51 protein-coding genes, 1 tRNA gene, 2 pseudogenes and 2 riboswitches (2 of these 56 cut by a window edge) are annotated in these 55,211 nt (G+C 70.7%); of the genes and pseudogenes, 25 read left to right on the top strand and 29 right to left on the bottom strand.

Translation table 11 applies throughout. The features are described 5' to 3' along the window. The 3 genes in view from arsJ to F0415_RS03655 are tightly spaced (each overlapping or abutting the next) and all read right to left on the bottom strand, a layout consistent with a single transcriptional unit that may run on beyond the window. On the bottom strand, positions 1-311 hold the start of the coding sequence (arsJ, locus tag F0415_RS03665; protein ID WP_246149844.1) for an organoarsenical effux MFS transporter ArsJ. 904 nt of this gene lie to the left of the window's left edge; only the first 311 of its 1,215 coding nucleotides appear in the window; the start codon lies at positions 309-311; the stop codon falls past the left edge of the window. Then, positions 308-1,309 (bottom strand): ArsJ-associated glyceraldehyde-3-phosphate dehydrogenase, encoded by a 1,002-nt coding sequence (locus F0415_RS03660; RefSeq protein WP_149859834.1) that lies wholly within the window; start codon positions 1,307-1,309, stop codon positions 308-310. Before F0415_RS03660 ends, arsJ begins: the two co-directional genes overlap by 4 nt. Continuing rightward, the gene (locus F0415_RS03655; protein WP_149859833.1) at positions 1,306-1,668 is read right to left on the bottom strand and encodes an ArsR/SmtB family transcription factor; all 363 of its coding nucleotides are present in this window, start codon (positions 1,666-1,668) and stop codon (positions 1,306-1,308) included. Before F0415_RS03655 ends, F0415_RS03660 begins: the two co-directional genes overlap by 4 nt. A gap of 76 nt (positions 1,669-1,744) precedes the next feature. Here F0415_RS03655 and chrA point away from each other — a divergent pair, with 76 nt between their 5' ends. Further along, positions 1,745-2,908, top strand: coding sequence for a chromate efflux transporter (gene chrA, locus F0415_RS03650; RefSeq protein WP_149859832.1), 1,164 nt, complete (start codon positions 1,745-1,747; stop codon positions 2,906-2,908). A gap of 7 nt (positions 2,909-2,915) precedes the next feature. Here chrA and F0415_RS03645 read toward each other — a convergent pair whose 3' ends face one another. Continuing rightward, a complete protein-coding gene (locus F0415_RS03645) occupies positions 2,916-3,686 on the bottom strand; it encodes a spermine/spermidine synthase domain-containing protein (protein WP_149859831.1) in 771 nt (256 codons plus the stop codon). Positions 3,687-3,805: 119 nt separating this feature from the next. Next, positions 3,806-4,423 (bottom strand): glutathione S-transferase family protein, encoded by a 618-nt coding sequence (locus F0415_RS03640; protein ID WP_149859830.1) that lies wholly within the window; start codon positions 4,421-4,423, stop codon positions 3,806-3,808. A gap of 87 nt (positions 4,424-4,510) precedes the next feature. Between F0415_RS03640 and F0415_RS03635 the strand changes: the two genes are divergently transcribed. After that, entirely contained in the window at positions 4,511-5,488 is a 978-nt protein-coding gene (locus F0415_RS03635; RefSeq protein WP_149859829.1) for a helix-turn-helix transcriptional regulator, read from the top strand. Here F0415_RS03635 and gcvP read toward each other — a convergent pair. The 7 genes from gcvP to pstS form a co-directional block, all read right to left on the bottom strand. Next, complete coding sequence (gene gcvP, locus F0415_RS03630) at positions 5,464-8,340, bottom strand: aminomethyl-transferring glycine dehydrogenase (protein ID WP_149859828.1); 2,877 nt, start codon at positions 8,338-8,340, stop codon at positions 5,464-5,466. The two genes, F0415_RS03635 and gcvP, sit on opposite strands and share 25 nt — an antisense overlap. 48 nt (positions 8,341-8,388) lie before the next feature. Beyond that, a riboswitch (glycine riboswitch) is annotated at positions 8,389-8,463 on the bottom strand. Positions 8,464-8,466: 3 nt separating this feature from the next. Continuing rightward, positions 8,467-8,552, bottom strand: a riboswitch (glycine riboswitch). A gap of 89 nt (positions 8,553-8,641) precedes the next feature. Further along, positions 8,642-9,262 carry a YbhB/YbcL family Raf kinase inhibitor-like protein gene (locus F0415_RS03625; protein WP_149859827.1) on the bottom strand — a complete coding sequence of 207 codons (621 nt, stop codon included), beginning with the start codon at positions 9,260-9,262 and terminating at the stop codon, positions 8,642-8,644. A gap of 153 nt (positions 9,263-9,415) precedes the next feature. Next, positions 9,416-10,111, bottom strand: a complete 696-nt coding sequence (gene phoU, locus F0415_RS03620; protein ID WP_149859826.1) for a phosphate signaling complex protein PhoU — start codon at positions 10,109-10,111, stop codon at positions 9,416-9,418. An 11-nt stretch (positions 10,112-10,122) separates the two neighbouring features. After that, positions 10,123-10,941, bottom strand: a complete 819-nt coding sequence (gene pstB / locus F0415_RS03615) for a phosphate ABC transporter ATP-binding protein PstB (protein ID WP_149859825.1) — start codon at positions 10,939-10,941, stop codon at positions 10,123-10,125. After that, positions 10,934-11,797 carry a phosphate ABC transporter permease PstA gene (gene pstA, locus F0415_RS03610; protein ID WP_149859824.1) on the bottom strand — a complete coding sequence of 288 codons (864 nt, stop codon included), beginning with the start codon at positions 11,795-11,797 and terminating at the stop codon, positions 10,934-10,936. Before pstA ends, pstB begins: the two co-directional genes overlap by 8 nt. Next, positions 11,797-12,762: a phosphate ABC transporter permease subunit PstC gene (gene pstC / locus F0415_RS03605; RefSeq protein ID WP_149859823.1), complete on the bottom strand. Its 966-nt coding sequence runs from the start codon at positions 12,760-12,762 to the stop codon at positions 11,797-11,799. Before pstC ends, pstA begins: the two co-directional genes overlap by 1 nt. Positions 12,763-12,837: 75 nt before the next feature. Next, positions 12,838-13,854 carry a phosphate ABC transporter substrate-binding protein PstS gene (gene pstS, locus F0415_RS03600; RefSeq protein WP_246149843.1) on the bottom strand — a complete coding sequence of 339 codons (1,017 nt, stop codon included), beginning with the start codon at positions 13,852-13,854 and terminating at the stop codon, positions 12,838-12,840. 286 nt (positions 13,855-14,140) lie between these two features. Here pstS and F0415_RS03595 point away from each other — a divergent pair, with 286 nt between their 5' ends. Beyond that, entirely contained in the window at positions 14,141-15,457 is a 1,317-nt protein-coding gene (locus F0415_RS03595) for an OprO/OprP family phosphate-selective porin (protein WP_188310274.1), read from the top strand. A gap of 17 nt (positions 15,458-15,474) precedes the next feature. Here F0415_RS03595 and nth read toward each other — a convergent pair whose 3' ends face one another. From nth to F0415_RS03565, 6 genes are read right to left on the bottom strand one after another with little or no spacing between them, the layout of a single operon-like run. After that, complete coding sequence (gene nth, locus F0415_RS03590; RefSeq protein ID WP_149859820.1) at positions 15,475-16,149, bottom strand: endonuclease III; 675 nt, start codon at positions 16,147-16,149, stop codon at positions 15,475-15,477. Further along, entirely contained in the window at positions 16,146-16,787 is a 642-nt protein-coding gene (rsxE, locus tag F0415_RS03585; RefSeq protein WP_149859819.1) for an electron transport complex subunit RsxE, read from the bottom strand. Before rsxE ends, nth begins: the two co-directional genes overlap by 4 nt. Further along, complete coding sequence (rsxG, locus tag F0415_RS03580; RefSeq protein WP_149859818.1) at positions 16,784-17,470, bottom strand: electron transport complex subunit RsxG; 687 nt, start codon at positions 17,468-17,470, stop codon at positions 16,784-16,786. The genes rsxE and rsxG overlap by 4 nt, the downstream gene beginning before the upstream one ends. Continuing rightward, entirely contained in the window at positions 17,467-18,507 is a 1,041-nt protein-coding gene (locus F0415_RS03575; RefSeq protein ID WP_149859817.1) for an RnfABCDGE type electron transport complex subunit D, read from the bottom strand. The genes rsxG and F0415_RS03575 overlap by 4 nt, the downstream gene beginning before the upstream one ends. After that, on the bottom strand, positions 18,504-20,003 hold the full coding sequence (rsxC, locus tag F0415_RS03570) for an electron transport complex subunit RsxC (RefSeq protein ID WP_149859816.1): 1,500 nt from the start codon (positions 20,001-20,003) through the stop codon (positions 18,504-18,506). The genes F0415_RS03575 and rsxC overlap by 4 nt, the downstream gene beginning before the upstream one ends. Positions 20,004-20,012: 9 nt before the next feature. Beyond that, the gene (locus F0415_RS03565) at positions 20,013-20,795 is read right to left on the bottom strand and encodes an enoyl-CoA hydratase/isomerase family protein (protein WP_149859815.1); all 783 of its coding nucleotides are present in this window, start codon (positions 20,793-20,795) and stop codon (positions 20,013-20,015) included. A gap of 170 nt (positions 20,796-20,965) precedes the next feature. Between F0415_RS03565 and F0415_RS03560 the strand changes: the two genes are divergently transcribed. The 3 genes and pseudogenes from F0415_RS03560 (at position 20,966) to F0415_RS03550 (ending at position 23,407) form a co-directional block, all read left to right on the top strand. Beyond that, a complete protein-coding gene (locus F0415_RS03560; RefSeq protein ID WP_149859814.1) occupies positions 20,966-21,691 on the top strand; it encodes an FKBP-type peptidyl-prolyl cis-trans isomerase N-terminal domain-containing protein in 726 nt (241 codons plus the stop codon). 47 nt (positions 21,692-21,738) lie between these two features. Further along, positions 21,739-22,547 (top strand): annotated as a pseudogene (locus F0415_RS03555) (CoA pyrophosphatase). Beyond that, positions 22,544-23,407, top strand: a complete 864-nt coding sequence (locus F0415_RS03550; RefSeq protein ID WP_149859813.1) for a sulfurtransferase — start codon at positions 22,544-22,546, stop codon at positions 23,405-23,407. The pseudogene F0415_RS03555 and the gene F0415_RS03550 overlap by 4 nt, the downstream one beginning before the upstream one ends. Here F0415_RS03550 and F0415_RS03545 read toward each other — a convergent pair. Genes F0415_RS03545 through F0415_RS03535 form a run of 3 tightly spaced genes read right to left on the bottom strand, consistent with a single transcriptional unit; the run spans position 23,397 to position 26,014 of the window. Beyond that, positions 23,397-23,783, bottom strand: coding sequence for a hypothetical protein (locus F0415_RS03545; RefSeq protein ID WP_149859812.1), 387 nt, complete (start codon positions 23,781-23,783; stop codon positions 23,397-23,399). The two genes, F0415_RS03550 and F0415_RS03545, sit on opposite strands and share 11 nt — an antisense overlap. Next, positions 23,783-24,532, bottom strand: coding sequence for an enoyl-CoA hydratase/isomerase family protein (locus F0415_RS03540; protein ID WP_149859811.1), 750 nt, complete (start codon positions 24,530-24,532; stop codon positions 23,783-23,785). The genes F0415_RS03545 and F0415_RS03540 overlap by 1 nt, the downstream gene beginning before the upstream one ends. 6 nt (positions 24,533-24,538) lie before the next feature. Beyond that, positions 24,539-26,014, bottom strand: coding sequence for a DUF4139 domain-containing protein (locus tag F0415_RS03535; RefSeq protein ID WP_149859810.1), 1,476 nt, complete (start codon positions 26,012-26,014; stop codon positions 24,539-24,541). A gap of 38 nt (positions 26,015-26,052) precedes the next feature. Between F0415_RS03535 and F0415_RS03530 the strand changes: the two genes are divergently transcribed. Then, the gene (locus F0415_RS03530) at positions 26,053-26,499 is read left to right on the top strand and encodes a copper chaperone PCu(A)C (RefSeq protein ID WP_149859809.1); all 447 of its coding nucleotides are present in this window, start codon (positions 26,053-26,055) and stop codon (positions 26,497-26,499) included. A 52-nt stretch (positions 26,500-26,551) separates the two neighbouring features. On the opposite strand, the pseudogene uvrA reads toward F0415_RS03530, so the two are convergent. Continuing rightward, a pseudogene (uvrA, locus tag F0415_RS03525) lies at positions 26,552-29,395 on the bottom strand (excinuclease ABC subunit UvrA); the annotation flags it as partial. 268 nt (positions 29,396-29,663) lie between these two features. Between uvrA and rplU the strand changes: the two are divergent. The 3 genes from rplU (at position 29,664) to cgtA (ending at position 31,472) form a co-directional block, all read left to right on the top strand. After that, on the top strand, positions 29,664-29,975 hold the full coding sequence (gene rplU / locus F0415_RS03520) for a 50S ribosomal protein L21 (protein ID WP_149859807.1): 312 nt from the start codon (positions 29,664-29,666) through the stop codon (positions 29,973-29,975). A gap of 17 nt (positions 29,976-29,992) precedes the next feature. Then, positions 29,993-30,253, top strand: coding sequence for a 50S ribosomal protein L27 (rpmA, locus tag F0415_RS03515; protein WP_149859806.1), 261 nt, complete (start codon positions 29,993-29,995; stop codon positions 30,251-30,253). A gap of 145 nt (positions 30,254-30,398) precedes the next feature. Further along, positions 30,399-31,472, top strand: a complete 1,074-nt coding sequence (cgtA, locus tag F0415_RS03510; protein ID WP_149859805.1) for an Obg family GTPase CgtA — start codon at positions 30,399-30,401, stop codon at positions 31,470-31,472. Between the two features lie 208 nt (positions 31,473-31,680). Here cgtA and rpsT read toward each other — a convergent pair whose 3' ends face one another. Continuing rightward, the gene (rpsT, locus tag F0415_RS03505) at positions 31,681-31,950 is read right to left on the bottom strand and encodes a 30S ribosomal protein S20 (RefSeq protein WP_149859804.1); all 270 of its coding nucleotides are present in this window, start codon (positions 31,948-31,950) and stop codon (positions 31,681-31,683) included. A 164-nt stretch (positions 31,951-32,114) separates the two neighbouring features. On the opposite strand from rpsT, the gene murJ reads away from it, so the two are divergent. From murJ to F0415_RS03475, 6 genes are all read left to right on the top strand, one after another. After that, a complete protein-coding gene (murJ, locus tag F0415_RS03500) occupies positions 32,115-33,656 on the top strand; it encodes a murein biosynthesis integral membrane protein MurJ (protein WP_425457817.1) in 1,542 nt (513 codons plus the stop codon). A gap of 24 nt (positions 33,657-33,680) precedes the next feature. Then, entirely contained in the window at positions 33,681-34,634 is a 954-nt protein-coding gene (locus tag F0415_RS03495) for a bifunctional riboflavin kinase/FAD synthetase (RefSeq protein WP_149859802.1), read from the top strand. Between the two features lie 59 nt (positions 34,635-34,693). Then, the gene (gene ileS / locus F0415_RS03490) at positions 34,694-37,474 is read left to right on the top strand and encodes an isoleucine--tRNA ligase (RefSeq protein ID WP_246149868.1); all 2,781 of its coding nucleotides are present in this window, start codon (positions 34,694-34,696) and stop codon (positions 37,472-37,474) included. Continuing rightward, entirely contained in the window at positions 37,471-37,974 is a 504-nt protein-coding gene (gene lspA, locus F0415_RS03485) for a signal peptidase II (RefSeq protein ID WP_149859961.1), read from the top strand. Before ileS ends, lspA begins: the two co-directional genes overlap by 4 nt. Positions 37,975-37,982: 8 nt before the next feature. Beyond that, positions 37,983-38,936 (top strand): 4-hydroxy-3-methylbut-2-enyl diphosphate reductase, encoded by a 954-nt coding sequence (gene ispH / locus F0415_RS03480; protein WP_149859800.1) that lies wholly within the window; start codon positions 37,983-37,985, stop codon positions 38,934-38,936. A 38-nt stretch (positions 38,937-38,974) separates the two neighbouring features. Continuing rightward, positions 38,975-39,050: transfer RNA gene (locus tag F0415_RS03475), tRNA-Thr, on the top strand. A gap of 161 nt (positions 39,051-39,211) precedes the next feature. Here the strand turns inward: F0415_RS03475 and F0415_RS03470 are convergent. The 4 genes from F0415_RS03470 to lexA are packed head-to-tail and all read right to left on the bottom strand — an operon-like array spanning position 39,212 to position 45,023. Continuing rightward, a complete protein-coding gene (locus tag F0415_RS03470; protein ID WP_149859799.1) occupies positions 39,212-42,355 on the bottom strand; it encodes an error-prone DNA polymerase in 3,144 nt (1,047 codons plus the stop codon). Then, positions 42,352-43,776 (bottom strand): Y-family DNA polymerase, encoded by a 1,425-nt coding sequence (locus tag F0415_RS03465; protein WP_149859798.1) that lies wholly within the window; start codon positions 43,774-43,776, stop codon positions 42,352-42,354. The genes F0415_RS03470 and F0415_RS03465 overlap by 4 nt, the downstream gene beginning before the upstream one ends. 7 nt (positions 43,777-43,783) lie before the next feature. Then, positions 43,784-44,404, bottom strand: a complete 621-nt coding sequence (imuA, locus tag F0415_RS03460) for a translesion DNA synthesis-associated protein ImuA (RefSeq protein ID WP_149859797.1) — start codon at positions 44,402-44,404, stop codon at positions 43,784-43,786. Positions 44,405-44,417: 13 nt separating this feature from the next. Further along, on the bottom strand, positions 44,418-45,023 hold the full coding sequence (lexA, locus tag F0415_RS03455; RefSeq protein ID WP_149859796.1) for a transcriptional repressor LexA: 606 nt from the start codon (positions 45,021-45,023) through the stop codon (positions 44,418-44,420). A gap of 138 nt (positions 45,024-45,161) precedes the next feature. Between lexA and radA the strand changes: the two genes are divergently transcribed. Both radA and F0415_RS03445 read left to right on the top strand, forming a co-directional pair. Continuing rightward, positions 45,162-46,556: a DNA repair protein RadA gene (gene radA, locus F0415_RS03450; RefSeq protein WP_149859795.1), complete on the top strand. Its 1,395-nt coding sequence runs from the start codon at positions 45,162-45,164 to the stop codon at positions 46,554-46,556. Beyond that, positions 46,553-47,098, top strand: coding sequence for a GNAT family N-acetyltransferase (locus F0415_RS03445; protein WP_149859794.1), 546 nt, complete (start codon positions 46,553-46,555; stop codon positions 47,096-47,098). The genes radA and F0415_RS03445 overlap by 4 nt, the downstream gene beginning before the upstream one ends. Positions 47,099-47,238: 140 nt before the next feature. On the opposite strand, the gene F0415_RS03440 is transcribed toward F0415_RS03445, so the two are convergent. Then, complete coding sequence (locus F0415_RS03440) at positions 47,239-48,036, bottom strand: cytochrome C assembly family protein (RefSeq protein ID WP_149859793.1); 798 nt, start codon at positions 48,034-48,036, stop codon at positions 47,239-47,241. A 119-nt stretch (positions 48,037-48,155) separates the two neighbouring features. Between F0415_RS03440 and ffh the strand changes: the two genes are divergently transcribed. The 7 genes from ffh (at position 48,156) to F0415_RS03405 (ending at position 53,280) form a co-directional block, all read left to right on the top strand. Continuing rightward, complete coding sequence (ffh, locus tag F0415_RS03435; protein ID WP_149859792.1) at positions 48,156-49,529, top strand: signal recognition particle protein; 1,374 nt, start codon at positions 48,156-48,158, stop codon at positions 49,527-49,529. Between the two features lie 180 nt (positions 49,530-49,709). Continuing rightward, complete coding sequence (gene rpsP / locus F0415_RS03430; RefSeq protein WP_149859791.1) at positions 49,710-49,964, top strand: 30S ribosomal protein S16; 255 nt, start codon at positions 49,710-49,712, stop codon at positions 49,962-49,964. A 34-nt stretch (positions 49,965-49,998) separates the two neighbouring features. Beyond that, positions 49,999-50,505, top strand: a complete 507-nt coding sequence (rimM, locus tag F0415_RS03425) for a ribosome maturation factor RimM (protein ID WP_149859790.1) — start codon at positions 49,999-50,001, stop codon at positions 50,503-50,505. A gap of 3 nt (positions 50,506-50,508) precedes the next feature. After that, the gene (gene trmD / locus F0415_RS03420) at positions 50,509-51,270 is read left to right on the top strand and encodes a tRNA (guanosine(37)-N1)-methyltransferase TrmD (RefSeq protein ID WP_149859789.1); all 762 of its coding nucleotides are present in this window, start codon (positions 50,509-50,511) and stop codon (positions 51,268-51,270) included. A gap of 109 nt (positions 51,271-51,379) precedes the next feature. Continuing rightward, positions 51,380-51,748, top strand: a complete 369-nt coding sequence (rplS, locus tag F0415_RS03415; protein ID WP_149859788.1) for a 50S ribosomal protein L19 — start codon at positions 51,380-51,382, stop codon at positions 51,746-51,748. A gap of 100 nt (positions 51,749-51,848) precedes the next feature. Then, entirely contained in the window at positions 51,849-52,892 is a 1,044-nt protein-coding gene (locus F0415_RS03410) for an alpha/beta hydrolase family protein (RefSeq protein ID WP_149859787.1), read from the top strand. After that, positions 52,885-53,280 carry an RNA-binding S4 domain-containing protein gene (locus F0415_RS03405; protein WP_149859786.1) on the top strand — a complete coding sequence of 132 codons (396 nt, stop codon included), beginning with the start codon at positions 52,885-52,887 and terminating at the stop codon, positions 53,278-53,280. The genes F0415_RS03410 and F0415_RS03405 overlap by 8 nt, the downstream gene beginning before the upstream one ends. A 26-nt stretch (positions 53,281-53,306) precedes the next feature. Here F0415_RS03405 and mutS read toward each other — a convergent pair whose 3' ends face one another. After that, positions 53,307-55,211: the 3' portion of a DNA mismatch repair protein MutS gene (gene mutS / locus F0415_RS03400; RefSeq protein ID WP_149859785.1), read on the bottom strand. It continues 678 nt past the right edge of the window; 1,905 of the gene's 2,583 nt are visible here — the last part of the coding sequence; its start codon lies off the right edge, out of view — the gene reads right to left on this strand; the stop codon is at positions 53,307-53,309.

Here is a 55,211-nt window from a genome sequence, read left to right as displayed (position 1 = left end):
ATTACCCAGGGCACGGTCAGCATCGCCGCCGGCACGGCCAGCATGGCCAGGGCGCCGACCTGCAGCAGCAGGCCCAGGTTCATGGTCCGGTTCAGGCCCAGGCGCGCGCCCAGCCAGCCACCGACCAGGTTGGTGACCACGCCGAACACTTCGTAGAACAGGAACAGCATGGCCACCTGCAGCGGGCTGTAGCCCAGCTGGTGGAAATGCAGCACCACCAGCATGCGCAAAGCGCCGTCGGTGAGGGTGAAGGCCCAGTAATTGCCGGTGATGACCAGGTACTGGCCCAGGCTGGCGCGGCCGCCGCTCACGCCCGGCCCACCCGCCTGGCCAGTTCGACGGTGCGGTTGGCGTAGGCCCATTCGTTGTCGTACCAGGCGAACACCTTCACCTGGGTGCCGGCGACCACCATGGTGAAGGACCCGTCCACGATGCTGCTGCGCGGGTCGCTGCGGTAGTCGATCGACACCAGCGGCCGGGTCTCGAAACCCAGGATGCCGGCGAGCGGGCCCTCGGCGGCGGCCTTGAACAGGGCGTTCACCTCCTCGACCGTCGTCTCGCGCCTCACCTCGAACACGGCGTCGGTGAGCGAGGCATTGGCCAGCGGCACGCGCACGGCGTGGCCGTTGAGCCGGCCCTTCAGCTCCGGGAATATCTCGGTGATGGCGGTGGCGGAGCCGGTGCTGGTGGGGATCAGGCTCATCCCGCAGGCGCGGGCGCGACGCAGGTCCTTGTGCGGCTGGTCGAGGATGGACTGGCTGTTGGTCAGGTCGTGCACGGTGGTGATGCTGCCGTGGCGGACGCCGAGGCCCTCGTGAATGACCTTGACGATCGGCGCCAGGCAATTGGTGGTGCAGCTGGCGGCGGTGACGATGCGGTGCCCGGCCGGGTCGAACAGGTGGTCGTTCACGCCCATCACCACGTTCAGCACGCCCGGCTCCTTCACCGGCGCGGTCACCACCACGCGCCTGACGCCCTGGTCCAGGTAGGCCTGCAGCAAGGCGCTGGTTTTCATCTTGCCGCTGGCCTCGATGACCAGATCGCAGCCGGACCAGTCGGTCTCGGCGATGCCCTTGTTGCGGGTGACCGGGATGCGCTGTCCGGCGACGACGATGGCATCGCCCTCGGCCGCGGCCTGGTGCGCCCAGCGGCCATGCACGGAGTCGAAGTTGAGCAGGTGGGCGAGGGTGGCGGCGTCGCCGGCCGGGTCGTTGACGTGCGCGAAGCGCAGGTCGGGCCAGTCGAAAGCGGCGCGCAGCGCCAGGCGGCCGATGCGGCCGAATCCGTTGATGCCTATCTTCAGGGTCATGGGGTGGTTCCGGGATGGGGGAATCGGCGGCCGGCGACCCTGCCGGGCCGCAGTGGCGGTTCGCAGCGGGAAGGATCGCCGCCGCAACAGTTTTCCGTCAGGTAATCCACCAGACCGCGCACGGCGTCCAGGTCGGCGCGATAGCGGATGTGCCGGCCCTGCGGCTCGGCGGACAGCAGGCCGGCACCGGCCAGGGCCTTGAGATGGAAGGACTGGGTGGTGGCCGCCAGCCCCAGCGCCCCGGCGATCTCCCCTGCGAAGGCGCCGTCCGGCCCCCGCTGCACCAGCCAGCGGAAGATGGCCAGCCGGTGCGGCTGGGCAAGGGCGGTCAGGACGGCGAGGGCGGCATTCGTATCCATGTTTCCAGAATCATCGAATCATGTGGCAGCAGTGTGACACCGGCGCCTGCGGGTCCTGCGGATACACTGCGCGGCCATGGCCACCGAGGTCTTCCTGGTTTTCCTCCGCCTGGGCCTGAGTTCGTTCGGCGGGCCGGTGGCCCACGTGGGCTATTTCCACGAGGCCTTCGTGCGGCGCCGTCGCTGGCTGCGGGAGGAGGAATTCGCGCAGTTGCTGGCGGCGGCGCAGATGCTGCCGGGGCCGGCCAGCAGCCAACTGGGCTTCGCCATCGGCCTGGTCCGGGCGGGCTGGCGGGGCGGCCTGGCGGCCTTCGCCGGTTTCACCCTGCCTTCGGCCTTGCTGATGTTCGCCCTGGCGGCGTGGGCGCCAGGCCTGATGGCGCAGCCGGCCCTGGTGCATGGCCTGAAACTGGTGGCCGTCGTCGTCGTGGGCCACGCCCTTGCCGGCATGGCCCGGAGCCTGGCGCCGGACGGGCGACGACGGTGCTTGGCGGTGCTGGCCATGGCCGGCGTGTTGCTGACCGGCAGTGCCTGGGCGCAGCTCGCGGTGATCGCGGGTGGCGCCGCGGCTGGCTGGCTGTGCTGTCGGAACGGCCCCGCGCCGCTCTTGGCGGCCCTGGAACCGCGTTACCGGGGCGGCCTGGCCTGGCCCCTGCTGTCGCTGTTCGTACTGGGCCTGGTGGCCTCGCAGTGGCCGGACGCCGGCGAGCCCAGCCCGGCCCGGCTGGCGGCGGCGTTCTACGGTGCCGGCAGCCTGGTCTTCGGTGGCGGCCATGTGGTGTTGCCGCTGCTGGAAGCCTCGGTAGTGGAGCCCGGCTGGTTGTCGCATGAGCGTTTCCTGGCCGGGTACGGCGCCGCCCAGGCAGTACCGGGGCCGATGTTCACCCTCTCGGCCTACCTCGGGGCACTGGTGCCTACCGGCGCGCCGGCCTGGGCGAACGCGGGCATCGCCCTGGCGGCGATCTTCCTGCCGGGCTTGCTGTTGATGGCGGCGGTGCTGCCCTGGTGGTCGCGCGCCGGCCGCTGCATTGGCGTGGCGGCGGCGGTGGCCGGTATCAACGCCGCCGTCGTCGGCTTGCTGGCCGCTGCCTTCGTCGACCCGGTGCTGTCGGAGGGCGTGCGCGGGTGGTCGGACGCGGCGCTGGTGCTGGCGGGCCTGGCCGTGCTGCAGGCCCGGCTGAATCCGCTCTGGGTCGTGTTCGGGATGCTGGCGGTGGGTGCGGCGATCGCGGCCGTATGAGCGCGGTTCAGCCGGCCTTGCGCGCGCTCAGGAAGGTCCAGAGATCGCGGTAGGAGGGAATCAGCACGTCCTGCTCGCAGCGGCCGGCGAAGTGCCGGTCGATGGCCACGTGTATCAGGGGCAGCACTTCCCGTCGCAACGACCGGTCGCGCGGATCGTGCAGGCCGTGGCCGCAGCACTGCATGCTCAGCAGGCCACCCGGGCGCAGGGCCTGGCCGATCCCGGCGATGATGCCGGTGATGAAAGCCGAGCGGCTCTGGCCTTCGCGCAGGGGGTCCATGGTCAGGTCGTAGATCACCGCGTCCAGATCATGGGCCTGGGCGATCCAGTCGAAGGCATCGCCGGTGATCACGCGCACGTTTGGACTGTCGAAGGCGTCGCCGCAGACCGCCGGCAGGTGTTCCCGGCTCAGCCGAATCACCTGGGCGTCCATCTCGATCAGGTACAGCTCGCGCGGCAGTTTCCCCAGCGGCTCGAGGCTGCGCAGCAGTTCCTGCAGCACGCCGCCATCGCCGCCGCCGAGGATGGCCACGCGCTCCAGCCGCTCCATGCCCAGCAACGGGCTGGTCATGGCCACGCCATAGGCGGTGTCGGACTCGGAGATCTGCAGGTCCCCGTCGAGGTAGAGCTGCCCGCCGAAGGCGGGATGGCGGACGATGCGGATGTGTTGCAGGCCGGAATGCAGCTCGGCCAGCACCGGAAGGGCGGACGTTCCCCGTCGGGCAACCGTATCGGAACAACGCGGAAGACCGGCGTGATCGCCGTGGATGGCATGCATCTTGGCTCCTCGAGACCAGCGAGCGGACACCCATCCTCGGCAATATGCGCCGCGGGTGCAAGTTCGGCCGACACGAATTCCCGGCATTTTCCCCCGGGAAACCGGCCGAATCCGCCGGTTCAGGCCCAGGTGCGGGCCAGGACCGGCCGCTGCGCGAACCGGCCCAGCCAGTCGGCCACGCGCGGATGGCGCTGCACCGAAGCGCCGCAGTAGGTGCCGTGGGTCAGCACGCTGCCGACGATCAGGTCCAGCAGGGAGTAGCGTTCGCCCAGCAGCCAGGCCTGCGCGGCCAGCCTGGCCTCCAGGGGATCCAGCGCCCGCGCCAGCCGGCGCCGGATCTCTTCCGCCAGCGGTGCATGGTGCAGGCGCGCGTCCACGTTCGGGCTCTGGGCGAAATTCAGGGCATTGACCAGCATGCCGTAGCTGACGTAGGCCCAGGTGCTCCAGGACAGAGCTTCGAGCCGCGCCGGCGTGCCCGCTGCCGGCCACAGGCCGCGCTGCACGCCGTAGTGCTCGCCCAGCCATTGCAGGATGGCGGCCGATTCGAACAGTGGCGTGCCGTCCACCACCAGGGTGGGTACCACGCCGTGCGGATTGATGGCCAGGTAGTCCGGCCGCTTCTGCTCGCCGGCCTTGAGGTCGAGGATGACGATCTCGCAATCCACCTCCAGCTCGGTCAGGGCGTGAACCACCGGCGTGGCGCTGGACATGGGCGAGGCGTAGAGGGTCAGGTTCATGCAGGGCTCCGGGGCGGTGGGACCGGAGCGCAGGCTAGCGACAACCGAGGACGGATTTGGTCCTCCATTTGCGGCATCATGCCGGGCATGGCGGCTTCCTCCCGATTGCTGCGTCTGCTTTCCCTGTTGCAATCGCGCCGGCACTGGCCCGGCGGCGAGCTGGCCGAGCGGCTGGAGGTCACGCCGCGCACGGTGCGACGCGACGTGGACCGTCTGCGCCAGCTGGGGTATCCGGTGCGGTCCGACGGCGGTCCGGGCGGCGGCTACGAGTTGGCGGCCGGCAGCGCCTTGCCACCGCTGTTGCTGGACGAGGACGAGTTCCTGGCGGTCGCGGTCGGCCTGCGCCAGGCGGCGGCCGGGCCGGTCGGCGGTTCCGGCGAGGCGACGTTGCGGGCGCTGGCCAAGCTCGAGCAGGTGATCCCGGCCCGGCTTCGCAGCCGATTGCGCGGCCTGCACGATGCCTTGCAGCCGGTCGCCCCGGTAGGCCCGCAAGTACCGCACGATCGCCTGATGGCGCTGGCCACCGCCTGCCGCGACCTGCACAGGCTGTCTTTCGACTACCGCGACCGGAGCGGTCGGCAGCAGCGGCGTGAGGTCGAGCCGCATGCCGTGGTCTGCACGGAAGCGCGCTGGTATCTGCTGGCCTGGGATCTCGGTCGCCGCGACTGGCGCACATTCCGGGTCGACCGCATCGTCAGCGGGCCGGAACCGGGACCCCGCTTCCTGCCGCGGCGCATTCCGGGCGGCAAGGCGGCCGACTACGTGGCGCGCTCGGTGGCGGTGGAGATGTACCGGCTGAAGGCGCGGGTGCTGTTGCACGCGTCGAGGACGGAGCTGGCTGACCTGGTGCCGGCCTTCGCCGGACGCCTGCAGGAGTGGGGCGGCGGCCGTTGCCTGCTGGAGACCGGCGCCAACCGGCCGGAGTATCTCGCCGCGCACCTGGCGGTGCTGGGCGTGGACTTCGAGGTGCTCGAACCGCCGGAGTTGGCGACTGCCGTCCGCGACATGGCCGCGCGGCTGCGCCGCGCGGCCCGCCGTTCTCAGGCCTCGACCGGCTCCTTGTAGGCGTCCACCGGGATGCAGGCGCAGAACACGTTCTTGTCGCCGTAGACGTTGTCCACCCGCGCCACCGGCGGCCAGTATTTCTGCTGCCGCAGGCTGGGCAGCGGGAACGCGGCCAGTTCGCGCGGGTAGGCGTGGGTCCACTCGCTGGCGCTGACGCCGGCGGCGGTATGCGGCGCATTCTTCAGCGGGTTGTCCTCGCGGTCCAGCTTGCCTTCCTCGATGGCGCGGATTTCGTTGCGGATCTGGATCATGGCGTCTATGAAGCGGTCCAGCTCATGCAGCGACTCCGACTCGGTCGGCTCGACCATAAGCGTGCCGGCCACCGGGAAGCTCAGGGTCGGGGCATGGAAGCCGAAATCGATCAGGCGCTTGGCCACGTCCTCGGCGGATACGCCGGTGGCGTCCTTGATCGGCCGCAGGTCCAGGATGCACTCGTGAGCCACCAGGCCGTTGCGGCCGCTGTACAGGGTCGGGTAATGCGCTTGCAGCCGGCGTGCCAGGTAATTGGCGCTGAGCATCGCCACCTGGGTGGCGCGGCGCAGGCCGGTGGCGCCCATCAGGGCGATGTACATCCAGCTGATCGGCAGGATGCTGGCGCTGCCGAAGGCGGCGGCGCTGACCATGCCGACGCCCCGCCCCCCCTGTTCCGGCGACTGCGGACCGGTACGGGGCAGGAACGGCGCCAGGTGCGCCTTGACCGCGACCGGCCCGACCCCCGGGCCGCCGCCGCCGTGCGGGATGCAGAAGGTCTTGTGTAGGTTCAGGTGCGAGACGTCCGAACCCCACTTGCCCGGTTTGGCCAGGCCGACCAGGGCGTTGAGATTGGCGCCGTCGGTGTAAACCTGGCCGCCGTGCGCGTGGACGATCTCGCAGATCTCCACCACGTCCTCCTCGAACACGCCGTGGGTGGACGGGTAGGTCATCATGATCGCCGCCAGCCGGTCGCTGTACTTCTCGGCGTTGCGGCGGATGTCCTCGACGTCCACGTTGCCGTTGCCATCGCACCGGGTCACCACCACGGTCATGCCGCACATCTGCGCCGAGGCCGGGTTGGTGCCGTGCGCCGATTCCGGGATCAGGCAAACGTCGCGTTGCGGCTGGCCATTGGCGCGGTGGTAGGCGCGGATGGCCAGCAAGCCGGCGTATTCGCCCTGGGCGCCGGAGTTGGGCTGGAAACTGACCGCATCGTAGCCGGTGATGTCCACCAGCATGGCCTCGAGTTCGGCCACCAACTGCCGATAACCCTCGGTCTGGTCGGCCGGCGCCAGTGGATGGATCAGGGCGAACTCCGGCCAGGTCACCGGGATCATCTCGGCGGTGGCGTTGAGTTTCATGGTGCACGAACCCAGCGGGATCATCGTGCGGTCCAGGGCCAGGTCCTTGTCGGCCAGCGAGCGCATGTAGCGCAGCAGTTCGTGCTCGCTGTGGTGGGTGTTGAACACCGGATGCTGCAGGTAGGGCGAGCGGCGCAACAGCCCCGCCGGGAGGGCGTCCGGGGTGGCCGCGTCGAGCGCGTCCAGGTCCTCGATGCGGGCGCCGAACAGGTCGGCCAGGGCCATCACGTCCTCGCGGGTGGTGGTTTCGTCCAGGGCAATGCCCAGGCTGCGGCCGTCGAGCCGGCGCAGGTTGATGCCGGCGGCGCGCGCGCGCGCGTGCACGGCCTCGGCGTCGACGCCGGTCACGTGCAGGGTGTCGAAGAAGTCGCCGCCGACCTCGACGCCCGTCCGGCGCAGGGCCGCCGCCAGGAGGGCGGCGAGGCGGTGGGTGCGGCGGGCGATCCGCCTCAGGCCTTCGGGGCCATGGTAGACCGCGTACATCGAAGCCATCACTGCCAGCAGCACCTGGGCCGTGCAGATGTTGGACGTAGCCTTCTCGCGGCGGATGTGCTGTTCGCGGGTCTGCAGGGTCAGACGGTAGGCGGGCCGGCCCTCGGCATCCACCGAGACACCGATCAGGCGGCCCGGCATCTGCCGCTTGAAGGCGTCGCGGCAGGCCATGAAGGCGGCATGCGGGCCGCCGAAGCCGAACGGAACGCCGAAGCGCTGGCTGTTGCCGATCACGATGTCGGCGCCCCATTCGCCGGGGGGCGCCAGCAGGGTCAGGGCCAGCAGGTCGGTGGCCACGGCGACCAGGCCGCCGCGGGCATGCACGGCCCCGGCCAAGGCGCGATAGTCGTTGGCCTTGCCGAAGGTATCGGGGTACTGCAGCAGCACTGCGAAAGCATCCAGCCCGGCCAGCTCGGCGTCGGCCGCCGGCCTGACCTCGATCCCAAGCGGTTCGGCACGGGTGCGCAGCACTTCCAGTGTCTGCGGATGCACGCCGGCGGAGACGGCGAACAGGTTGGACTTCGACTTGCCGGCGCGCCTGGCCAGGGTCATGGCCTCGGCGGCGGCAGTGGCCTCGTCCAGCAGGGAGGCGTTGGCGATCTCCATGCCGGTCAGGTCGGCGCACATCTGCTGGAAATTGATCAGCGCCTCCATGCGGCCCTGGGAGATCTCCGCCTGGTAGGGCGTGTAGGCGGTGTACCAGGCCGGGTTCTCGAGGATGTTGCGCAGGATGACCTTTGGCGTGTGGGTGCCGTAGTAGCCCTGGCCGATGAAGCTGCGGAACACCCGGTTCTTCGCCGCGATGGCGCGGATGCGGGCCAGCGCCTCCTCTTCGCTCAGGGGACCCGGCAGGGCCAGTCCGCCGGTCGGCTTGATGCTGGCCGGGACGATGGCATCGGTGAAGGCGTCGAGGCTGTCGAAGCCCAGGACGCCCAGCATGTGGGCGATTTCGGTCTCGTTCGGGCCGATGTGGCGTTCGATGAAGGCGTCGTGGTGCTCGAGCTGGCGCAGGCTTTCGCGGGTCATGGCGGGTCCGGGCAGGGCGGGGCGCGTGCGTGCCGCACGTGGGCGCCCCTCTGTCCTTTTGCCTGAGAGTTTTGGGCCTGGACCCATGCCCCTTCGGCGCCGGCGGTGCCGGTCTCTCCAGAGTTTTCTCGGCCGGCGGTACGTGGGCCTGAGCGATTACGGGCGTTGCGCCTTCGGCAGCGGGCCTGGCCCGCTTCTCCCGCCGGGGAGTACAGCAGGCGGGATTATACCCGCCGGGGCCGGGCACGGCCGAGATCGAAGTCCCGGTCCGGGGCGGCCCCGGACCGGCGCGGAAACGGGCCTAGACGGCCTTGTGCAGGCCGGGATGCAGGGAATAGGTGCCGTGGATGGCGGCCTCCGCCAGGACATGCCCCTGCATGGCCCGGCGCACGTCGGCGGCGGTGAAGCGCTCGGGCAGGTTCAGGCGCTCGACGTCCAGGGCGTACAGCCGGAAGAAATAGCGGTGCAGGCGCAGGTCGTTGCCGGGCGGGTAGGGGCCGTCGTAGCCCGGCCAGTCGCCGGACATGTCCGGATCGCCGCTGAACCAGCCTACGTAGTCGTTGCTGCCCTGGCGGGCGCCGGCAGGGCCGGGCGGATCGGCCTTGCCGCGGAGGGTGACGCCATCGCTGCAGGCACCCTCGGCGATCTCGCCGACGCTGGCCGGGATATCGGCCATCACCCAGTGGATGAACTCGGTTCGCGGCTGCTCGGCCGGGATCTCCACGCCCGGCTTGCCGACCATCCCGGCCACGGTCGGCACATCTTCGTCCACGCAGATCAGGGCGAAGGAGCGGGTACCGGCCGGGACCTCCGACCAGGCCAGATGCGGGTTGCGGTTGCCGCCAAAGCCCTCGGGCGTTCCCATGGCGCAACGGCGCGGAATCGGATCGCCGTCGCGGAAGCTGTCGCTGCGGATCTTCATGCCGGCCTCCTGGTGATTGCTGGAACCAGGACGGAAGGATAGAGGATCGTCTGCCCGCGGGGCGAGCCGCACTGGCGGCCTGGCGCGGGTGCCACGCGGGCCGCTCAGGCGCACGCCGCCCGACGCGCGCCCGCGCCGGGCCGCCTGCCGGGTTCAGGCCTGCTCGGAAGTGCGGTCGCGCTTCTCGCGCTCGGTCGCCGGCGGCTCGCCGTGCACCAGGAACCAGGTGTTCTCGGCGATGTTGGTGGCATGGTCGCCGATCCGCTCGATGTTCTTGGCGATGAACAACAGGTGGGTGCAGGCGGTGATCTGGCGCGGATCCTCGGCCATGTAGGTCAGCAGCTCGCGGAACAGGCCGGTGTATTCGGCGTCCAGCTCGGCGTCGCGGCCGCGCACGGCCATGGCCCGGTCGGCGTCGCGCAGGCGGTAGGCTTCCAGCGCCTCCGAGACCAGGCTGCCGGCCAGCCTGGCCAGCGCCGGCAGGCCGCGCCCTGCCGGCACCACCGGCATCTGGTTCAGCACCATGCTGCGCTTGGCCACGTTGGCGGCGTAATCGCCGATCCGCTCGATGTCCGAGGAGATGCGCAAGGCGGCGTAAACCTCGCGCAGGTCGCGTGCCATGGGCTGGCGCAGCGCCAGCAATTGCAGCACGTCGTGGCCGACCTCGTGCTCCAGGGCGTCGATGGCGTCGTCGTTGGCGACCACCCGCTGCGCGGCCTGGCTGTCGCGGCGCTGCAACACGTCCATGGCCGCCTCCAGCTGGGCCACGGCGATCTCGCCCATGCGCTGGATCTCGCCGTCGAGGCGCTGCAGTTCGGTGTCGAAACTCTTGACGATGTGCTCGGTCATGGCGGGGAACCTCAGCCGAAGCGGCCGGTGATGTAGTCCTCGGTCTGCTGTTTCGAGGGCTTGGTGAAGATGGTGGCGGTGGGGCCGTGCTCGACCAGCTCGCCCAGGTACATGAAGGCGGTGAAATCGGAGCAGCGGGCCGCCTGCTGCATGTTGTGGGTGACGATCAGGATGGTGAACTGCTGCTTGAGCTCGGCGATCAGCTGTTCGATCTTGCCGGTGGCGATCGGGTCCAGGGCAGAAGTAGGCTCGTCGAACAGGATCACCTCCGGGCGCAGGGCCACGGCACGGGCGATGCACAGGCGCTGCTGCTGGCCGCCGGAGAGGCCAAGCGCGCTCTGCCTGAGCTTGTCCTTGACCTCGTCCCATAGCGCCGCCTGGCGCAGCGCCTCCTCGACCCGCTCGTCCATGCGCTGGCGCGACAGCTTCTCGTAGTGGCCGATGCCGTAGGCGATGTTGTCGTAGATGGACATCGGGAACGGCACCGGCTTCTGGAACACCATGCCGATCTTGCTGCGTAGCTTGTTGAGCGGGTACTTCGGGTCGAGCACGTTCTCGCCGTCCAGCAGCACCTCGCCGCTGGCACGCTGGCCCGGGTAGATCGAATAGATCCGGTTGAAGATGCGCAGCAGGGTGGACTTGCCGCAGCCCGAAGGGCCGATCAGGGCGGTCACCCGCTTCTCCGGCACCTCCAGATTGATGTCCCTGAGCGCGGCGAAGTCGCCATAGTGAAAGGCCAGGTTGCGCGCCGCCAGCTTCACCCGGCTGGGCACTGCGGCCTGGCTGGCCTGGGGTACGGACGTGGCGATGGAGATGGAGACGTCAGTCATGGTTCATCTTCTTGCGCAGCAGGAGGAAGCGGGCGCCCAGGCTGACGATCAGCACGAACACCGTGATCAGGAAAGCGCCGGCCCAGGCCAGCTGGTTCCAGTATTCGAAGGGGCTCATCGCGAACTGGAAGATGGTCACCGGCAGGTTGGGCATGGCGCCGGACATGTCGGTATTCCAGTACTGGTTGTTGAAGGCGGTGAACAGCAGCGGCGCGGTCTCGCCGGCGATGCGGGCCAGGGCAAGCAGGACGCCGGTGATGATGCCCGGCAGCGCCGCCCGGTACAGCACCTGGGTGGTGACCTTCCACTGCGGTATGCCCAGGGATAGCGCCGCTTCACGCATCTGGCTGGGCACCAGCTTCAGCATTTCGTCGGTGGTGCGCACCACTACCGGCAGCACGATGAAAGCCATGGCCACGGCGCCGGCATAACCGGAGAAGCTGCCGGACGGCCGCACGATCACCGCGTAGACGAACAGGCCCAGCACGATGGACGGCGCCGACAGCAGGATGTCGTTGACGAACCGGATCGCGTTGCCCAGTTTGCTGTCACGGGCGAATTCGGCCAGGAAGGTGCCAGCGGCGATGCCGACCGGAGCGCCAAGCAGGATGGCCAGGCCGCTAAGCATGACGCTGCCGACGATGGCGTTCTTCAGGCCGCCGGTGTCGGTTCCTGGCGGCGGCGTCATTTCGGTGAACAGCTGCAGGCTCATCGCGTCCACGCCCTTGCTGATCGTCGTCCACAGTATCCAGATCAGCCAGAACAACCCGAACACCGCTGCCGCAGCGGACAGCAGCAGGGAGACGGCGTTGACCAGGCGCCGGCGCAGATACAGGCGTTCGGAAACGCTGTTCATCAGTTGCCCTCCCGCTTCCTGAGCTGCATCAGCATCAATTTGGCGATGGCCAGCACGATGAAGGTGACGATGAACAGCACGAAGCCAAGGGCCAGCAGGGCCGACTGGTACATCGGCGTCGTGGCCTCGGCGAATTCGTTGGCGATGCTGGCGGCGATGGAGTTGCCGGGCATCAGCAAGGAGGCATTGATGTGGTGGGAGTTGCCCAGCACGAAGGTGACCGCCATGGTCTCGCCCAGGGCCCGGCCCATGCCCAGGAAGATGCCGCCGATCACCGCCGAGCGGGTGTAGGGCAGGACGATGTCCCAAACCACCTCCGTGGTGGTGCTGCCCAGAGCGTAAGCGGATTCCTTCAGCCGGTTGGGTACGGTCATGAACACGTCGCGCATGACCGAGGAGATGAATGGAATGATCATGATCGCCAGCACGATGCCGGCGGTCAGCATGCCGATGCCCAGGGGCGGGCCGGAGAACAGCGGGCCTATGATCGGCCAGCTGCCGAGGTTTTCGTCAATGCGCGGGTAGACGTGCTCCGCCAGGAACGGCGCCAGCACGAACAGGCCCCACATGCCGTAGATGATGGAGGGAATGCCGGCCAGCAGCTCGATGGCCGATCCGAGCGGCTGCCGGATCCAGGTCGGCGCCACCTCGGTCAGGAACAGGGCGATGCCGAAGCTGACCGGCACGGCGATGATCATCGCGATCAGGGTCGAGACGACGGTGCCGTAGATCGGCACCAGGGCGCCGTATTGCTCGCGCACCGGGTCCCAGTCCTGCGACCACAGGAAGCCCAGGCCGAACTGTTCGAAGGCCTCGCGCCCGCCCCAGTACATGGAGAAGGCGGCGGCGGCCAGGGCGATCAACACGAACCAGCCGGCGATCGTGACGATGTTGCGGAACAGCCAGTCGGCAAAGGCGTCGAAGCGATGCGAGCGTTCGGCGGGGGCGGCGATTTCCGTGGACATGGCGGGTTCCGGCTGGCTCCTTCAAAGCGAAGTCCGCGCGCCATACTGGCGCGCGGACCCGCCTTGTTCAACGCATTACTTGAAGTTGGCGGCCCAGTAGGCCTTGATCTGGGCCACCAGCTCGTCCGGCAGCGGCACGTAGCCGAGGTCGGCGGCGGCCTGGTCGCCATTCTCGTAGACCCAGTTGAAGAACTCGCGGGCCTGGCGGTTGCCCTCGGCGTTCTTCGGCTTCTTGGACATCAGGATGAAGTTGGTGGCGGCGATCGGCCAGGACTCGGCGCCCGGGGCATTGGTCAGCACCAGGTAGAAGTCCTTGCTGTCGGTCCAGCGGGCGCTGGCGGCCGCGGCCTGGATCGAGGCGTTGCTGGCCTGGACGAACTGGCCGTCGGCATTGCGCAACTGGGCGTAGGGCACCTTGTTGGTGAGGGCATAGGACAGCTCGATGTAGCCGATCGCGCCCTTGATCTGCTTGACGTAGGCGGTCACGCCCTCGTTGCCCTTGCCGCCGACGCCGGTCGGCCAACGTACCGAGGTGCCTTCGCCGACCTTCTCCTTCCATTCCGGCGAGACCTTGGACAGGTAGTTGACGAAGTTGAAGGTGGTGCCGGAACCGTCCGAACGGTGCACGACGGTGATGCGCATTGCCGGCAGGGCCAGGCCCGGGTTGAGGGCGGCGATGGCCGGATCATTCCAGGTGGTGATCTTGCCCAGGTAGATGTCGGCCAGGGTCGGGCCGTCCAGGCGCAGCTGGTTGGCGGCGATGCCCGGCACGTTGAAGGCCGGCACGATGCCGCCCATCACCGACGGGAACTGCACCAGGCTGCTCTGAGCCAGGTCCTCCGGCTTCAGCGGCGCGTCGGACGAACCGAAATCCACGGTGTTGGCCTTGATCTGGGCGATGCCGCCGCCCGAGCCGATCGACTGGTAGTTGATGCGGTGGCCGGTGGCGGCGTTGTAGTCGGCCGACCAGCGGGACATGGCCGGGAACACGAAGGACGCGCCGGCGCCGGTGATCTCGGCCGCCTGGGCGGTGGTGGTGAGGCCGGCGGCCAGGGCGACGGTGGCCAGGCTGCGCTTGAGGGACTTGAGCACGGGAACACTCCTCGGGTGGATGGATGCGACCCCGGGGGAGGACCCCCGGCGCCGGGCCATTACAGGCCGACCCGGTGACAAGCTTGTTTCCCGAACATGACACCCGTGTGACAGGGGTCATCGGGCGTTCCGGCCGGCTGTCACGCGGTTGTCACGTAACGCTCAAGCTTCCGTCATGCAAACGGGGCAGCCTTGTGGCCGCCCGAACCACCCGCGGCGAGCCCGGGGAGGGGCCGGACCCCGGTCCTGCTGTCTCGCCGCATTCATACCAACAGGAGTCCATGACATGCGTTTGACCCCGCTGGCCGCCGCCCTGGCGGCCCTGCTCGCCGGCCTCGGCCCGGACATCGCGGCCGCACAGGACGGCAATGCCCGGGCGACCGACGCCGAGATCGCCGAGCTCAAAGCCCAGGTCGCCGCGCTGATGAACCGCATCGACGAACTGGAAGCCCGCGACGAGGCCCAGTCTGCCATCAATATCGACAACGCCGAGGCCTTGAAGGCCGTGCAGGCCAACAATCCCAAGGTCGAGACCAAGGGCGGCCTGAAGGTGACCTCGCCCGACGGCCAGTTCTCGATGCAGGTCGGTGGACGTCTGCATTTCGACGGTTACGCCTTCGACGACGACCTGAACTCGCACACCGGCACTACCGAGTTCCGCCGTGCCCGCCTGACCCTGTCCGGCTCCGCTCTGGGCTGGGAATACAAGATGGAGCAGGACTTCGCCGCCGGCACCAACCTCGACGGCCTGCGCGACCTGTACATCGCCAGGGGCCTCGGTCCGGGCAAGCTGTTCATCGGTCACTTCAAGCCCTACCGGTCGATGGAGGAGCTGACCAGCTCCAATGAGATCCTGATGATGGAGCGCCCGTTCGCCTCCGCCACCGGGCTGTTCAGCGGCCGCCAGTTCCAGCAGGGCGTGGGCTACCTGTACTCGGGCAGCAACCGCAGCGCCGGCCTGTCGGTGTTCAACCTGCGCGGCGCCACCGGCCCGCGCAACGAGGGCATGGGTTTCGCCGGCCGCGCCACCTGGGCGCCGATCATGAGCGGCACCGAAGTCCTGCACCTGGGCGCCTGGTACAGCCACGAGAATGCCAACGAGGGCTCGGCCGACCTGAGGGCGTCGGCCAGCTACGCCGGCCGCCGCGGCCCCAGCCTGACCATCGCCACCACCACCGGCGCCTCGGCCAACCAGGTGGATGCCTACGGCCTGGAACTGGCCGGCATGGCCGGTCCTTTCTTCGCCCAGGCCGAGTACGCCAACGCCACCTTCGGCCAGCCGCTGGGCCCGGACCAGGACGTCGAAGCCTGGTACGTGCAGGGCAGCCTGATGCTCAACGGCGGCCGCAAGGTCTACAAGGGCGGCAACGGCGTGTTCGGTTCGCCCAAGGTCGCCGGCACCGGTCTGTGGGAACTGACCGCACGCTACGACTACATCGAGAACAAGGACCTGGCCGACGTCGCCGCCAATGCTTGGATCCTCGGCATGAACTACTACGTCAACCCGAACCTGCGGGTGATGTTCAACTACACCCAGGGCGAGAACGAACTGACCGGCGACGAGCCGGCCCAGTACGCGATCCGCACGCAGTTCAGCTTCTGATCCGCCCCGGATCCCCATCACCCCCGGGTCTTACGGCCCGGGGGTTTTCTTTGCCGCGTGCGCCCGACCTTGGCGCGGTAGGCGCAAAGATCGCGGATGACGCAGTTGGGGCAATCGGGCTTGCGCGCCTTGCAGACGTAACGGCCGTGCAGGATCAGCCAGTGATGCGCGTCCTGCAGATACTCCGGCGGCACCACCTTCATCAGCTTGTCCTCGACCGCGCGCACGGTCTTGCCCGGCGCCAGCCCGGTGCGGTTGGCGACCCGGAAGATGTGCGTGTCCACCGCGATGGTCGGCTCGCCGAAGGCCGTGTTGAGTACCACATTGGCCGTCTTGCGGCCGACCCCGGGCAGGGCTTCCAGGGCGGCGCGGTCGCGTGGTACCTCACCGTGGTGTTTCTCCAGCAGGATGCGGCAGGTGGCGATGATGTTGGCGGCCTTGGCATTGAACAGGCCGATGCTGGAGATGTATTCCTTCAGCCCGTCCTCGCCCAACGCCAGCATGGTCTCGGGCGTGTTGGCCACCGGAAACAGCCGGCGCGTGGCCTTGTTGACGCCGACGTCGGTGGCCTGGGCCGACAGGATCACCGCCACCAGCAGCTCGAAGGGGGTGGAATACTCCAGTTCGGTGGTGGGTTTGGGGTTGAGTTCGGCCAGGCGCGCGAACAGCTCGCGCCGCTGCGCCGGCTTCATGCCGCCACCCCGTGGCGCAGGCGCCAGGCCTGGCGCAGGGCGATCAGCACGGCCAGGGCGAGGAAGGCGCCCATGGGCAGCACCGCCACCAGGAAGCCGGGATAGTCGCCGCCGCGTACCTCCAGCCAGGGCAGGTGCAGCAGGTCGCCGGCGCCGGCGAAGAGGCTGCCTTCGCCCAGCAGTTCGCGCATGGCGCCGATCAGCAACAGCACACCCAGGAAGCCCAGGCCGATGGCGAATCCGTCCAGGGCCGCCCGGAACGGGTCGTGCCGGGATGCGAAGGCCTCGGCCCGGCCCATCAGCGCGCAGTTGGTGACGATCAGCGGGATGAACAGGCCAAGCACCGCGTACAGTCCCGGCAGCCAGGCGCGAAAGGTCAATTCGATGGCAGTGACGACGGCGGCGATCACCATCACGAAGGTCGGGATGCGCACTTCCCGCCCGGTCCAGTGCCGCAACAGCGAGATCACGGTGTTGGTGGCAGTCACCGCCAGTAGGGTGGCCAGGCCGAGGCCGAGGGCGTTGACGGCGTTGTTGCTGACCGCCAGCAGCGGGCAGAGGCCCAGCAGCTGCACCAGGCCGGCGTTGCCGCTGGCCAGGCCGTATTCGAGGATGCTGCGGGGGCTGGGGGCATTCATCGTGTATCGCGCTCGGTGCCGGTGCCCGGTTCGGGGGCGTCGTCGAAGCGCAGTGTAGCGCCGGATTCCGCCGCCATTAGCGCCGGCCCGTGCCTGCGGACGAACTGCAGTGTGCGGCGCACTGCGTTCACCACGGCGCGCGGGGTCACGGTAGCGCCGGCGAACTGATCGAAGTCGCCACCGTCGCGGCGCACAGCCCAGCGATCGGCCGGCGGGTCGCCAAGCGAACGGCCGGCGAAACGGGCGATCCAGTTGCTGCGGCGCGGCTCGACGCCATCCCCCAGGCCGGGGGTTTCGCGGTGCTCGGTCACCCGCACGCCCAGCACCCTTCCTTCGGCATCGACGCCAACCAGCAGGCGGATGTCGCCGGCGTACCCGTCCGGCGCGTTCGCCTCCAGCACCAGGCCATTGGCCCGCCCGGCCAGGCGGGCACGGTGGACGCTGGCGGCGTCGAGGCCCAGCCAGGCGGGCGCCCGTACCTGCACGCGGTCGGCCAGCAGGTCGTTGTCGTACCGGTCGGCCGGCATCACCAGGGCCAGGGCCTGCAGGGCGGCTTGCCGCTCCGCCTCGGCGATCGGCCCGCGGGCCAGGTGGTGCACGCCTGCCAGCAGCGCCACCGCCAGCACGGCGATGCCGCCCAGACGCAGCGCCGAGAGCGCGGCCTGGCGGGCGCCGCCGCTCATCGCCGGCCCTCGCCCAGGATGCGCGGCCGGGTGTGCAGGTCCAGCCACGGCGCGGCGCAGTTCATCAGCAGCACGGCGAAGGCCACTCCGTCGGGGTAGCCACCCCAGCGCCGGATGGCGAGCGTCAGCACCGCCACGCCGGCGCCGAACAGCAGGCGGCCGCGGGGCGTCGTGCAGCCGCTGACCGGGTCGGTGGCGATGAAAAACGCCGCCAGCATCAGGCCGCCGGAGAACACATGCTGTAGCGGAAAGGGATGCAAATCCGGATCCAGGGCCCAGAAGGGAAGGCTCAGCAGCACCGTCGTGCCCAGGGTAGCGGCTGGTACCTGCCAGGGAATGACCCGCTTCCAGAGCAGGAACAGGCCGCCGATGGCGTAGAAATTGGCGATCCATTCCCAGCCGCGGCCGCCGAAATCGCCGAACAGCGATTGCCCGCGGATCTCCGACAAGGTGGCCCCCTGTCGGGCCAGGTTGCGCACGGTGTCCAGCGGCGTGGCCTGGGCCAGCCCGTCCCAATGCCAGGGCGGCGGCAGTTCGCCGGTGAACACCGCGCGCAGGCTGTCACCGAGGCCGGGCGGCACCGCGCCTTCCAGTCCGCGCGGCGGCAGCCACTGGGTGAACTCGCGTGGAAAACACAGGATCGCCACCGCCAGGCCGACCATGGCCGGGTTGAACAGGTTGTGCCCCAGACCGCCGTACAGGTGCTTGGCCAGCAGGATCGCCGCCGCCATGCCGATGGCGGCGATCCACCACGGCGCCAGCGGCGGCAGGCACAAGGCGAACAGTACTGCGGTCAGCGGCGCGCTCAGGTCGCTGAGGAAGGGTCGCAGCGGCTTCCCGCGCAAGCGCAGCGCCAAGGCCTCGAAGGCAAGCGCGAAGGCGGTCGCCAGGACGATCTGCAAGGCGATGCCCGGGCCGAAGAACCAGCCGTGCGCCAGCGCGCCCGGCAGCAGCGCCAGCAGGACCAGACCCATGACGGTACGGACGTCGCGGCGCGGCGCCATGTGCGGCGCCGGAGCGGTGTCGAAGCGCCTCATGGCGGATCGTCCCCGGTTCTCTCGGCCTTGCGGACACGCGCCCGTTCGATCGCTGCCGCCACCGCATCGGCGCTGGTGGCGGCCTTGCGTGCGGCCAGGCGACGCTCCCGTTCGGCCGCCTCGCGGGCCAGCCGCCGTCCGCGCGCCTCGTATCGTTCGCGGGCGGCCTGCGCCGCCACCGCCTCGTCGGCATGTCGGCGCAGTTCCGCCTTGCCGTGGCGGAAATGCGCGGTCAGGGGGATGTGGCTGGGGCAGACCAGATCGCAGCAGCCGCACTCGATGCAATCGGGCAGGCCCTGCTCCTCGGCGGCGGCGAACTGCTGCGCCCGCACCTGCCGCAACAGCATCTGCGGCAGCAGCCGCGAGGGGCAGACCTCGGCACAGTCGCCACAGCGGATGCAGGGCATCTCCGGCGCCGCGTCCGGCAGCTGTGCGGTCGACAGCACCAACACGCAGTTGTGGGTCTTGCCGAGCGGGACATCGTCGTGGGGCAGGGCAATGCCCATCATCGGTCCGCCCAGCAGCAGCCGGGCGGCGTCCGCCGTGTAGCCGCCGGCCTGGGCCACCAGCTGGGCCACGGTCATGCCCAGCGGCACGACGTAGTTGCCGGGGCGCACCACCCCGGCACCGGTGACGGTGACGATGCGCTCGACCAGCGGCTCGCCCTGCGCGACCGCCCGCCAGGCAGCCCGGGCGGTGCCGACGTTGAGCACGATCACGCCGAGGTCGCGCGGCAGGCCGCCGCGTGGCACTTCCAGTCCGGTCAGGGCCTGGATCAGCTGGCGCTCGCCGCCCTCCGGATAGATCGTCGGCACCACGACCAGTTCGACCTGCGCCTCTCCGTGCCGGGCGATGGCCTCGCGGCAGGCGGCGAGTGCCGCCGGCATGCTGTCCTCGATCGCCAGCCGGATGCGTCCGGCGCCGACGGCCCGGGCCAGCATGCGGCCGCCCAGCACCACTTCGTCGGCATGCGCCCGCAGCAAGGCGTCGTCGCAGGCGATCCAGGGTTCGCATTCGGCACCGTTGAGAATCAGCAGGTCGCGCCCGGCCGCCAGCTTGTCAGCGGTGGGGAATCCGGCGCCGCCGAGACCGGCCAGTCCGGCTTCCCGGACGCGGGCGCGCAACTCCTCCGGTTTGGCCCGCGACCAGTCCAGCGCCGGCAGCCGCACGGTGTCGTGTGGTGGCTCGGGGCGGATCACCACGTGCATCGCCCGCATGCCCGGCCACTGCGGCGCCTCTTCCTCGGCCAGCGCCAGCACCCGGCCGGCGCAGGGCGAATGCACATCCACCCCGGGCGCCTGCCCGGCGATGCCGATCCGCTGGCCGCGCAGGACGTGCTGGCCCTCGGCCACGCAGGGTTCGGCCGGGTAGCCGGCGTGCTGCAGCAGGGACACCCGCAACTGCGCCGGCATCGCCGCGCGATGCAGTCCACCGGCCGTGGATTCGGCCTTGTGGCCATCCAGCCTGAGGCCGCCGTGGAAGCGGTGCGGGCGCATGCGCGGCGCTCAGCGCCCCGTGAACTGCGGCTTGCGCCGTTCCAGGAAGGCGCGGGTGCCTTCCTTCATGTCCTCGGTGGAGAAGGCCAGGGCAAAAGCCTGGGTTTCATAGTCCAGGCCGGTTGCCAGGCCGGCTTCGCCACCGATCGTCACGGCGTCGAGTATGCCGCGCAGCGCCTGGGGCGCGGCCTGGGCCAGCGCCGAGGCCAGCGCATCCACTTCGGCATCCAGTCGCTCCGCCGGCACGGCCCGGGTCAGCAGACCCAGCTGGACGGCGCGGGCGGCGTCCACCGGATTGCCGGTCAGGCACAGTTCCAGGGCGGCGCCGCGGCCGCACAGGCGCAGCAGGCGCTGGGTGCCGCCAAAGCCGGGGATCAGGCCCAGGTTCACTTCCGGTTGGCCCAGCTTGGCGCTGTCGGCGGCGATGCGCAGATGGCAGGCCATGGCCAGTTCCAGGCCGCCGCCCAGGGCGAAGCCGTTGATCCGGGCGATCACCGGTTTGCCCAGGGTTTCGATGCGCTGCATGAGCGTCTGTCCCAGGCGCGAGAATTCGCGAGCCTGCACCGGGCTCAGGCCGTTCATCTCGGCGATGTCGGCGCCGGCGACGAAAGCCTTGGCGCCGGCGCCGGTCAACACCACCGCCCGCACCCCTTCGTCGGCGCCGGCGGCGTGGAAGGCCAGATGCAGTTCCGACAGCGTGGCGCGGTTCAGGGCGTTCAGTTTGTCGGGGCGGTTGACGGTGATGCGCCGGACGGCGTCGCGGTCCTCGACGAGGAGGTGGGTGAAAGCCATGGATCTCTCCGGGATGCGGATGGTCGGGATGATGGGAACTTCGGCCACCGTTCCGGGTCCGAGCCTGGCGCTCCGGCCGGTGTCAGTGGCGGTTAAGCCCTGCCGGGGCTATCCTAGCGCGGCCTTTCGGGGCCCGTGCGCCCCGTGTATCCACCACAGGAGAGTTCCTGATGAAGTTGCGTGTGTTGGCTGCCACCCTGGCGGCCCTCGGTCTGGTTGCCGCTCCGGTCCTTGCGCAGAACGCCCCGGCGCCCGCCCAGCAGCAGCCGGCGCCGCCGCCGGTGAACAAGCCGGTCCTGAGTTATGCGATCGGCTACGACCTCGGTCGCGACCTGGCCGAGCAGAACGTCGACGTGGACATCAACGCCGTCATCCGCGCGGTGCAGGACGGTTTCGCCAAGAAGGATCCGGCCTATCCCAAGGCGCAGATGGACGCGCAGCTGGCCGGCCTGCAGCAACGCATGATCGCCGAGGCGCGCGCCGAGATCGAGCGCGTGGCCCGCGAGAACAAGGCCAAGTCCGACGCCTTCCTGGCCTCGACCCGTTCCAAGCCGAACGTGGTGGCCCTGCCCAGCGGCGTGCTGTACCGGGTGATCGACCCCGGTTCCGGCGCCAAGCCGACCAACGACAGCACCGTGCAGATCCACTACCGCGGCTCCGTCTCCACCGGCCAGGAGTTCGCCAACACCTATGCCCAGCAGAATCCGGCGCCGGTGTCGTTCAAGGTGTCGGAGTTCCCGATCGCCGGCGTGCGTGAGGCGCTGCTGATGATGCCGCAGGGCGCCCGCTGGGAGGTGTTCCTGCCGCCGGAGAAGGCCTTCGGCAACGATCCGCGTTCGCCGGTCGGTCCGGGCCAGGCGCTGGTGTTCGACATCACCCTGGTCAGCGTCAGGTAAGTCGCCGCCGCCGCGCCGCACCCGGCGCGGCGGCCCGTTTTCGCCCGATGTCGTTCCCTCCCGCATTCCGGGCCGTGCTCAGCCCCTGCATCGGGGTGTGCTCGCTGGGCGCGGACGGAATCTGCGACGGCTGCCACCGCACGGTGGCCGAGATCGCCCGATGGTCGCAGATGAGCGATGACGAGCGCCTGCACCTGATGGAAACGGTGCTGCCGGCCCGCGAGGCCCTGCGGGCGTGAGCGGCCTCGCCGACCCCTTGGCACGCCTGCCGGCCGCGCTGCACCCGCTGACCGAGCCGCCCGCGACCGAGCCCTGGAATCTCAGGGATCTTGACGGCCTGCTGCCCGCCGGCGCCGGCCTGCGGCCGGCGGCCGTGCTGGTGCCGCTGATCGAGCGGCCTGCCGGGCCGCAGGTGTTGCTGACCCGGCGCACCGAGGCGCTGCGTCTGCATGCCGGCCAGGTTTCCTTCCCGGGCGGCCGCATCGAGCCCGGTGATCGCGACCCGGTGTCGGCGGCGCTGCGCGAGGCCGAGGAGGAGGTCGGCCTGGGGCCGGGGCTGTCCCGACCCCAGGGCTATCTGGACTCCTTCGCCACGATCACGGGCTTTCACGTCTATCCGGTCGTGGCGCGCGTCGCCGGCGATTTCCGGGTCCGGCCGGATCCGGGCGAGGTGGCCGAAGCCTTCGAAGTGCCCCTGGACTTCCTGCTCGATCCCGGCAACCTGCACACCGTGGAGATGGAGGTCCGCGGCATGCGGCGGCGCGTGCTCGAGTTCCGTCATGGTGGCCATCGCATCTGGGGCGCCACCGCGGCCATGCTGCTGAACCTGCGGCAGCGCCTGGAGGCGGCGTCATGAGTCCGCTGCTGTCGGCGCAGGCCCTGCGCGAACGCCTGGGCCGCCCCGGCCTGGTGGTGGTGGATTGCCGGCACGTCCTGGCCGATGCGGACGCCGGCGAGCGTGCCTGGCGGCAGGCCCGCATCCCCGGCGCGGTACATGCGCACCTGGACCGGGACCTGTGCGACCTGTCGCGGCCAGCCTCGGAGGGGCGGCACCCCTTGCCGCGTGTCGGCGATTTCCTGGCCTTGCTCGAGCGGCTGGGCATCAGCCCCGCTTCCGACGTGGTGGCTTATGACGATGCCGGCGGCGCCATGGCGGCGGCCCGGTTCTGGTGGCTGTTGCGCCTGCTCGGGCATGCCAGGGTGTCGGTGCTGGACGGCGGTCTGGCGGCCTGGCGCGCCATCGGCGGGCCGCTGGAGCGGGACGAACCCCGACCGCCGGCGCGCGGCCGCTACCTGGCCGGGTTCGACCACGGGCAGGTCGCCGGCACCGAGGAGGTGCTGGCCGGTCTGGGCCAGGCGCCCGGCTGGCTGCTCGACATGCGCGCGCCCGAGCGCTACCGGGGCGAGCAGGAGCCGCTGGACCCGGTGGCGGGCCATATTCCCGGCGCCGTGAACCGGCCCTTCGCCCTGAACCTCGAGGCCGACGGCCGGTTCAAGCCGGCCGAGGTGCTGCGCCACGAATACGAGGCGCTGCTGCGCGGGCGTCCGCCGGACCAGGTGTTGCTGTATTGCGGCTCCGGCGTCACCGCCTGCCATGGCCTGCTGGCAATGGAACATGCCGGCCTGGCCGGCGCGCGCATCTACGCGCCGTCCTGGAGCGGCTGGGTGAGCGACCGCGCCCGCCCGGTGGAAACGGGCGAGCCGGCTAGATCCTGAGCCCCTCGCCGCCTTCCGCGTCGGCCGGCGCGATCTCCAGCCGGGTCAGTTCGACGCCGTCCACGGTCATCCGCCAGCGACCGTCTTCGTCCCGGTGCGGCGGCTCGTTCACTTCGAAGCGCGCGCTCAGGGCGCCGATGCCGATACGGAATCCGCTCCGGCTGAAGGAATGCACCGGGCCTTCGATCGAGGTGCGCTGGCGGCCCCGGACGCGCTCGTAATGGCCATGGCCCGAGGCCGAAATCACCACCAGCATGCCTTCGCCGCGCCAGTGGCCGACGTAGTCCCGGAAGTCCTGCGGCACCGGCCGCTCGCAGCCGGCGAGCAGGCTGGCCAGCGCCAGCAGCCAGACACCGCGCAGCATCGCCGCCCGCATCACTTGCCCAGCCTGGCGACCAGTGCCTTGAGCGCCGCCTGGCAATCCGGCCGGTACCAGCCGTCCACGAAACCGCCGAGCTCGGATTCGCTGAAGCCTGCGAGTGCCGCCACCAGGTCGGCGCGGGCCAGGCGCCGCGTCGCCAGCATCGGTTCGGCGGGCAGTTTCAGCAGTTCTTCGAGCCAGGCGCGGGCGCGCACGGTGACGTGTTCGGCATCGGTGAGCTCGTCCACCAGGCCGAGCGCCTGCGCCTGTTCGGCATCCACCAGGGCGCCGGCCACCAGCAGGCGTTCCGCCCGGTAGGGCCCGATCAGCCGACGCATCAGGTGCTGGATCGCGTCCGGCGCCACCAGCCCGACCTGCACTTCGTTCAGGCCGATCCGGAACGGCCCGCGCGCCATCACCCGGTAGTCGCAGCACAGCGCGAGCACGCAGCCGCCGGCCGGGCTGTGACCGCCGATGGCGGCGACCACCGGCACCGGCGATTCGGCGATGGCACGGGCAGTCTGGAAAAATCCCCACCAGGCCGCCGTCAGCGCAGCGCGATCCAGCTTCATCAGGTGTGGCACGTCCATGCCGCCGGAGAACACGTTCGGACCGCCGGCGACGACGACGCCGCGGGCGCCCTCGCCGGGCGCGGCCCGGACGGCGGTGCGCAGCGCCGCCAGCAGCTCCGGGTCGAGGGCGTTGACCGGCGGACGGGCCAGCCGGATTTCGAGGATGTCGTCATGGCGGTGCAGTTCGATCATGGTGGTTCAGCGGGTGGGTACGTCCGGGGCCCAACGATACCGCACCGTGTACTCGAGCTGCGCTTCGCCGCCGGCCGGCACCTTCAGGTCGAAGCTGGCCGACTGGGCATCGCGCGCCGCCGCCGGCACGCTGCTGGATACCAGCTCCCATTCGCTCCATCGCGGCATCGGCTCGTGGATGCGCACGGTGGCGGCGCCGGCCTTGGCGTTGCGCACTGTGTAGCGCACGGTCTCGGTCATCTGCCGGCCGGCGCGGTCGAGCTGGAAGCCGGCGCGTGTGCGCTCGGCATCGAGGTCGAAGGCGGTGCCCAGGGACAGGCGCACCTCCGCGCCGGCGGCGGTGTGGCCGATCATGGCCTCGCCCAGCAGGTCGCCGTTCTCGCTGACGCGGACACGACCCGCCGGCAGCGGCACGCCCAGGCCCTGTCCGCGGTTGCGGAAGGCGAGATTCGCCGTTACCGGCCGTTCGCCGCCATCGCCGTTGAAGTTGCGGTCCAGTATGGGCTGCGGCGGCGACCAGTCGTTGCCCGGCGTGCCGATGTCGTAGCGACGCTCGCAGACGATGCCCTCGGCGGCGTCGAGCAGGGGCAGGCGCTGGATGCTGCCATCGGCCAGGGTGCTCAGGCCGGGGATGCGGTAGGCGTGCGATTCGCCGGCGACGCGGGCATCCGGGGCGGCGTCGTAGGTGGCCTTGGCCCGGGTTCCGGAAACGACGACCGCCGCCATCTCCGCCACCACGGGCGCCGAGGCCCGGTTGGGTTCGCCGGCCACCAGGGTGAGCGCGACCTCCCGGAAATCGGTGCCGGAGCGGTTCACCACCATGGCCCCGCCTTCCAGGCGCATGCGGCAGGCCTGGCCCTGACCGGCCAGTTCCGCCTGGTATTCGGCGCGCCAGCCCAGGCCTCCGGTGTCGTAGGCCAGGTCGAAGGCCTGGTGGCCGGCGCGGGTGGCGTCCAGGGTCCAGACCAGGGTGGGTTCGTTGACCACGCCCTCGGGCAGGGCGGGCAGCTCGAAACTGGCGTATTCCGACAGCACCCGCACGCGGCCGTCCGGCAGGCGCAGGCTCAGGCCGTTGCCGGCCGCCAGCAGCACGCCGGTATGGGTTTGCCGGCTGCCGCCGATGTCCTGCTCCACCGTCACCTGGCGGCCGATCGCCCGGCGCAGCAGCTCTTCCTGGCCGGCGATGGCGAAATCGAAGCGCTGGCCGGCGACACGCGCCTGCCCGCGCGGGCGCAGCAGGACGGAGCCGGCGTCCAGGGCCGCCGGCAAGCCGCCCAGACGCTGCTCGGAGCGCCCGGCCGGCAGTTCGAACCTCAGTTCGGCTTCGTAGCGGGCCAGGCCGATACGGCCCGGGGGGCCGCCGGACTGGGCCACGGCTTCGTAATCGCCGCTGTAGACAGTCAGGCGGGGGGATTCGGCGGCGGCGGCCAGGGGCAGGCCGAGCGCGAGGGAAGTGGCGAAGGCAAGCAGGTACGGACGCATGCAAGGCTCCAGGGTGGCTGCGGGGCTACTATAGGCCCATGAACGCACGAGACCTTTGCCTGGGGTTTGCCCTCATCGCCCTTTCTTCAGTCGCCGTTGCCGAGCCCGGCTGCCGTCCGCTCGTCGAGAGGCCCTGGGTGCGCGCGGCGCCTCCCGGCGCCGCCGCCCTGGCCGGCTATCTGGTGCTGCGCAATCCTTGCGATGCCGTGGTCGAGGTGGTGGACGTCGAAAGTCTGGACTTCGGCGCGCCGATGATCCATCGCACCGAGGAGATCGACGGCATCAGCCGGATGCGCGAAGCCGGCAGGCTGGTGCTGGCGCCCGGCGAGTCGCTGGCGTTCGAACCCGGCGGCCTGCACCTGATGCTGATGAAGCCGCTGCGGCCCCTGTCCGAGGGCGACGTCGTCCGGATCCGTCTGGTGCTGGCCGACGGCCGGCGCCTTTACGCGGAGTACCCGGTCCGGCGCGAGGCGCCCGTGCCCTGAGCGTCGGGCGGGCGGCAGCGCCGACACCGCAGCCGGCTCACGCCCGCTTCCTCCGTTTCGGAACCGGCGCTGCCTCGCCCAGCACCCTGGCCAGGAAGCGGCCGGTGTGCGAGCCGGGATTGGCCGCAACCTCTTCCGGCGTGCCTTCGGCGATGATCCGGCCGCCGCGGTGACCGCCCTCGGGACCCAGGTCCACGATCCAGTCCGCGGTCTTGATCACGTCCAGGTTGTGTTCGATCACCACCACCGTGTTGCCCTCGTCGCGCAGGCGGTGCAGCACGGCCAGCAGGTGTTCGATGTCGTGGAAGTGCAGGCCGGTGGTCGGCTCGTCGAGGATGTACAGGGTACGGCCGGTGTCGCGCCGGCTCAGCTCCTTGCTGAGCTTGACCCGCTGCGCCTCGCCACCCGACAGCGTCGTGGCCGGCTGGCCCAGCTTGACGTAGCTCAGGCCGACGTCCACCAGGGTCTCCAGCTTGCGGGCGATGGCTGGCACGTTCTCGAACAGTTTCAGCGCATCCTCGACAGTCATTTCCAGCACGTCATGGATGCTGTGGCCCTTGTACAGGATGTCGAGCGTCTCGCGGTTGTAGCGCTTGCCGTGACAAACGTCGCAGGGCACGTAGACGTCGGGCAGGAAGTGCATCTCGACCTTGATCAGGCCGTCGCCCTGGCAGGCCTCGCAGCGGCCGCCGCGCACGTTGAAGCTGAACCGTCCCGGCGAATAGCCGCGGGCGCGTGCCTCCGGCACCTGGGCGAACAGTTCGCGCAGCGGGGTGAACAGGCCGGTATAGGTCGCCGGATTCGAACGCGGGGTGCGGCCGATCGGGCTCTGGTCTATGTCCACCACCTTGTCGAACAGCTCCAGCCCCTGTACTTCGCGATAGGGCGCCGGCGTCTGTGAAGCGCCGTTGAGCTCGGCCGAAGCCAGCCGGAACAGGGTGTCGTTGATCAGGGTGGACTTGCCCGAGCCGGAGACGCCGGTGATGCAGGTGAACAGTCCGGCGGGAATGCCCAGATCCACGTCCTTGAGGTTGTTGCCGCTGGCGCCCAGCAGGCGCAGGGTCATCTTCGGGTTGGGCCGGCGTCGCTGCTTCGGCACCTCGATGCGGCGCTTGCCCGACAGGTAGGCGCCGGTGATCGAGCGCGGGGCAGCCAGGATGTCCTCCAGCCGGCCCTGGGCGACCACCTCGCCGCCGTGCACGCCGGCTCCAGGCCCTATGTCCACGATGTGGTCGGCGGTGCGGATGGCGTCCTCGTCGTGTTCGACCACGATCACCGTATTGCCGAGGTCGCGTAGCCGCACCAGGGTTCCGAGCAGGCGCTCGTTGTCACGCTGGTGCAGGCCGATGGAGGGTTCGTCCAGCACGTACATCACGCCGACCAGGCCGGCGCCGATCTGGCTCGCCAGGCGGATGCGCTGGGCCTCGCCGCCGGACAGGGTATCGGCCTTGCGCTCCAGGGTCAGGTAATCCAGGCCGACGTCCACCAGGAAGCGCAGGCGTTCGGCGATCTCCTTGACGATCTTGGCGGCGATTTCGCCACGCCAGCCGTCGAGGCTCAGTCCGGAGAAGAAGGCCAGGGCCTCGTCCACCGGCAGTTTCGTCAGTTGCGGGAGCGTGCGCTCGGCCACGAACACGTTGCGGGCGGCCCGGTTCAGGCGGGCGCCGCCGCAGTCGGGGCAGGGCCGGTCGGAGATGAACTTCGAAAGCTCCTCCTTGACCACCTGCGATTCGGTCTCGCGGTAACGCCGCTCCAGGTTGGGCAGGATGCCCTCGAAACGGTGCTTGCGCTGGGTGCGGCCGCCGGACTCGGTAAGGTAGGTGAAGGTGATCACCTCCTCGCCGCTGCCGTACAGCACCGCTTGGCGCACCCGCTCGTCCAGCTCCTGCCAGGGGGTGTCGGGGTCGAAGCCGTAGTGTTTGCCCAGCGAGACGATCAGCTGGAAGTAGTAAGCGTTGCGGCGGTCCCAGCCGCGCACCGCGCCGGCGGCCAGGCTCAGCTCGGGGTGCACCACCACCCGGGCCGGGTCGAAGAACTGGGTCACGCCCAGGCCGTCGCAGCTTGGGCAGGCGCCCATCGGCGCGTTGAAGGAGAACAGCCGGGGCTCGAGCTCGGGAAGGGCGTAGTCGCAGACCGGGCAGCTGAACTTGGAGGAAAACAGCAGCGGCGCCGCATCCGGATCGTCCAGGTCGCGCACCTCGGCCAGGCCGTCGCCCAGCTTGAGCGCGGTCTCGAAGCTCTCGGCCAGGCGCTGGCGCAGGTCCTGGCGCGGGCGGAACCGGTCCACCACCGCCTCGATGCTGTGCTTCTGCCGCAGGGCCAGGCGCGGCACGTTGTCCAGTTCGTACAGCTCGCCGTCGACCCGCACCCGGACGAAACCCTGGGCGCGCAGTTGCTCGAACACCTGCACGTGCTCGCCCTTGCGGTCGCGCACCACCGGCGCCAGCAGCATGTAGCGGCGGCCCTCCGGCTGCGCCAGCGCCTGGTCGACCATCTGGCCGATGGTCTGGGCCTCCAGCGGGTAGTGGTGGTCCGGGCAACGCGGGCTGCCGACCCGGGCGAACAGCAGGCGCAGGTAGTCGTAGACCTCGGTGATGGTGCCGACGGTCGAGCGCGGGTTGTGCGAGGTGGATTTCTGCTCGATCGAGATGGCCGGGGAGAGGCCCTCGATGTGGTCCACGTCCGGCTTCTCCATCACGCTGAGGAACTGCCTGGCGTAGGCCGACAGCGACTCCACGTAACGGCGCTGGCCCTCGGCGTAGATGGTGTCGAAGGCCAGCGAGGACTTGCCCGAGCCGGACAGGCCGGTGATGACGATCAGCCGGTCCCGGGGCAGGTCCAGGTCGATGTTCTTGAGGTTGTGGGTGCGGGCACCGCGGATGCGGATCGTGTCCATGCGCCGGTTCGGGGGCTTCCGGTGGGGCGGAACCGGGCAGTCTAGCAGGGCGCCGCGGACAGACTCCGTCCGCCTTGTGTGCGGGCGGAAAACCCTGCCGGGCCAGGGGCTTGCCCGTGCCGGCGGGGATGGTGCCGGCCGGGATCGGGCCAGGCCGCTATCGGCAGGACGGAAAGGTTTGACCAAAAAAGGGTTTTTCCCCTAGAATTCCGCTTCTGTCCCGTGGCCGCGGGCAGGCTTTCGAAAATAACTACAGAGGAATCCGGTCATGTACGCAGTCATCGTTACCGGCGGCAAGCAGTATCGCGTGATGAAGGGCGAGACCCTCCGCGTCGAGAAGCTGGACGCCGAACCGGGCAGCAGCATCGAGATCGACGAGGTGCTCCTGCTCGGTGACGGCGAGAAGGTCACCGTCGGCTCCCCGAAGGTCGCGGGTGCCAAGGTCACCGCCACCGTCAAGGCCCACGGCCGCCTGGACAAGGTCCGCATCATCAAGTTCCGCCGCCGCAAGCACCATCGCAAGCAGATGGGCCACCGGCAGCATTACACCGAGATCGAAATCACCGGCATCGCCGGCTGAGCTGAGGAGACAACGTCATGGCACAGAAAAAAGGCGTAGGCTCGTCCCGCAACGGCCGCGATTCCAACCCGAAGTACCTGGGCGTGAAGATCTACGGCGGCCAGGCCGTCGAGGCCGGCAACATCATCGTCCGCCAGCGCGGCACCCAGTTCCATCCCGGTCCGGGCGTGGGCCTGGGTCGCGACCACACCCTGTTCGCCCTGGTGGACGGCGTGGTGGACTTCTCGGTCAAGGGCCCGAACAAGCGCCGCACCGTCAGCGTCGTGCCGGCGGCCTGAGGCCGATCCCGGAAACGCCCGGGAGGCCCCGCTTCGGCGGGGCCTTTCGTTTCCGGACCCCGCAAGTGACCGCCGCCCTTCACGGCGCCGCGGCGACGGCCCACAATCGGGCTGGTCTCCGCCCCTTACCCGGAAAGCACTGCACGTGAAGTTCGTCGACGAAGCCACCATCCTGGTCAGCGCCGGCAACGGCGGCAACGGTTGCATCAGCTTCCGGCGCGAGAAGTTCATTCCGCTGGGTGGCCCCGACGGCGGCGACGGCGGCGACGGCGGCAGCGTCTGGCTGCAGGCCGACGAGAACCTCAACACCCTGGTGGATTTTCGCCACCAGCGGCATTTCCGCGCCCAGCGCGGCCAGAACGGCATGGGCCGGCAGATGTTCGGCAAGGCCGGCGAGGACGTGGTGATCCGCGTGCCGGTCGGCACCGAGGTCATCAACGTCGCCACCGACGAAATCATCGGCGACCTGACCCGGCATGGCGAGCGCCTGCTGGTGGCCAGGGGCGGCACCGGCGGCAAGGGTAACGTGCATTTCAAGAGCTCGGTGAACCGGGCGCCGCGCAAGGCCACGCCGGGCACTCCGGGCGAGGAGCGCGAGATCCGCCTGGAACTGAAGCTGCTGGCCGACGTCGGCCTGCTGGGTTTCCCCAACGCCGGCAAGTCCACCTTCATCCGCGCCGTCTCGGCGGCGACGCCGAAGGTGGCCGATTATCCGTTCACGACGCTGTACCCGAACCTGGGCGTGGTCAGTGTGGAGACCGACCGCAGCTTCGTGGTCGCCGACATTCCCGGCCTGATCGAGGGGGCGGCGGAGGGCGCAGGCCTGGGTGCGCTGTTCCTGCGCCACATTCAGCGCACCCGGTTGCTGCTGCACCTGGTGGACATGGCGCCCTTCGGCGAGGGCGAGGATCCGGTCCGGCAGGTGCGGGCGATCGAGGAAGAACTGCGCAAGCACGATCCGGCCCTGCTGGAAAAGCCGCGCTGGCTGGTGCTGAACAAGGCCGACCTGCTGCCCGAGCAGGAGCGGCAGGCCAGGGCCGAGGCGATCATCGCCGCCCTGGACTGGCGGCAGCCCTGGTTCATGGTCTCGGCCCTGGGCCGTGAAGGCACCTGGCCGGTGGCGCTGAAGGTGCAGCAGTTCTTCGACGAGCAGAAAGCCGCGGCCCGGGAAGCGGCCGAGGACGCCGCCGCCCGCGCGGAGATGGGCCGCGATGGCTGAGGGCGCGACGCCGCCGCAGTCGCGCGCCCGCATGCGGGTGGCGGGGGCACCGGCCCGGCGCGGCGCGGCGCGGGCCGGTCGGCCGCGGCGGGGCGCTGGCGGCGCGGTAGCGGCGGGCCGATCGACGGGCGGCGATCGCCGGGCAGCAAAAAGGCCGGCTTGCGCCGGCCTTCGTTCGCCAGGTGCGGCGCCCGCGGGCGCCGCGGCCTCAGGCCTGCTTGAGGGCCTTGATGTGGGCGCTCAGGCGGCTCTTGTGGCGGGCGGCCTTGTTCTTGTGGATCAGGCCACGGGCCGAGTAGCGGTCGAGGATCGGCTGGGCGGCGGCGAACGCGGCCTCGGCGCCGGCGGCGTCCTTGGCCTCCAGGGCCTTGAGGACCTTCTTCACGGCGGTGCGCAGCATCGAGCGCTGGCTGGCGTTGCGGGCGTTGCGGACCAGCGTCTGCTTGGCGCGCTTCTTGGCGGACTTGATGTTGGCCACGGAGGGCTCCTGAAAACGGTGGGTGACGGCCAGCCCCTGCGGGGCCGGCGGAAGTTCGGGGGTCCAAAGACCGCGAATTATGGGGGATTCAAGGGCTTGAGTCAAACCGGGGGGGCGGTCAGGCCGGTCGTCCGGGAGGCGCGGGCATGAGCCGACGCGGCGGCCTGCTGCGCTCGGGCGCGGTGTTCGGTGCGATGACCCTGCTGTCGCGGGTCGCCGGTTTCGTCCGCGACATGGTCCAGGCCCAGCTGTTCGGCGCCGGCGGCCTGGTGGACGCTTTCGCCATCGCCTACCGCATCCCCAATTACCTGCGGCGGATCTTCGCCGAGGGCAGTTTCGCTTCGGCCTTCGTGCCGGTGCTGTCGGAGCTGCGGCAGAAGGGCGACGAGGCGGCGCTCAAGGACTTCCTGGACCACGTCGCCGGCGCCCTGTGCGCGACGGTACTGGTGGTCAGCGGCCTGGGCATGCTGGCAGCACCGGCGGTGGTGGCCCTGATCGCCCCGGGCAGCCTGGACGACCCGGGCAAGTTCGGGCTCACGGCCGAGCTGCTGCGCATCGTTTTTCCCTATCTGGCCCTGGTCTCGATGACGGCCCTGGCCGGCGCGGTGCTCAATTCCTTCGAGCGTTTCGCCCTGCCAGCCCTGACCCCGGTGCTGCACAACCTGGCGGTGATCGCCGCCATGCTGGCGCTGTCGCCCTGGCTGGAAGTGCCGATCAAGGCCCTGGCCTGGGGCGTGCTTGCCGCCGGCGCCCTGCAGCTGCTGTTGCTGTGGCCGGCGTTGGGCCGGCTGGGCCTGAGGCCGCGGCTGCGCCTGCAACTGCAGCACCCGGGCGTGCGCAAGGTCCGCCGGCTGATGCTGCCGACCCTGTTCTCGTCCTCGGTGGCCCAGCTCAACCTGATCGTCGGCACCATGTTCGCCTCGCTGCTGGTGGACGGCAGCCAGAGCTGGCTGTACTACTCCGACCGCCTGATCGAGTTCCCGCTGGGCGTGTTCGGAGTGGCCCTGGGCACGGTGATCCTTCCGCACCTGGCGCGCCGGCACGCCGACACCGACGCCGACGGCTACGCCGAGGCCCTGGACTGGGGACTGCGTACGGTGTTGCTGCTGGCGCTGCCGGCGGCCCTGGGCCTGTGGCTGCTGGCCGAGCCCCTGGCCATCACCATCTTCGAGCGCGGCGAGTTCCTGGCTGCCGACAGCCGCATGACCGCGCTGGCGATGATGGCCATGGCGGTGGGCATTCCAGGCTTCATGGCCAGCAAGGTGTTGTTGTCGGCCTTCTACGCCCGGCAGGACACCCGCACGCCGATGCGCGCAGCGGTGGCGACGGTGTTCATCAACGTCGCCCTGACCGCGGCGATCACCACGCCGCTGTGGCTGTCGAACGTGCCCGGCGCCCACGCCGGCATCGCACTGGCCACCGGCCTGGCCGGCCTGGCCAACGCCGGTCTGCTGTGGCGGGCATTGCGTCGTGGCGGTCTGACGCTGGCGCCGGGCTGGGGCCGGCACCTGCTGCGTCTGCTGCTGGCCTGCGCGGTGATGACGGCCGTGGTCTGGCTGGCGGATCGCGCGGTGGGCGACTGGCGCGCCTGGTCCGGCCTGGCCCGCTGGGGCTGGTTGCTGGCGGTGGTTGCCGCCGGCGCCGCCGGCTACGGCCTGGCCCTGCTGGCGATGGGCTGGCGGCCGCGCGAGCTGCGCGGGCCCTGAACCGCGCCGGCTATACTTCGCGCCATGAGCAGGCTGTTCCGGGACGTCGAGGGCGAGTCACCTTGCCCGCAGGGCAGCGTGGTTTGCATCGGCGCCTTCGACGGCCTCCACCGGGGCCACCGGGCGCTGATCGGCCACGCGCGCGGCCGTGCCCGGCTGCTGGGCCTGCCGGCCGTGGCAGTGAGCTTCGAACCGTTGCCGCGCGAGTTCTTCGGTGGCGATGACCCGCCGCCGCGGCTGCTGCTGCCGCGGGCCAAGTACGAAGGCCTGCGCGCCCTGGGCATGGACGTGGTCGGCCTGCTGCGTTTCAACGCGGCGATGGCGGCGATGCCGGCCGAAGACTTCGTCACCCGCGTGCTGGCGAAGAAGCTGCGGGCGCGCGAGGTCTGGGTCGGCCCGGATTTCCGCTTCGGCAACCGCCGCCGCGGCGACCTGGCGATGCTGCAGGCGATGGGGCCGGAGCACGGCTTCGTCGCCGGTGGCATCGAGGCGGTGGGCGAGGGCGAGCGCTGGTCGAGCACGGCAATCCGGGCCTGGCTGGCGGAAGGAAAGCTGGAACTGGCGGCGAAGGCCCTGGGCCGGCGTTATGCCATCGCCGGCAAGGTGGTGCGCGGCCGGCAACTGGGCCGCAAGCTCGGTTATCCGACCGCCAATCTCCGCCTGGCCGGCAAGCGCCCGGCCCTGAGCGGCATCTTCGCCACCTGGGTGCGCGGCATCGGTGCCGGGCCGATGCCGTCGGTGTCCAGTCTGGGCACGCGTCCGACCGTGGACGGGGTGGAGCCGCTGCTCGAGGCGCATGTGTTCGACTTCGACGGCGACCTGTACGGGCGCCGGATCGAGGTGGAGTTCGTGGCGAAGCTTCGCGACGAGAGGAAGTTCGACGACCTGCCGGCCCTGGTGCGGCAGATGGACGAGGATGCGGCCCGGGCCCGCGAGGCCCTGGCGCGTGACCGTGAGGAACGCGGAGTGACGGCGTGAGCGACAGCGGCGGCAAGGACTACAAGCACAGCATCAACCTGCCGGAGACGGCCTTCCCCATGCGCGGCGACCTGCCGAAGCGCGAGCCGGACGTGCTGGCGCGCTGGCAGGCCGAGGGCCTGTACGCGAAGCTGCGCGAGGCCGGCAAGGGCCGGCCGCGCTACGTGTTGCACGATGGCCCGCCGTACGCCAACGGCGCCATCCACATCGGCCACGCCGTCAACAAGATCCTCAAGGACATGGTGGTCAAGTCGCGGCTGATGGCCGGCTATGACGTGCCCTACGTACCTGGCTGGGACTGCCACGGCCTGCCGATCGAGCTGGCGGTGGAGAAGAAGTTTGGCAAGGTCGGGGACAGGCTGGACGCGGCCGCCTTCCGCGCCAAGTGCCGCGAGTACGCCGCCGAGCAGATCGCCGGCCAGTCGCGCGACTTCCAGCGCCTGGGCGTAATCGGGGATTGGGAAAAGCCTTACCGGACCATGGACTTCGCCTTCGAGGGCGCCATGTTGCGGGCGTTGGCGAAGATCATCGAACGCGGGCACCTGAGCCGCGGCGTCAAGCCGGTGCACTGGTGCTTCGACTGCGGCTCGGCCCTGGCCGAGGCGGAGATCGAATACGCAGACAAGGTTTCGCCGCAGGTGGACGTGGCCTATGACGCCGTGGATGCGGTGGCGCTGGCCGGCAAGTTCGGCGTGGACGCCGGCGACGCCATCGTGGCGGTGCCGATCTGGACCACCACGCCCTGGACCCTGCCGGCCTCGCTGGCCGTGACCCTGGGCGCCGATCTGGATTACGTGCTGGTCAAGGGGCCGGCCCGGGAGGGCCCGGATGGCACGCGCCGGCAGGTGCTGCTGGTGCTGGCGGAGGCACTGCACGAACAGGCCTTGGCACGGTACGGCATCGCCACGCCGGTCGTGCTCGGCCGTGCCAGGGGTGCCGCGCTGGAAGGCCTGCTGCTGCGGCATCCGTTCTACGGGCACCGCCAGGTGCCGCTGGTCCTGGGCGATCACGTCACCACCGACGCCGGCACCGGCGCCGTGCACACCGCTCCCGGCCATGGCCAGGAGGATTACCAGGTCGGCCTGAAGTACGGCCTGCTGGAGAAATACGCCACGCCCGAGCTCAACCCGGTCGGCGGCAACGGCGTCTATCTGCCGGGCACGCCCCTGGTCGAGGGCATGCACATCTGGAAGGCCAACACCTTCATCGCCGGCCTGCTGCGCGAGCGTGGCGTGCTGCTGGCCGAGGGCAAGCTCGAGCACAGCTATCCGCACTGCTGGCGGCACAAGTCGCCGGTGGCGTTCCGGGCCACGCCGCAGTGGTTCATCTCGATGGAACAGGCCGGGCTTCGCCGCGACGCCCTGGCCGAGATCGGCAAGGTGCGCTTTTTCCCCGAGTGGGGCCGGGCGCGCATCGCCGGCATGGTCGAGGGCCGGCCGGACTGGTGCATCAGCCGCCAGCGCACCTGGGGTGTGCCGATCGCCCTGTTCGTGCACAAGGTCACCGGCGAGCCGCATCCGCGTTCGGTCGAACTGATGCACCAGGTCGCCGCCAGGGTGGCCGAGCATGGCGTGGACGCCTGGTACGACCTGGACCCGGCCGAACTGCTGGGCGCGGAAGCCGCAGACTACGAGAAGGTCACCGACATCCTCGACGTCTGGTTCGATTCCGGCGTCACCCACGAGGCGGTGCTGGCCGAGCGCGGTGCAGATGGCCTGGGCAAGCCGGCCGATCTTTACCTCGAGGGCTCCGACCAGCATCGCGGCTGGTTCCAGAGTTCGCTGCTGACCGGCGTGGCGATGGACGGCGAGGCGCCCTACAAGGCGGTGCTGACTCACGGCTTCACCGTCGATGCCCAGGGCCGGAAGATGTCCAAGTCGGTTGGCAACGTGGTCGAACCGCAGAAGGTGATCGGCACGCTGGGCGCCGACGTGCTGCGCCTGTGGGTGGCCTCGGCCGACTACCGCAACGAGATGTCGGTGTCCGACGACATCCTCAAGCGCACCGCCGACGCCTACCGCCGCATCCGCAACACCGCCCGCTTCCTGCTGGGCAACCTGCACGGCTTCGATCCGGAGGCGCACCTGCTGCCCAACGATCAGCTGCTGCTGCTGGACCGCTGGGCCGTGCACCGCGCCCACGAGCTGCAGGCGCAGATCCGGCGCGACTACGAGGAGCACGACTTCGCCGCGGTGGTGGCGGCGGTGCAGAACTTCTGCACCAATGACCTGGGCGCCATCTACCTGGATGTCACCAAGGACCGCCTCTACACCATGCCGCGCGACAGCCATGGCCGCCGCTCGGCGCAGAGCGCCATGTTCCGCATCGCCGAGGCCTTCGTGCGCTGGATCGCGCCGGTGCTGAGCTTCACCGCCGACGAGATCTGGCGGCACCTGCCGGGCCAGCGCGCCGACAACGTGATGCTGGCCACCTGGTACGAGGGCCTGGCGCCGCTGCCGGCCGACGCGCAGCTGTCGCCGGCGGATTTCGACAGGCTGCTGGAGCTGCGCGAAGCCGTGGCCAAGGTGCTGGAGCCGATGCGTGCCTCCGGCGAGATCGGCGCCTCGCTCGAGGCCGAGGTGGACCTGCAGCTGGACGCCGCCACCCACGCACGCCTGGCGCCGGTGGCGGAGGAGCTGCGCTTCTTCTTCATCACCTCGCGCCTGGACATCCGCGCGGGCGAGGGCGTGGAAGTGAAGGCGGTGGCGACGAAGCACGGCAAGTGCGTGCGCTGCTGGCACTACCGTCCGGAGGTCGGCAGCTTCGCCGATGACCCGGAGCTGTGCGGCCGCTGCATGGAGAACGTCTACGGCGCCGGCGAAAACCGGCGGTGGTTCTGATGGCCCGGCCCTCGCCCGATGCCACGCCCTGGCTGTGGCTGTCGGCCGTGCTGGTGCTGGCCGACCAGGCGAGCAAGTACTGGGCCATGCACGCCCTCGAGTACGGCCGGCCGGTGCCGGTGATCGAGGGCTTCTGGAACTGGACCCTGGTGCACAACACCGGCGCCGCCTTCAGCTTCCTGTCCTCGGCCGGCGGCTGGCAGCGCTGGTTCTTCAGCCTGCTGGCGGTGCTGGTCAGCGGCCTGATGGTGCGCTGGCTGCGGCATACGCCGCGGACCGACTGGCGCACGGCGGTGCCGTTGGCGCTGGTGGTGGCCGGCGCGGTCGGCAACCTGATCGACCGCCTGCGCTTCGGCTACGTGGTGGATTTCGTCGACTGGTACTACGGGACCTGGCACTGGCCGGCCTTCAACCTGGCCGATTCGGCCATCGTGGCCGGGGCCATCGGGCTGGTGCTGTTCAGTTTCGCGGCCCCGAAACGGGCCGGGGAAGGCGGATAATCGCCGACATGGACATCCTGCTCGCCAACCCCCGCGGTTTCTGCGCCGGCGTCGACCGCGCCATCGAGATCGTCAAGCGCGCCATCGAGACCCTGGGCGCGCCGATCTACGTGCGCCACGAGGTGGTGCACAACCGTTTCGTCGTCGAGGACCTGCGCCAGCGCGGTGCGATCTTCGTCGAGGAGCTGGACGAGGTGCCGGACGGCGCCACCGTCATCTTCAGCGCCCACGGCGTTTCCCAGGCCGTGCGCAGCGAGGCCGAGCGGCGCGGCCTGAAGGTGTTCGACGCCACCTGTCCGCTGGTGACCAAGGTGCACCTGGAAGTGGCCCGTCACTGCCGCCAGGGCCGCGACGTGGTGCTGATCGGCCATGCCGGTCATCCGGAGGTCGAAGGCACCATGGGCCAGTGGAACGCCCAGTGCGGCCAGGGCCGCATCTACCTGGTCGAGGATGTCGGGGACGTCGCCGGCCTGGAGCTGAGCCAGCCCGAGAACTGCGCCTACACCACCCAGACCACCCTGTCGGTGGACGACACCCGCGGCATCATCGAGGCCCTGCGCAGGCGCTTTCCCGCCATCCAGGGCCCGAAGAACGACGACATCTGCTACGCCACCCAGAACCGCCAGGACGCCGTGCGCCTGCTGGCCGGCCAGGCGGACCTGGTGCTGGTGGTGGGCTCGGCCAACAGCTCCAACTCCAACCGCCTGCGCGAGCTGGCCGAGCGCGAGGGCGTGCCGGCGCACCTGATCGACGGCGCTGCCGACATCCGCCCCGAGTGGCTGGCCGGCAAGACCCGGATCGGCGTCACTGCCGGCGCCTCCGCCCCCGAGGTGCTGGTGCAGGAAGTGATCGCCCGCCTGCGCGAGCTGGGCGCCGACGGTGGCGTTCAGGACCTGGAAGGCGAGCCGGAGAACATGGTCTTCGCCCTGCCCAGGGAACTGCGGATCCAGCTGGTAAATTGACCGTCCCTCGGCGCGGGCCCTAGAATCCGCGCCCTCACGCCGGAATAGCTCAGCTGGTAGAGCGGCGCATTCGTAATGCGTAGGTCGTAGGTTCGAATCCTATTTCCGGCACCAATTCCCGGCGGGCCTGTGCCCGATGCGGGCAGCACTGGACCCGGCAGGCGCGCTGAAGTGTCCGGCCCTGTGCGCCGGCGCCGCTGGACTGTCGGCGGACCTCGGTGCCGGTATCGGTCGGCAGGCACCGTGGGTTTCCTGCCCCGGGGAGCCCGGGGCCTTCAGCGGAAATCGCGCGAGCGGGTCGCCAGGGCGCCGATCAGCGGGCTTTCGTCGTGCAGGCGGGCGGCGATCACGTGCCGCACGCCATCCACCGTTTCCAGCCGTCCTTCGACGCCGAGCAGGCGTGAGGCCACCAGCACCCGGCGCTGGCGCTCGGCCAAGTGCGACCAGACCACCACGTTCACATTGCCGTCCTCGTCCTCGAGGGTGACGAAGGTGACGCCGCTGGCGGTTTGCGGCCGCTGCCGGCCGGTGACCAGGCCGGCGATCCGCACCGGCGTGCCATGCGCCAGGCCTTCCAGCTCGCGCGAACGGCGGTAGCGGCGCGCCGCCAGGCGGGCGCGCAGCAGGCGCAGCGGATGCGGGCCCAGGCTGAGGCCGAGGCGGGCGTGGTCGGCCAGCAGGTCCTCGCCGGTGCTGGGCACGGGCAGCGGTGCCGCGTCTTCCTCGGCTGGCGTCGGCAGCAGCGGCCGCTGCGGCTCGACACCGGTGGCGGCCCAGCGCGCCCGGTGCCGGTGCCCGGCCAGGCCGCGCAGGGCGCCGGCCTCGGCCAGCAGCACGCGGGAACGTTCGTCCAGGCCGGCGCGCAGGCAGAGATCGGCGACATCGCGGAAGGGTGCGGCGGCGCGGGCACGCAGCAGGGACTCGGCCGTCTCCTGCGACAGGCCCGAGACCATGCGCAGGCCCAGGCGCAGCGCCGGCGACGCGTCGGGCACGTCTTCCAGGCTGCAGTCCCATTGGCTGTGGCGTATGTCCACCGGCCGTACCTGCACGCCGTGCCGCTGCGCGTCCTGCACCAGCTGCGAAGGGCTGTAGAAACCCATGGGCTGCGAATTGAGCAGGGCGCAGGTGAAGGCGGCCGGGTGATGGCATTTCAGCCAGGCGCTGGCGTATGTGAGCAGGGCGAAGCTGGCGGCATGCGATTCCGGGAAGCCGTAGTCGGCGAAACCCTCGATCTGCGAATAGATGCGCTCGGCGAACTCCTGCGTGTAGCCGCGCTCGGCCATGCCGGCCAGCAGGTCGGCGCGGAATTCCTCCAGGCCACCGCGCCGTTTCCATGCGGCCATGCCGCGCCGCACTGCGTCGGCGCGGCCGGCGCTGAAACCGGCGGCCACCATCACCAGCTCCATCACCTGTTCCTGGAACAGCGGCACGCCGAGGGTGCGGTCCAGCACCGGCTTCAGCTCGGGGCGCGGGTACTCCACCTTTTCCTTGCCCTGCCGGCGGCGCAGGTAGGGATGCACCATGTCGCCCTGGATGGGGCCCGGCCGCACGATCGCCACCTGGATCACCAGGTCGTAGAAATTCGCCGGCCGTAGCCGCGGCAGCATCGCCATCTGCGCCCGCGATTCGATCTGGAAGACACCGATGGTGTCGGCGGCCTGGATCATGGTGTAGGTGGCATCGTCATCGGTGGGGATGCATGCCAGTTCCAGGTCCTTGCCCTCGTGCCAGCGCAGCAGGTCCAGGCACTTGCGGATGGCGGTGAGCATGCCCAGGGCCAGGCAGTCCACCTTCAGCAGGCCCAGCGATTCCAGGTCGTCCTTGTCCCACTCGATGATGCTGCGCTCGGGCATGGCGGCGTTGCGCACCGGCACCAGGTGGTGCAGCGGCCGGTCGGAGATGACGAAGCCGCCGACGTGCTGGCTCAGGTGCCGCGGCGCGCCCTCCAGCTGCCGGGCCAGGGCGAGGATGCGGCGCAGGATCGGCGCCTCCGGGTCGAAGCCGTGTTCGCGCAGGTGCTGCTCGGCCTGCTTCAGGCCCTGCCAGGGATCCAGGCAGCGGCTGAGCCGGTTCACCTCGTCCGGCGGCAGGCCCAGGCCGCGGGCGGCATCGCGCAGGGCGCTGCGGCCGCGGTAGCAGATCACGGTGGCGGCCAGGGCGGCGCGCTCGCGGCCGTACTTGCGGTAGACGTACTGGATGACTTCCTCGCGCCGCTCGTGCTCGAAGTCCACGTCTATGTCGGGCGGTTCGTTGCGCTCGCGCGAGAGGAAGCGGCCGAACAGCAGGCGCGAATGCGCCGGATCCACCGCGGTGATGCCCAGGGCGAAACAGACCGCGGAGTTCGCCGCCGAGCCGCGTCCCTGGCAGAGGATGCCACGCGAGCGGGCGTAGCGGACGATGTCCTCGACGGTGAGGAAGAAGGCCTCGTAGCCCAGCTCGGCGATCAGGGCCAGCTCCGATTCGATGCGCTCGCGTACCGCCGGCGGCGTGCCCTGCGGCCAGCGCCGGCGCATGCCGGCCTCGGTGAGTTCGCGCAGCCAGCTGCTGGGCGTGTGGCCTTCCGGCACCAGTTCACGCGGGTACCGGTAGCGCAGGCTGTCGAGCCGGAAGCGGCAACGAGCGGCGATGCGCAGGCTTTCTTCCAGAAGCGCCTGCGGATAGATGGCGGCCAGGGCACGGCGCGTGCGCAGGTGCCGTTCGCCATTGGGGAAGAGCCGGTCGCCGGCCTCGGCGACGCTGCGGCGCAGGCGCAGGGCGGTCAGCAGGTCCTGCAGGGCGCGGCGGCCGCGCACGTGCATGTGCGCGTCGCCGGCGGCCACGGCCGGCAGCTCCAGCCATGCGGCCAGGTCCAGCAACCGGCGCAGGCGGGCATCGTCGTCGGGGCCGCGGTGCAGTTCCACCGCCAGCCAGGTGCGGCCGGGGAAACGCTCGCGCAGCCAGCGGCCCTGGCCGGGATCGGGTTCGGCGCCGGGAATCCACAAGGCCAGCAGGCCGTCGGTGGGTTCGCTGAAATCGCTGCGGTGCAGCTGGTAACCGTGGCCATCCTCGCAACGCATCCGTGCCCGGGTGATCAGCCGGCACAGACACGAGTAGCCCGCCTCGTCCTCGACCAGCAGCACCAGCTTCAAGCCATCGCTGAGGGTGAATTCGCTGCCGGTGATCAGCGGCAGTTCCGTCTCCTTCGAAGCTTCCCAGGCGCGGACGATGCCGGCCAGGCTGCATTCGTCGGTGATGGCCAGGGCGGTGTAAGCCTGCTGCTTCGCCCGCCGGAACAGCTCGAGCGCGCTGGAGGCGCCGCGGCCGAAGCTGAAGTGGCTCAGGCAGTGCAGTTCGGCGTAGCCGGGGAGGTCGGGTTCAGGCGATGGCGTGCCGCGCGACACGGCGCCGCGTGCCCGGGCGGCAAGCGATACGAGCTTCATGCGAACCAGCCATGCAGCATCCACGGCCCGCGTTCGCCGGCCGGGCAGAACACCCAGGCGCGCTGGCCGTTGCCGGTGCGCACCACGTAGTAGTCGCGGCGCAGGTCCTCGCCATCCCACCAGCCCGATTCGATGCGTTCGGGCCCGGCCAGCACCGTTGGTGCCGGGCCGCGCAGGGGAATGGGCCGGGCCAGCAGCCAGGTCGGGCGGGGCAGGGGCATGGCGCTCAGCGTTTCGCCCGGCGTTTGCTCGCGCAGGCGGCGCATCGCCCGTTCCGGGCGCGGATCGGGCTGCAGGGCGTAGCGGTGCACCGCCTCGGCGCCGAGCCGTGCCTGCAGCCGCGCCTGCAATGCCGACCAGTCCAGGGCGCCGGCAGGGCGGGTGTCGAACAGGTCGGTGGCCGCCGGCACGAAGGGCGGTAGTTCCTCGGCGCAGACCGACAGCGCCCGCACCGGTGCCGGCAGCGTCTCGCGTTCCAGCACCAGCCTCGCCAGCTCGAACAGCCGCGCCGGATCGCGCTCGGGTATGGCGGTGCCGACCTGCAGCCGGCTGGGCGCGTGCAGCTCGTGTTCGAAACGCAGGTGAAAACGCTGCACGCCGCCGTCGCGCCCGGCCAGGAAGCCGGCGAGATCGGTCAGCAGGCGGCGCAGCGGAAAGAGCAGGCCGGTGTGGTAGCGGATCTCGTCGTCGAATTCGAAGCGGCGTTCGAAGCGCTCCGGCGGCCGGTAGGCGGGGCGCGGATCGGGCGTGGCGCCGGTGAGCCGGTCCAGCCACTGTCCCAGCTCCGCGCCGAAACGCCGGCGCAGGCCGGCGCGCGGCAGCGCCAGCAACTGCCGCAGGCGACGGACGCCGAGCGCGGCCAGGGCCTCGCGGGTGGCGTCCTGCAGCGGCAGCGTGGCGATGGGTAGGTGGTCGAGCATCTGCCGCAGCGCTTCGATGGCCGTCACCGCCAGGCCATCGCGATGCCGTGCCAGGCACAGCGCCGCCAGCGGCGTCGGTGCCAGGCCGATGCGGTGTTCCAGGCCCAGGGCCTGCAGGTCGTCGCGCAGCAGGCGTTCGAAGCGCGGCCAGGGACCGAACAGGCCCAGGCTGCCGCCGACTTCCAGCCAGACCGTGTCCTGGGCCGGCTCGCTGCAGACCTGGCCGGAATAGCCGTAGGCCCAGGCGCAGGCGAGCTCCAGCAACGCACCCGCTTCGGCGGCATCGTGGCCGGCCACCGCCAGGTTCGGGCAGAGCGCGAGGGCGGCGGTCAGGGCCTGGCCCGCCTGCACGCCGGCCTCGCGGGCGGCGGCATTGGCCAGCAGTACCTGCCGGCGCTGCGGCGGGCCCTCGACCAGGGCCAGCGGCGCTTCCGGCTCCGGCTGACGGCGGAGGACGGCGTCGATCGCCCGCTGCGGCAGGTGGATGGCGGCCCAGAGCATGGCCGCCTCAGTGCAGGGGCCGGGCGGGCCAGGGCAGCGGCGTGGCCGGCGGCTGGGCGCCGCGGCACTTGAGCACGCGCAGGCCTTCGCCCTCGAACTGCAGGCGCAGGGCGGCCGGCGAGGGATTGCGGGCCGCCGACAGCGGCCGGAACAGGAAGCCCAGGCATTGGCCGGTTTCCGCCGCCACCTGCAGCCGGCGCAGCTGCCGGTCGCCCAGGCCGGCCGGCCAGCCGAGCACGGCCCCGCAGGCGCCGCTGCGCAGGCATTGCTCCAGGGCCCAGGCGGCCTGGTCGGCGCCGGCCTCGACCACCCAGATGCGGCGCAGGTCCAGCCCGGCCCGCGCCAGGGCCGGCGCGTAGGGCAGGTAGGGCGGCTGCACCCAGACCACCGGCCGGCCGGCGCGGCTGATGCGCGCCAGGCTGGGCAGCAGCAGTTCCAGTTCGCCGATGCCGTCGGCGGGAATCAGCACTTCGGTGAGCGCGCCCTCGGGCCAGCCGCCGCCGGGCAGCACGGCATCGAGGGCGGCGTGGCCGGTGGGTTCGCGGCCGGGTGCCGATGGCTCCGCCGGGCGGCCGCGCCAGAGCCGGCGCTCCGCCATCAGGTCGTGCAGGGAAAGGACGGCGCCCATGTCCGGCTCCCGCTCAGCCCTGCCGCACCAGGCCGCAGTACACGCCTTCGATGGCGAAGACCGTGCCGGGCAGCACCTCGATGGGCGCGTGGTCGGGATTGCGCGGCAGCAGCTGGATGCGGTCGCGGCGCCGGCGCAGGCGCTTGACCGTCAGCTCGCCGTCCAGGCGCGCCACGACGATCTGCCCGTCGTGCGCCTCGGGCGTGCGGTGCACGGCGATCAGGTCGCCGTCGAAGATGCCGTCGTCGCGCATGGAATCGCCGCGCACCCGCAGCAGGTAGTCGGGCCTGGGGAAGAACAGGGCGCGGTCGAGCAGCAGCCGGCCCTCGGGCTCGGCATCGCCGATGGGCTCGCCGGCGGCCACCTTGCCCAGCACCGGCAGTGACAGCCCGTCGGCCGGCGGCGGCGGATTGGCCAGGCGGATGCCGCGCGACTTGCCCGGCAGCAGGCGCAGCACGCCCTTGGCTTCCAGGGCCTGCAGGTGCGACTGGGCCGAACGCGGCTGGCGGAAGCCGAACTCCCGGGCGATCTCGGCCAGGGTCGGCGGCAGGCCGTGCTCGGCGACCTGGCGGGCGATGAAGTCGAGGATGGCCTGCTGGCGGGCGGTCAGGGTTTCCATGGCACAAATATATGTGCTATCCATGGCGCCGGCCAGTCCCCGCCGGCGCTTCCCCGACAGGCTGCCGGGCGGCTGTCTCACGGAACGGGACGGGCCCCGGTTTACCCTTGCTCACCCACGGATACGGATGTCTCACCCATGGCCAAGGCCAAGACCGCCTATGTCTGCTCCGACTGCGGCGCCTCCTTCACCCAGTGGCAGGGCCAGTGCGGCGACTGCGGCGCCTGGAACACCCTGAGCAGCTATGTGGTCGAGCCCGCCGCGGCCGGCAAGGGCGCCGCCCCGGCGGCGGCCCGGCACGGCAGCTGGGCCGGCCGGCAGGAAACGGCCGGCATCACCGCCCTCAGGGACGTCAGCCAGGCGGCCGAGTCGCGCACCTCCACCAGCATCGGCGAGCTCGACCGGGTGCTGGGCGGTGGCCTGGTGGACGGCTCGGTGGTGCTGGTCGGCGGCGACCCGGGCATCGGCAAGTCCACCCTGCTGCTGCAGGCGATGGCGCAGATGTCGGCGCAGCGGCCGGCCCTGTACGTCACCGGCGAGGAAAGCCTGGCCCAGGTGGCGGGGCGGGCGCAGCGCCTGGGCCTGCCCATCGACAACCTGCAGGCCCTGGCCGAGACCTGCGTCGAGAAGATCCTGGCGCAGGCCGCTTCGGCCAAACCGGCGCCGCGGCTGCTGGTGGCCGATTCCATCCAGACCCTGTGGAGCGAACTGCTCACCGCCGCGCCCGGCTCGGTCAGCCAGGTGCGCGAGAGCGCGGCCAGGCTGGTGCGCTTCGCCAAGGAAACCGGCACCTCGGTCTTCCTGGTCGGCCATGTCACCAAGGAGGGCGGCATCGCCGGCCCGCGCGTGCTCGAGCACATGGTGGACGCGGTGCTGTACTTCGAGGGCGAATCCGGCTCGCGTTTCCGCGTGCTGCGCGCCTTCAAGAACCGCTTCGGCGCCGTCAACGAGCTGGGCGTGTTCGCCATGGGCGACCGCGGCCTGCGCGAGGTGCCCAATCCTTCCGCCATCTTCCTCAGCGGCTCGAGCACGGCCCAGCCGGGCAGCGCCGTGATGGTGACGCGCGAGGGCACGCGGCCACTGCTGGTGGAAGTGCAGGCGCTGGTGGACCAGTCGCCGCTGGCCAATCCGCGCCGCGTCGCCCTCGGTCTGGAGCAGAACCGCCTGGCCATGCTGCTGGCGGTGCTGCACCGGCATGGCGGCGTGGCGGTGTTCGACCAGGACGTGTTCGTGAACGTGGTCGGGGGCATCCGCGTGCAGGAAACCGCCGCCGACCTGCCGGTGCTGCTGGCCGTGCTCAGCTCGCTGCGCGACCGGCCGCTGCCGGAAAAGATGATCGCCTTCGGCGAGGTCGGCCTCAGTGGCGAGATCCGCCCGGTGCCAAACGGCGAGGAGCGCCTGAAGGAGGCCGCCACCCATGGGTTCCGCCGCGCCATCGTGCCGCGGGCGAACGCGCCCAGGAAGGGCGCCTACAAGGAGATGGAGGTGATCGCGGTGGAACGCCTGGCCGAGGCCCTGGAGGCTGCCGGGTGAACGCGCCCCTGGACATCGATTTCGGACTCGGCCGCATCCGCCCCTGGGTGCGCAGCGACCGTGACGCGCTGGTGCGGCACGCCAACAGCCCGAACGTGGCGCGCTACACCTCGACGCGCTTCCCGCATCCCTACACCTGTGAAGCGGCCGATGCCTGGTTCGACTTCCTCGAAGGCCAGGATGACCCGGAAGCCTATGCCATCGAAGTGGACGGCGAGGCCATGGGCGGAATAGGCATCCGCCGCGGCGAGAACGAATACGCCCACAGCGGCGAACTCGGCTACTGGCTGGGTGAGGCCGCCTGGGGCCGCGGCATCGCCACCGCCGCCGTCCGCGCCTTCGTGCCGGCGATGATGGCGCGCTGGAACCTGTTGCGCCTCAATGCCTTCGTCGTCACCGGGAACGTAGCCTCATGCCGGGTGCTGGAGAAGGCGGGGTTCGTGCTCGAGGGTGTGCAGAAGGCGAAGGCGATACGGGGCGGGCGGGTGCAGGACCATGCGATGTATGGGCTGGTAGATTCCTCGCGATTGCCGCTCCGCTAGCGCATGACAAACGGCCCTGACAGTCGATCAACACGCCCGTCCCCGCCCTGGTTTGCCAGTCGGTACGACGTTTCGCATACACGAAATGCACGAGATCTCGCCGGTGCTACGGCCCGCCTCGACGCAGCAGTCGAGCCGACTCAACCCCGCCGCAACACCAACTCCAAGACGAACTTGCTGCCAAAGAAGGCCAGCAGCAGCAGCAGCATCGCCAGCAGGGTCAGCTTGACCGCCCTCGGCCCGCGCCAGCCCCAGCGCCAGCGGCCGAAGAGGAGGATGGCGAGGACGGTCCAGGACAGGATGGACAGCACCGTCTTGTGCACCAGGTGCTGGGCGAAGAGGTCGGCGACGAAGAGCACGCCGGTCAGCAGGGCCAGGCCCAGCAGCACGAAGGCGGCGCCCAGGCTGCGGAACATCAGTGATTCCAGCTGGGTCAGCGGCGGCAGCAGACGCAGCCAGCCGCCGAACTGGTGCCGGCGCAGGGCGCGGTCCTGCAGCCACAGCATCAGCGCCAGCAGGGTGGCGATCGCCAGGGTGGCGTAGGCCAGCAGGGCCAGGGCGGCGTGCAGTTGCAACGGCCAGCTCAGGGTTTCCGGGGCATGGCCGGGCGACAGGGCCGCCGGCAGCAGCACCAGGCCGGCCAGCGGGAAGACCACGATGCCCAGGCTTTCGATGCGCTGGGCCGGGCCGAAACCGGTGGTCAGCGCCGCCATGCCCAGGCCGACCAGGGACAGGGCCGGAAAGAAGCGCAGGTCGGCGCCGCCGGCCTGCTGCCAGGACAGCGCGTGGAGGGCGGCGTGCAGGGCCAGGGCGGCCAGGGCCGGCAGCAACCAGTACTGCCGGTCGGCCTGCTCGCTGTCGCGGGCGCGCCGGCCGAGCAGCCAGCCAGCCAGGGCGTACAGGACGAAGGCGGCGAGGCCGAGGGCGAGGTTGGGCATGGCGCAAGTCTCGCACAGTGCCGGCGTGTCGAGAACGGTTCTCGACTGGCCGGGCGTCCCGGCCGGGGCTTCAGGGCCGGCACGCTATACTTCGCGCCCCTTTCCGAGCCATCCCGTCCATGTTCGAGTCGCTGACCCAGCGCCTGTCCGGCACCCTCCAGCGCCTGCGCGGCCGCGGCCGCCTGACCGAGGAGAACATCCGCGAGGCCACCCGCGAGGTGCGCATTGCCCTGCTCGAGGCCGACGTGGCCCTTCCGGTGGTGGCCGCCCTGATCGAGCGCATCAAGGCGCGCGCGGTCGGCCGGGAAGTGCTGTCCAGCCTCACCCCTGGCCAGGCCCTGATCAAGGTGGTGCGCGACGAGCTGGCGGCGGTGATGGGTTCCAGCGCCAGCGAGCTCAAGCTCGAGGTGCCGGCGCCGGCGGTGATCCTGATGGCCGGCCTGCAGGGCGCCGGCAAGACCACAACCGTCGGCAAGCTGGGCAAGTTCCTGAAGGAGCGGCACAAGAAGAAGGTGCTGGTGGTCAGCGCCGACGTCTACCGCCCGGCTGCCATCGAGCAGTTGCGCACCCTGGCTGGCCAGGTCGGGGTGGCCTTCTTTCCGTCCAGCCCGGACCAGAAGCCGGAAGACATCGTGCGCGCCGCCATCGAGGAGGCGCGCAGGACCTTCGTGGACGTGCTGCTGGTGGACACCGCCGGCCGCCTGGCCGTGGACGAGGCCATGATGGCCGAGATCAAGGCCCTGCATGCGGTGGCCAGGCCGGTCGAGACCCTGTTCGTGGTGGACGCGATGACCGGCCAGGACGCGGCCAACACCGCCAGGGCCTTCGCCGAGGCGCTGCCGCTGACCGGCGTGGTGCTGACCAAGACCGACGGCGACGCCCGCGGCGGCGCCGCGCTCAGCGTGCGCTACGTCACCGGCCAGCCGATCAAGTTCGTCGGCGTCGGCGAAAAGCCCGACGGCCTGGACGTCTTCCACCCCGACCGCGCCGCCAACCGCATCCTCGACATGGGCGACGTGCTCAGCCTGGTCGAGCAGGTCGAGCAGCAGGTGGACAAGGACAAGGCCGCCAAGCTGGCCGCCAAGGTCGCCAAGGGCAAGCGCTTCGACCTGGAGGACATGCGCGACCAGCTGCAGCAGATGCAGAACATGGGAGGCCTGCACGGCCTGATGGACAAGCTGCCGGGCATGGGCCAGGTGCCCGAGCACGTGAAAAACCAGGTCACCGGCAAGGAAGTGCCGCGCATGGTCGCCATCATCAACTCCATGACCCCGAAGGAGCGGCGCAATCCCGGCCTGCTCAACGGCTCGCGCCGGGCCCGCATCGCTCGCGGCTCCGGCACCAGCCCGGCCGAGGTCAACCGCCTGCTCAAGCAGTACCAGCAGATGGAGAAGATGATGTCCAAGCTGTCCCGGGGCGGCATGAAGGGCCTGCTGCGGGGCATGAAGGGCATGCTGGGCGGCGGCTTCCCGGGTGGGTTCCCCGGCCGCTGAGGCGGCGTCCCGGCGCCGGCCCGGCCCGAGGGGGCGGTCTCCGGACCGGCCCCGCGGGATCTTGGCCGGCCGCAGGCCACCGGCGGGGTATCTTTCGGTCCGGCAAGGGCTTACAATCCGCGATTCCCCCGGCCGGGTCCCGGCCGGGTTTCCAGTCCTAGAACTACAGAGCAAACCCACATGGTCAAGATCCGTCTGACCCGCGGTGGCGCCAAGAAGCGCCCCTTCTACCACGTCGTCGTCACCGACTCGCGCAACAAGCGCGACGGTCGCGCGCTCGAGCGCCTGGGCTATTACAACCCGGTCGCCCAGGGCAACGAGAAGCGCGTGGAGATCGACACCGAGCGCGTGAAGCACTGGGTCTCGCACGGCGCCCAGCTGACCGACAAGGTCGCCGCGCTGGTCAAGGAAGCCTCGGCCCAGGCGTCGGCCTGAGCCGCCCGCCCCGTTCCGCCAGGGGCATCACGACATGAGTGAGGGGCGCCGCATCCTGCTGGGCAGGGTCGTCGGCGCCTTCGGCGTGCGCGGCGAAGTCCGGCTGCTGTCCTGGACCGAACCCCGCGCCGCCCTGTTCGAGTACCAGCCCTGGACCCTTCGCGCCGGCGACAGCGAGCGCGAAGTCGCCGGCGTGCGTGGCCGCGACACCGGCAAGCACGTGCTGGCCGTCATCCCCGGCATCGAGGACCGCGACCAGGCCGAGGCCCTGCGCGGCGCCGAGATCTGGGTGCCGCGCGAGCGCCTGCCGGCGCTGCCGCCGGGCCAGTACTACTGGGTGGATCTCGAGGGCCTGGCGGTGGAAACCACCGAGGGCGTGGCCCTGGGCACCGTCTCGCACCTGTTCGACAACGGTGCCAACGCCGTGATGGTGGTGCAGGGCGAGCGCGAACGCCTGCTGCCCTTCGTGATGGACCAGTACATCAAGTCCGTGGACCTCGAGGGTGGCCGCATCGTCGTCGACTGGGACCCGGAGTTCTAGGCCGTGCGCATCGATGTGCTGAGCCTGTTTCCGGACTTCATCGACCAGGCGACCTCGGTCGGGGTGGTCGGCCGGGCGCGCGAGCGCGGCCTGCTGCAGGTGCAAGCCTGGAATCCGCGCGACTACGCCACCGACAACTATCGCCGGGTGGACGACCGCCCCTTCGGCGGCGGGCCCGGCATGGTCATGCTGCCCGAGCCCCTGGGCGCCTGCCTGGCGGCCGCCCGCGCCGCCGATCCGGCTCCGGCCCGGGTCATCCTGCTCAGCCCCCAGGGCCCGCGCCTGACCCAGGCCAAGGTCCGCGAGCTGGCGGCCCAGCCCCGGCTGATCCTGCTCTGCGGCCGCTACGAGGGCCTGGACGAGCGTTTCATCGAGCGCGAGGTGGACGAGGAACTGTCCATCGGCGACTACGTGCTCTCCGGCGGCGAGCTGGCCGCGGCGGTGCTGGTGGACGCGGTCGGCCGGCTGCAGGAGGGCGCCCTGAACGACGCCGCCTCGGCCGAGCAGGACAGCTTCGAGGACGGCCTGCTGGACTGCCCGCACTACACCCGTTCCGAGGCCTGGGGCACCGAGGGGGTGCCGGCGGTGCTGCTGTCCGGCGACCACGCCGCCATCGCCCGCTGGCGCCGCCGCCAGAGCCTCGGCCGGACCTGGCTGCGCCGGCCCGACCTGCTGGCCCGGACCCGGCTGAGCCCCGCCGACCGGACCCTGCTGGCCGAGTTCATCGCCGAATGGCGGGCGGCGCACCCGGCCGGGCAGGGGTAGTCCTTCCATTTCAATGGCTTGCCGGCTATACTGCCGCGCTTTCCATGAGCCACGCACGGACCTCCGGGCCTCTGGCACGCACGACAACAACCATCAGAGGCGTCCCATCATGAGCATCCACACCCTGCTGCAGCAGTTCGAGGCCGAGCAGATCAAGCGCGAGCTGCCGGCGTTCAGCCAGGGCGACACCGTCGTCGTCAACGTAAAGGTGAAGGAAGGCAACCGCGAGCGCGTGCAGGCCTACGAAGGCGTGGTCATCGCGATCAAGAATGCCGGCCTGAACTCCTCCTTCACCGTCCGCAAGATTTCCCACGGCTTCGGCGTCGAGCGCGTGTTCCAGACCCACAGCCCGGCCATTGATTCGGTGGTGGTCAAGCGCCGCGGCAAGGTGCGCCAGGGCAAGCTGTATTACCTGCGCGGCCTGGAAGGCAAGAAGGCCCGCATCCGCGAGGACCTGGCGGCCCGCAACGCCGATTGATCCAGGTCTCCGCCGCAAGCCATGCCGACGGCCACCCTCGCGGTGGCCGTCGCGTTTCCGGGCAGGTGCGCATGACGGCCGGCGGCGCTAGGCTTCGGCCATGCGTCTTGCCGTCCGCATTCCGCTCTTCCTCGTGCTGCTGGCGTGGCTGCCGGCCGCATCGGCGTCCACGGACCCGGAACAGGGCGTGGTGCTGACGCATTACGCGGATTTCGGTACTGCGCTGGAGGTCTCCAGGCGCGTCCTCAGCCCGGTGACCCATGATCGGGTGCTCAGGCTGTCCGAGCGCGACGCGATCGCCCTGCGCGAGCACGATGTGGACCTCGCCGCGGAGCGTTACGACCTGGTGGTGCCCGCGCACGAGCCGGAAGGCGGCTACGGCGTGCTGGTGTTCGTGGCTCCGGTGGCGCAGTTTCCGCTGACGCGGGACTGGCGCCTGGAACTGGAACGTCGCGGCCTGATCTACGTCGCCGCCCACCGTTCGGGCAACACGCAGAACGTCCTGAAAAGGCGCATTCCGCTGGCCCTTCACGGTCTGGCGCATGTGCTGGCCGAGTACCGGGTCGATCGGGAGCGTGTCTACGTGGCCGGCTTTTCCGGCGGCAGCCGGGTGGCGCAGCGGCTGGCCATGGGCTGGCCGGACCTGTTCCGCGGCGTCCTGCTGGTGGGCGGTTCCGATCCCTTGGGCGAAGACGGCCTGGTGCCTTCGCCGCCGGAACTCATGGCGCTGTTCCAGACCCGTAGCCGGGTGGTCTTCGCCACCGGCAGCCAGGATCTGCCCAACCGCGCCAAGGACGCCCGCACCCGGGAAAGTTTCGACGCCTATTGCCTGGCGGGCGTCGTCCTGCGGTCGCCGCCACGGCTGGACCATTGGGTTCCGGGTGGACGTGCGCTGCGGCTGGCCCTGGACGCGCTCGAGCGGCCGGTTGTCCCGGGGCCGGACCACGAGGCCTGCCGAAGCGCGTTGCAGGCCGGGATTGCCGCCGAACTGGACCGGGCGGAGGCCAACATGGCGGCGGGCGATCTGCCGGCCAGCGCGGCCATCCTCAAGTCGTTGGACGACCGTTACGGCGGGCTGGCGTCGCCACGCCTCGAGCGGATGGTCCGGCGGCTGGACGAGCTGACGGAGTCCGCGCGTGACTGATGTCGCTGCTGTGCGCCTGGACGTCTGGCTGTGGGCGGCACGCTTCTTCAAGACCCGCGCCCTGGCCAAGCAGGCGGTCGCCGGCGGCAAGGTCGAGGTCGGCGGCCAGGCGGCGAAGCCGGCGCGGCCGTTGCGCCCGGGCGACCAGTTGCGCATCCGCCGCGGAGACGAGGTCTTCGAGGTCCAGGTGCTTGGCTTGAGCGAGCGGCGTGGGCCGGCTGCGGAGGCCCGGCAGCTGTACGAGGAATCCGAGGCTTCGCGCCTGGCGCGCGCGGCGGCCGCGGCCGAGCGCCGCGCCGCCATGGCCGGTTACCAGCCGCCGCGCAGCAAACCCGACAAGCGCGCCCGCCGGCTGATCCGGGCCCTGGGCGACCTGGATGCGCTGTAGCGGCGCGTTGCCTGGCCGCGCGCACCTCAGAGCAACTGCTTCAACCGGTACAGGGCTTCCAGCGCCTGTTTTGGCGTGAGCTCGTCCGGTTCGATTGCCTCCAGCGCGTCGAGTGCCGGCGAGCGGGCGGCGGCGAACAGGCCCATCTGCTGCGGCTGCTCCAGAGTTGCCGGATCCATGCGCGCGACGGCGCCGGGCGCGCCGCGCCGCTCCAGCCCGGCCAGGGTGTGCCGGGCCTGTTCCACCACCTGGCGTGGCAGGCCGGCCAGGGCCGCCACCTGCAGGCCGAAACTGCGGTTGGCCGGGCCTTCCTTGACCGCGTGCATGAACACCAGCCGGTCGCCGTGCTCGACCGCGTCCAGGTGCACGTTGGCGACGCCGCTGCCCGGTTCGGCCAGGGCGGTCAGCTCGAAGTAGTGGGTGGCGAACAGCGTGTAGGCGCGGTTGTGCCGGGCCAGGTGGCGGGCGCAGGCCTCGGCCAGGGCCAGGCCGTCGTAGGTGGAGGTGCCGCGGCCGATCTCGTCCATCAGCACCAGCGAGTTGGGCGTGGCGTGGTGGAGGATGTAGCTGGTCTCGGCCATCTCGACCATGAAGGTGGACTGGCCGCGGGCCAGGTCGTCGCCGGCGCCGATGCGGGTGAGGATGCGGTCTATCGGGCCGATCACCGCGCGGCTGGCCGGCACGAAGCTGCCGATGTGGGCCAGCAGCACGATCAGGGCGTTCTGCCGCATGTAGGTGCTCTTGCCGCCCATGTTCGGACCGGTGATCACCAGCATGCGGCGGTCTTCGTCCAGCACCAGGTCGTTGGGCTCGAAGGGTTCCTCGCGCACCGTTTCGACCACCGGGTGGCGGCCGCGTTCGATGCGCAGGCCGGGCGTGTCGGTGAGCTCCGGCCGCGACCAGTCCAGGGCCAGGGCGCGTTCGGCGAAGGCGGCCAGCACGTCCAGCTCGCTGAGGGCGGCGGCGCAGCGCTTGAGCGGCTCCAGGCGGGCGTCGAGTGCGTCCAGCAGCTCGTCGTACAGCGCCTTCTCGCGCGCCAGGGCGCGTTCGCGGGCGCTGAGCACCTTGTCCTCGAAGGCCTTGAGTTCCTCGGTGATGTAGCGCTCGGCGCCGGTGAGCGTCTGCCGGCGCGTGTAGTGCGCCGGCGCCTTGTCGGACTGGCCCTTGCTGATCTCGATGTAATAGCCGTGCACGCGGTTGTAGCCGACCTTCAGGGTCGGGATGCCGGTGGCGGACTTCTCGCGCGCTTCCAGGTCCACCAGAAACCGGTCGGCATTGGTGGAGAGGGCACGCAGTTCGTCGAGCTCGGCGTCGAAGCCTTCGGCGATGACGCCGCCGTCGCGCATCAGCACCGGCGGCTGCGGGACGATGGCGCGGGCGAGCAGGGCGGCGATGTCGCCGTGTTCGCCCAGCTCGGCGCGCAGGGCCTGCAGGCGCGGCGAATCCAGCGGCGCCAGGCGCTCGCGCAGGGCCGGCAAGGCCGCCAGAGCGTCGCGCAGGGTGGAGAGGTCGCGCGGCCGCGCCGAGCGCAGGGCGACGCGGGCGAGGATGCGTTCGACGTCGCCCAGGCCGCGGAAATCCTCCCGCAGTCCCTCGTGGGCGCCGCTGTCCATCAGCGTGGCCACGGCGTGGTGGCGCTGGCCCAGCACCCGGCGGTCGCGCAGCGGCCGGTTCAGCCAGCGCCGCAGCAGGCGGCCGCCCATGGGCGTGATGCTGGAATCGAGCACGCCCAGCAAGGTGTGCTCGACGCGGCCGTCAGCGCGGCTGTCCAGCTCCAGGTGCCGGCGGGTGGCGGCATTGAGGGCGATGCCGTCGTCGGCGGCCTCGAAGGCGATCGCGGTCAGGTGCGGCAGGCGCTGCTTCTGGGTCTCCTCGACGTAGGCGAGCAGGGCACCGGCGGCGCCGGTGGCCAGCGGGCGATCCTCCAGGCC

Origin of the sequence: Arenimonas fontis, assembly GCF_008386465.1 — a bacterium.
Taxonomy (GTDB): Bacteria; Pseudomonadota; Gammaproteobacteria; order Xanthomonadales; family Xanthomonadaceae; genus Arenimonas; species Arenimonas fontis.
Note: the sequence above shows the minus strand (reverse complement) of the source record. Positions and strands in the feature narration are given on the sequence as shown.

Bases quoted from the DNA above. Each gene is read 5' to 3' on its own strand.
- F0415_RS03635 (WP_149859829.1), top strand. From the start codon at position 4,511: ATGGCGGCTTCCTCCCGATTGCTGCGTCTGCTTTCCCTGTTGCAATCG.
- F0415_RS03465 (WP_149859798.1), bottom strand. From the start codon at position 43,776: ATGCTCTGGGCCGCCATCCACCTGCCGCAGCGGGCGATCGACGCCGTC.
- nth (WP_149859820.1), bottom strand. From the start codon at position 16,149: ATGAAGCCGGCGCAGCGGCGCGAGCTGTTCGCGCGCCTGGCCGAACTC.
- ffh (WP_149859792.1), top strand. From the start codon at position 48,156: ATGTTCGAGTCGCTGACCCAGCGCCTGTCCGGCACCCTCCAGCGCCTG.
- rpmA (WP_149859806.1), top strand. From the start codon at position 29,993: ATGGCACAGAAAAAAGGCGTAGGCTCGTCCCGCAACGGCCGCGATTCC.
- rsxE (WP_149859819.1), bottom strand. From the start codon at position 16,787: ATGAATGCCCCCAGCCCCCGCAGCATCCTCGAATACGGCCTGGCCAGC.
- F0415_RS03565 (WP_149859815.1), bottom strand. From the start codon at position 20,795: ATGGCTTTCACCCACCTCCTCGTCGAGGACCGCGACGCCGTCCGGCGC.
- F0415_RS03545 (WP_149859812.1), bottom strand. From the start codon at position 23,783: ATGCGGGCGGCGATGCTGCGCGGTGTCTGGCTGCTGGCGCTGGCCAGC.
- pstC (WP_149859823.1), bottom strand. From the start codon at position 12,762: ATGTCCACGGAAATCGCCGCCCCCGCCGAACGCTCGCATCGCTTCGAC.
- rimM (WP_149859790.1), top strand. From the start codon at position 49,999: ATGAGTGAGGGGCGCCGCATCCTGCTGGGCAGGGTCGTCGGCGCCTTC.
- chrA (WP_149859832.1), top strand. From the start codon at position 1,745: ATGGCCACCGAGGTCTTCCTGGTTTTCCTCCGCCTGGGCCTGAGTTCG.
- ispH (WP_149859800.1), top strand. From the start codon at position 37,983: ATGGACATCCTGCTCGCCAACCCCCGCGGTTTCTGCGCCGGCGTCGAC.
- rsxC (WP_149859816.1), bottom strand. From the start codon at position 20,003: ATGCGCCCGCACCGCTTCCACGGCGGCCTCAGGCTGGATGGCCACAAG.
- lexA (WP_149859796.1), bottom strand. From the start codon at position 45,023: ATGGAAACCCTGACCGCCCGCCAGCAGGCCATCCTCGACTTCATCGCC.
- rpsP (WP_149859791.1), top strand. From the start codon at position 49,710: ATGGTCAAGATCCGTCTGACCCGCGGTGGCGCCAAGAAGCGCCCCTTC.
- F0415_RS03660 (WP_149859834.1), bottom strand. From the start codon at position 1,309: ATGACCCTGAAGATAGGCATCAACGGATTCGGCCGCATCGGCCGCCTG.
- rplS (WP_149859788.1), top strand. From the start codon at position 51,380: ATGAGCATCCACACCCTGCTGCAGCAGTTCGAGGCCGAGCAGATCAAG.
- pstA (WP_149859824.1), bottom strand. From the start codon at position 11,797: ATGAACAGCGTTTCCGAACGCCTGTATCTGCGCCGGCGCCTGGTCAAC.
- F0415_RS03550 (WP_149859813.1), top strand. From the start codon at position 22,544: ATGAGTCCGCTGCTGTCGGCGCAGGCCCTGCGCGAACGCCTGGGCCGC.
- gcvP (WP_149859828.1), bottom strand. From the start codon at position 8,340: ATGACCCGCGAAAGCCTGCGCCAGCTCGAGCACCACGACGCCTTCATC.
- F0415_RS03645 (WP_149859831.1), bottom strand. From the start codon at position 3,686: ATGCATGCCATCCACGGCGATCACGCCGGTCTTCCGCGTTGTTCCGAT.
- F0415_RS03530 (WP_149859809.1), top strand. From the start codon at position 26,053: ATGAACGCACGAGACCTTTGCCTGGGGTTTGCCCTCATCGCCCTTTCT.
- rsxG (WP_149859818.1), bottom strand. From the start codon at position 17,470: ATGAGCGGCGGCGCCCGCCAGGCCGCGCTCTCGGCGCTGCGTCTGGGC.
- F0415_RS03625 (WP_149859827.1), bottom strand. From the start codon at position 9,262: ATGAAGATCCGCAGCGACAGCTTCCGCGACGGCGATCCGATTCCGCGC.
- F0415_RS03595 (WP_188310274.1), top strand. From the start codon at position 14,141: ATGCGTTTGACCCCGCTGGCCGCCGCCCTGGCGGCCCTGCTCGCCGGC.
- F0415_RS03575 (WP_149859817.1), bottom strand. From the start codon at position 18,507: ATGAGGCGCTTCGACACCGCTCCGGCGCCGCACATGGCGCCGCGCCGC.
- phoU (WP_149859826.1), bottom strand. From the start codon at position 10,111: ATGACCGAGCACATCGTCAAGAGTTTCGACACCGAACTGCAGCGCCTC.
- radA (WP_149859795.1), top strand. From the start codon at position 45,162: ATGGCCAAGGCCAAGACCGCCTATGTCTGCTCCGACTGCGGCGCCTCC.
- F0415_RS03540 (WP_149859811.1), bottom strand. From the start codon at position 24,532: ATGATCGAACTGCACCGCCATGACGACATCCTCGAAATCCGGCTGGCC.
- F0415_RS03495 (WP_149859802.1), top strand. From the start codon at position 33,681: ATGAGCAGGCTGTTCCGGGACGTCGAGGGCGAGTCACCTTGCCCGCAG.
- pstB (WP_149859825.1), bottom strand. From the start codon at position 10,941: ATGACTGACGTCTCCATCTCCATCGCCACGTCCGTACCCCAGGCCAGC.
- rplU (WP_149859807.1), top strand. From the start codon at position 29,664: ATGTACGCAGTCATCGTTACCGGCGGCAAGCAGTATCGCGTGATGAAG.
- F0415_RS03470 (WP_149859799.1), bottom strand. From the start codon at position 42,355: ATGAAGCTCGTATCGCTTGCCGCCCGGGCACGCGGCGCCGTGTCGCGC.
- imuA (WP_149859797.1), bottom strand. From the start codon at position 44,404: ATGGGCGCCGTCCTTTCCCTGCACGACCTGATGGCGGAGCGCCGGCTC.
- F0415_RS03410 (WP_149859787.1), top strand. From the start codon at position 51,849: ATGCGTCTTGCCGTCCGCATTCCGCTCTTCCTCGTGCTGCTGGCGTGG.
- F0415_RS03560 (WP_149859814.1), top strand. From the start codon at position 20,966: ATGAAGTTGCGTGTGTTGGCTGCCACCCTGGCGGCCCTCGGTCTGGTT.
- ileS (WP_246149868.1), top strand. From the start codon at position 34,694: ATGCGCGGCGACCTGCCGAAGCGCGAGCCGGACGTGCTGGCGCGCTGG.
- F0415_RS03440 (WP_149859793.1), bottom strand. From the start codon at position 48,036: ATGCCCAACCTCGCCCTCGGCCTCGCCGCCTTCGTCCTGTACGCCCTG.
- F0415_RS03640 (WP_149859830.1), bottom strand. From the start codon at position 4,423: ATGAACCTGACCCTCTACGCCTCGCCCATGTCCAGCGCCACGCCGGTG.
- F0415_RS03655 (WP_149859833.1), bottom strand. From the start codon at position 1,668: ATGGATACGAATGCCGCCCTCGCCGTCCTGACCGCCCTTGCCCAGCCG.
- F0415_RS03535 (WP_149859810.1), bottom strand. From the start codon at position 26,014: ATGCGTCCGTACCTGCTTGCCTTCGCCACTTCCCTCGCGCTCGGCCTG.